Raw genomic sequence first — 55979 nt, 5'->3', positions numbered from 1 at the left:
GATGGAGATCATGACGAACTGATACGTGCCCTTGGCCATATCGCCAAGGCGCGCGGCATGAGTCAGATTGCAAGCGCAAGTGGGTTGGGGCGCGAGAGTCTGTACAAGGCATTAACCCCGGGTGCGAAGCCTCGTTTTGATACTGTACTGAAGGTCATTCGAGCGTTAGGGATTGATCTTCTGGCTCATCCTCACACTTCCTCGAGGCTCTGAGCCGCTCGTACTCCACTCGGGTTAGTGGGCAGATTCGCCAACCAGCTCCCCACGCTGCGCATCTCGCTGCATCGACTCCAGATTTCTTTCAATGGTTTCACAAATCGCATCCATCTGAATCTGGTGCTCGATCGGCTACAGCGCCTGCTTCATCTGCACCAGCGCCACCCGCGTATTGCCAGGGCCCTGGCGCTCCTCGATGGCAAAAGGCTCAAAGCCCAGCTGTGGATAAAGCAGCAGCCCGGCGGCATTGCTGTTGAAACACGACACCTGCACCTCGCGCGCTTCGAACTGGCTGCGAGCCAGCTCGATCATGCTCTGCACCAGAAAACGCGCCACGCCATGACCGCGCGCGGCGGGGGCCACCACCACATTGCCGAGGGCGCACACGCCGCCGTGCTCGGCCTTGTAGAAGTTGGCAAAGGCCAGCACCGTCCCGTCGCCCTCGACCACAGTGGAGCCGCTGCGCTGGGCGATGGCCTCGCTCAATTGCGCGGGTGTCAGCGGGTACGCAGCTTTGGGGAACATGTAGAACAGCTCGTCAGGGCCTTGGGGGAAGCAGCAGATGGCAGCGATGTCCTGAGGCTGGACGGGGCGGTGGGTCAATTGCATGGCGCGACTCGATCAGCAAATGAGGGGAACAGTGATCCTACACACTTCGACAAAGCTGGTAATGGAATCCCCACGCTGCGCCAGGGTCCACCTTGATAAGGTGCCCTTCGGCTGCATCGACCCACAAGGAGCAACATCATGAAAGCACTTCTGTTCACCGCCGCCCTGGCAACAGCGGGCCTGGCTCAGGCCCAGACCGTGGAAATGGCCCTGGTGGGCGCCGACGGCAGCGCCAAACCGGTCGGTACCATTACCCTTGAGCAGAATAAGTACGGCACTTTGCTCACGCCTGACCTGCGCGACTTGCCGCCGGGCGTACACGGCTTTCACCTGCACGAAAACCCCTCCTGCGCACCGGCCACCGCCGACGGCAAGACCACGCCGGCAGGTTCTGCGGGCGGGCATTGGGACCCGCAGCAGAGTAAAAAACACCTGGGCCCGTACGACGATGCCGGGCACAAGGGCGACTTGCCCGCCCTGTATGTCAGCGCCGACGGCACCGCCCGCTACCCGGTCCTGGCCCCACGCCTGAAGGCCGACGAGTTCAAGGGCCATGCGCTGATGGTGCATGGCGGCGGCGATAACCACAGCGATCACCCGCAGGCGTTGGGTGGTGGTGGGGCGCGGATTGCGTGTGGGGTGGTGCAATAAAGGGCTATCCACTGCGCAATGCGCTAGGCCTGCACGTGTTGCAATAACGGACTTTCACTGGGGTGCATCATGATCTGCAAAAACGCCATGCGTCCGGTACACCCAGGGGAAGTCCTGCGCGAAGATTTTCAGAGTGAGTTGGGTGTTAGTGTCGCCGCTTTGGCTCGCGCGTTGGGCGTGTCTGCCTCTGCGATAAATGCGGTTCTTTCTCGGCGTCGCGGCGTTTCGGCAGACATGGCCTTGCGCCTCGCCACTTGCCTGGACACTACGCCGGAGTTCTGGCTCAACCTGCAGACGGCGTTTGACCTGCGCACGGCCGAGTTGAATCACGGCGATGAGATCCACCGGCAAGTGCGGCGCCTGGTGGCTTGTGCTTGAATTGCCGGGCACAAAAAAACCGACCCTGGGGTCGGTTTCTTTTTGCGTTTGGTGCCCCGAGGGAGACTCGAACTCCCACTCCTTTCGAAAACGGATTTTGAATCCGCCGCGTCTACCAATTCCGCCATCAGGGCTTGTGGCGGCGAAGTATAGAGAGGCGCCTACCGTTGGTCAATCAGCTTTCATGGTCAATTTTCACGGTTTCGGCTAAACTTTCCGGCCCTGTCGAACCGAACACCATCATGCGCGTCGCCGATTTCTCCTTTGAGCTCCCTGATTCCCTGATCGCTCGCCATCCGCTGGCGCAGCGCCATAGCAGCCGGCTGTTGACCCTGGACGGGCCGAGCGGGGCACTGGCGCATCGCCAGTTCACCGACCTGCTCGAGCATCTGCGCCCGGGCGATCTGATGGTGTTCAACAATACCCGGGTGATTCCGGCGCGTCTGTTCGGCCAGAAGGCCAGCGGCGGCAAGCTGGAAATCCTCGTCGAGCGCGTGCTCGACAGCCACCGGGTACTGGCCCACGTGCGTTCGAGCAAGGCGCCCAAGCCTGGCACGCAGATTCTCATCGATGGCGGTGGCGAGGCCGAGATGTTCGCCCGTCACGATGCGCTGTTCGAGCTGCGTTTTGCCGAAGAGGTACTGCCGCTGCTTGATCGCGTTGGCCACATGCCGCTGCCGCCGTATATCGACCGTCCGGATGAAGGCGCCGACCGCGAGCGCTACCAGACGGTGTACGCCGAGCGCGCTGGCGCCGTGGCCGCGCCAACTGCCGGCCTGCACTTCGACGAAGAACTGCTGGCCAAAATCGCCGCCAAGGGTGTGGAAACCGCCTTTGTCACTTTGCATGTAGGTGCTGGTACCTTCCAGCCGGTGCGGGTCGAGCGCATCGAAGATCACCACATGCATAAAGAGTGGCTGGAGGTCGGCCAGGATGTGGTTGACGCCGTGGCTGCCTGCCGGGCCCGTGGCGGGCGCGTGGTTGCCGTGGGCACCACCAGCGTGCGTTCGCTGGAAAGCGCCGCCCGTGATGGCGAGCTCAAGGCCTTCAGTGGCGATACCGATATCTTCATCTTCCCCGGCCGGCCGTTCCATGTGGTCGATGCCCTGGTGACCAACTTCCATTTGCCTGAATCCACGCTGCTGATGCTGGTTTCGGCCTTCGCCGGTTACCCCGAGACCATGGCTGCCTATGCGGCGGCGGTCGAACACGGGTACCGCTTCTTCAGTTACGGTGATGCCATGTTCATCACCCGCAATCCGGCGCCACGCGGCCCCGAGGATCAAGCATGAGTCGCACCTGTCGTATGTCCTTCGAATTGCTCGCCACTGACGGCAAGGCCCGTCGCGGCCGCCTGACTTTCCCGCGTGGCGTGGTCGAGACCCCGGCGTTCATGCCGGTGGGCACCTATGGCACGGTCAAGGGCATGCTGCCGCGCGACATCGAGGCGATCGGCGCGCACATGATCCTCGGCAACACCTTCCACCTGTGGCTGCGCCCGGGCACCGAGGTGATCAAGGCCCACGGCGACCTGCACGACTTCATGAAGTGGCAGGGCCCGATCCTCACCGACTCTGGCGGTTTCCAGGTGTTCAGCCTGGGCGCCATGCGCAAGATCCGCGAAGAGGGCGTGACCTTCGCCTCGCCGGTCGACGGCTCCAAGGTGTTCATGGGCCCGGAAGAGTCGATGCAGGTCCAGCGTGACCTGGGCTCGGACGTGGTGATGATCTTCGACGAGTGCACCCCGTACCCGGCCGATGAAGACGTCGCCCGGGTGTCCATGGAGTTGTCCCTGCGCTGGGCACAGCGCTCGAAGAACGCCCATGGCGACAGCACTGCGGCGCTGTTCGGCATTGTTCAGGGTGGCATGCACGAGAACCTGCGCATGCGCTCGCTCGAAGGCCTGGAAAAGATCGGCTTCGACGGCCTGGCCATCGGCGGCCTGTCGGTGGGCGAGCCCAAGCACGAAATGATCAAGGTCCTGGACTACCTGCCAGGGCGGATGCCGGCTGACAAACCTCGTTACCTTATGGGGGTAGGCAAGCCGGAAGATCTCGTTGAGGGTGTGCGCCGCGGCGTCGACATGTTCGATTGCGTGATGCCCACGCGCAACGCGCGCAACGGCCATCTGTTTGTCGATACCGGCGTGCTGAAAATCCGTAACGCGTTCCATCGCCATGATGATTCGCCCCTGGACGCGACCTGCGATTGCTATACCTGCCAGAACTTCTCCCGCGCGTATCTGCATCATCTGGATAAATGCGGCGAAATGTTGGGCAGTATGTTGAATACGATCCATAACTTGCGTCATTACCAGCGCTTGATGGCTGGTTTACGCGAGGCTATTCAACAAGGTACATTGGCCGCCTTTGTCGATGCCTTTTACGCCAAGCGCGGGCTGCCTGTGCCGCCCTTGGACTGATGTTCTGTCGATCCCTAACAAGTACTGATTTGCAACTGGAGTGCTAAATGAGCTTTCTGATCCCTGCCGCATACGCGGACGCAGCTGCCCCAGCCGCCGGCCCAGCCGGTACTGGCTTCGAGTGGATTTTCCTGGTCGGTTTCCTGGTCATCTTCTACCTGATGATCTGGCGCCCGCAGGCCAAACGTGCCAAAGAGCAGAAAAACCTGCTGAGCAACCTGCAAAAAGGTGACGAAGTTGTCACCAACGGCGGTATCGCCGGCAAGATCGTCAAAGTTGCCGACGACTTCGTGGTTCTGGAAGTGTCCGACAACGTCGAGCTGAAGTTCCAGAAGGGCGCCGTAGCCGCGACCCTGCCTAAAGGCACGCTCAAAGCGATCTAAGTTTCAGTTTTTTACCAATCGACGGGGCGCGCAAGGCGCCCCGCGTCTTGAACGGGCGGCGTGATGCTGAACAAATACCCTCTGTGGAAATACGCACTGATCCTGGTGGTACTGGCGATCGGTTTTATTTATTCCGCTCCCAACCTCTACCCTGATGATCCGGCCGTTCAGGTCAGCGGTGCCAGTACTGCACTGCAGGTCACTCAGGCCGATCTGGACCGCGTGAGCAAGGCGCTCAACGAGTCCGGTATCCAGGTCAAGGCCGCGAGCCTGGGCGAGAAGGGCAAGGTTGGCCTGGTGCGCCTGAGCAAACAGGAAGACCAACTGCCAGCCAAGGATGTAGTGCGCAAGGCACTGGGCGACGACTATGTAGTAGCGCTCAACCTGGCCCCGACTACCCCGCAATGGCTGCGCAACCTGGGCGCAAGCCCGATGAAGCTGGGCCTGGACCTTTCCGGTGGTGTGCACTTCCTGCTTGAAGTAGACATGGACAAAGCCATGTCGGCGCGCCTGAAAGTCTACGAAGGCGAAGTCAAGAGCCTGCTGCGCAAAGAGCGCGTGCGCTATCGCAGCCTGCCGCAACAAGATGGCGGCATCCAGCTGGGCTTCTCCGATGACGAATCCCGCGAACAGGCCCGTAGCCTGATCCGCAAGAATTTCAACGATTTCGAGCTGACCACCACCGAGCGCAACGGCCTGTCGGTGCTGCGCCTGGCGATTACTCCGGCCAAGGTCGCGGAAATCCGTGAATACTCGATCAAGCAGAACCTGACCACGGTACGTAACCGTGTCAACGAGCTGGGTGTCGCCGAGCCACTGGTTCAGCGCCAAGGTGCCAACCGCATCGTGGTCGAGCTGCCAGGCGTGCAGGACACCGCCGAAGCCAAGCGTATTCTCGGCAAGACCGCCAACCTCGAATTCCGCCTGGGTGCTGAGCCTGGTGCCTCGAAAGCCACCACCGAAACCTTCGAGTTCCGTGAAGGCGGTCGTTCGGCTGCGGTTGAGCGTGGCCTGATCATCACCGGTGACCAGGTGACCGACGCCCAGGCCAGCTTCGACGAGCAGGGCCGTCCGCAGGTGAACATCCGTCTGGATGGTCATGGTGGCGAGCTGATGAGCCGCGCTACCCGTAGCAACGTCGGCCGCAGCATGGCGGTGATCTTCATCGAGCAGCGTCCAACAACGCGCTACGTCAAGCAGATGGTCGACGGCGTCGAGAAAGACGTTGCTGTACAGACTTTCACCGAAGAGAAGAAGATCATCAGCCTGGCGACCATCCAGTCGCCACTGGGCAGCCAGTTCCGCATCACTGGCCTGAACGGTCAGGGCGAGTCGTCGGAACTGGCCCTGCTGCTGCGCGCTGGTGGCCTGGCGGCGCCGATGTACTTTGCTGAAGAGCGCACCATTGGCCCGAGCCTGGGTGCCGACAACATCACCAAGGGTATCGACGCATCCTTGTGGGGCATGCTGTTCGTCTCGCTGTTCATCATGGCCATCTACCGCTTCTTCGGCCTGATCGCGACCATCGCCCTGGCCGGTAACATGGTCATGCTGCTGGCGCTGATGTCGCTGCTGGGGGCAACGCTGACCCTGCCGGGTATTGCCGGTATCGTCCTGACCATGGGTATGGCGGTTGACGCCAACGTGCTGATCTTCTCGCGGATCCGCGAAGAGCTGGCCAATGGCATGTCGGTGCAACGCGCCATCCACGAAGGTTTCAACCGTGCCTACACGGCGATTGTCGACGCCAACCTGACCACCTTGCTGGTCGGCGGCATCCTCTTCGCCATGGGTACCGGCCCGGTCAAGGGCTTCGCGGTTACCATGTCCCTCGGGATTTTCACCTCGATGTTCACGGCCGTCATGGTCACCCGCGCAATGGTCAACCTGACCTGCGGCGGGCGTGATATCAAGAAGCTGTGGGTATAAGGGGCTGCCATGTTACGTACAATCAACTTCATGGGTGTGCGCAACCTTGCGTTCGGCATCACCCTGCTTCTGACCGTGCTGGCGCTGTTCAGCTGGTTCTACAAAGGCCTCAACTTTGGTCTGGACTTCACCGGCGGTACGCTCATCGAGCTGACCTACGAGCGTCCGGCCAACCTTGGCGAGGTCCGTGAAGAACTGGTCAAGGCCGGCTTCCAGGACGCCGTGGTGCAGAGTTTCGGTGCTACCACCGACCTGCTGGTGCGTATGCCGGGCGATGATCCGCAACTGGGTAACCGAGTGTCCGAGGCGCTGCAAAAGGTCAGCACCGACAACCCGGCGGTGGTCAAGCGTGTCGAGTTCGTTGGCCCGCAGGTCGGTGAAGAGCTGCGCGACCAGGGTGGCCTGGGCATGCTGCTGGCCCTGGGCGGCATCATGATCTACCTGGCCTTCCGCTTTCAGTGGAAGTTCGCCCTGGGTGCGATCCTGTCGCTGATCCACGACGTGGTCGTGACCATGGGTATCCTCTCGTTCTTCCAGATCACCTTCGACCTGACGGTGCTGGCGGCGGTGCTGGCGATCATTGGCTACTCGCTCAACGACACCATCGTCGTATTCGACCGGGTACGTGAGAACTTCCGGGTTCTGCGCAAGGCTTCGCTGATCGAGAACATCAACATCTCGACCACCCAGACCCTGCTGCGGACCGTGGCGACCTCGGTGTCGACCTTGCTGGCGATTGCCGCGCTGCTGTTCTTCGGTGGCGACAACCTGTGGGGCTTCTCCCTGGCGCTGTTCATCGGTGTCATGGCCGGTACCTACTCGTCGATCTACATCGCCAACGTGGTGCTGATCTGGCTGAACCTGAACAGTGAAGACCTGATCCCGACGGTGAAAGCCGAAGGTGTGGACGACCGTCCATAAGGGAATTTCCCGCACTGTTGGTCGTACAAAAGGGCGCGAGTGTTGAACTCGCGCCTTTTTTTATGCTCCAAGGCAGGGAGAAGGCGGGCAATGTTCCGCAGGTATGATCAGGAGGTTCAGGTGAACAAATCGATGCTGGTGGGTGCGGTTCTGGGTGCTGTCGGTGTAACAGCCGGAGGTGCTGTTGCCACCTACAGCCTGGTCAAGGGCGGGCCGGAATACGCCGAAGTTTTGGCGGTGCAGCCGGTCAAGCAGACGGTCAAGACACCCCGTGAAGTGTGCAAGGACGTCACTGTGACGCGTCAGGCGCCGGTCAAGGATCAACACCAGATTGCCGGTACCGTGGTCGGTGCGCTGGCAGGTGGCCTGCTGGGTAACCAGATCGGTGGCGGTACCGGCAAGAAGATTGCGACCGTGGCCGGTGCGGTCGGTGGCGGCTATGCCGGCAACAAGGTCCAGGAAGGCATGCAGGAGCGTGATACCTACACCACCACGCAAACCCGCTGCAACACGGTCAACGACCTGAGCGAGAAGGTGGTCGGCTATGATGTGAAGTACTCGATCGGCGACAAGGTCGGTCAAGTGCGCATGGAGCGTGACCCGGGTTCGCAAATTCCGCTGGATAAAGAAGGCAAGCTGGTACTGAGCCAGGCCCAGGCTGGCCAGTAATCTACTGTAGGAGCGGGCTTGCCCCGCGATGCGGTGTAACGGTTAGATCGCTATCGCGGGGCAAGCCCGCTCCTACAGGCCAAAAAAAGCACCCCGAAGGGTGCTTTTTTTGTGCTCGATCGTACTTAGCGTTTGATCGAAGCAGGCAGGTGCGGCTGGATGGCAGTCAGAACGGCCTTGAAGCACTTGGTGTTGCCAGCAACGATGTGACCCTTCTCGAGGAAGTCGTGGCCACCGGTGAAGTCGCTCACCAGGCCGCCCGCTTCCTGGATCAGCAGGGCGCCTGCAGCCATGTCCCATTCCGACAGGCCCGATTCCCAGAAGGCATCGAAACGACCGGCGGCAACGTAGGCCAGGTCCAGGCTGGCAGCACCGGCGCGGCGGATGCCTGCGGTCTGGCCAACCAGGGCGCGGAACATGCCCAGGTAGTTGTCCAGGTCAGCCATCTGGTTGTCGCGGAACGGGAAGCCGGTACCCAGCAGGGCACCTTCCAGGCTGGTGCGAGGGCTGACGCGCAGGCGGCGGCCGTTCAGCTGGGCGCCACGGCCACGGCTGGCGGTGAATTCTTCCTGGCGGACAGGGTCCAGCACCACGGCGTGCTCAAGGCGGCCACGGTATTTGCAGGCAATGCTGACAGCAAAGTGCGGAACGCCACGCAGGAAGTTGGTGGTGCCATCCAGTGGGTCGATGATCCACAGGTAGTCCTTGCCTTCTTCGCCGCTACCGGCATGCAGGCCGGTCTCTTCGCCGTAGATGGAGTGGTTCGGGTAGGCCTTGCGCAGGGCATCGATGATTTTCTGCTCTGCGGCGCGATCGACTTCGGAGACGTAATCCTTGGCGTCTTTTTCATCAACCTTGATGCTATCCAGGCGCTCGATGGAGCGGAAAATCAATTCACTGGCGCTGCGGGCGGCGCGCAGCGCGATATTCAGCATGGGCTGCATGGACGTTTCACCTGGGTCGTTAAAGAAAGCCGAACATTCTAGCAGAAAACTTTGCGCGAAGAAGGGTGACATTTGCTTTCGTAGCGTAAAGTCGGTCGCTTCTGTAAGATTTGCTCCCCCTTCGCAACGTCTGTGAGCGCTCGCCTTGCTGCAAAATATTCGTGTTGTTCTGGTCAATACCAGCCACCCCGGCAATATCGGCGGCGCTGCGCGTGCCATGAAAAACATGGGCTTGTCGCGCTTGGTGCTGGTCGATCCGCAGCATTTTCCCTCGCCTGAGGCGGATGCCCGTGCGTCGGGTGCCGATGATGTGCTGGGCGGCGCACAAGTGGTCGCCACCCTTGAAGAGGCGCTGGTCGGCTGCAACCTGGTGTTCGGTACCAGTGCCCGCGAGCGCCGCATCCCCTGGCCGCTGGTCGACCCGCGCGAGTGCGCCAGCAAGGTCATCGAGCATGCCGTTCAGGGCGAAGAGATTGCCCTGGTGTTCGGCCGTGAGCACGCCGGCCTGACCAACGAAGAACTGCAGCGTTGCCATTTCCATGTGCACATCCCCTCGAACCCGGACTTCAGTTCGCTGAACCTCGGCGCCGCAGTGCAGGTGCTGGCCTATGAGGTGCGCATGGCCTGGCTGGCGCAGGAAGGGCAGGCGTCGCCGGTGGAAGTAGTCGACAGCAGCGAGCTGGCGACCATGGATGAAATGGAGCTGTTCTACCAGCACCTGGAAAAAACCCTGGTCGATATCGGCTTTCTCGACCCGCTCAAGCCCAGGCACCTGATGCCGCGCCTGCGTCGCCTGTACGGGCGCAGCTCGGTGGATCGTTCGGAAATGAGTATTTTGCGCGGCATTCTCACCGAAACCCAGAAAGCGGCCCGTGGCGAGCCGCATAAGCGCAAGGATCAATAGATGTTCGAGCGTCTGCGTGAAGATATCCAGAGCGTTTTCCACCGTGACCCGGCGGCGCGCAATGCCTTTGAGGTGCTGACCTGCTACCCCGGTATGCATGCGATCTGGCTGCATCGTGCGGCGCACGCCTTGTGGCGACGGGACTGCAAGTGGCTGGCGCGGCTGGTGTCGAACTTTGGCCGCTGGCTGACCGGGATCGAGATTCACCCTGGTGCCAAGGTGGGGCGGCGCTTCTTCATTGACCACGGCATGGGCATCGTCATCGGCGAAACCGCCGAGATCGGCGACGACGTCACTCTGTACCAGGGCGTGACCCTGGGCGGCACCACCTGGAACAAGGGCAAGCGCCACCCGACCCTGGAAGACGGCGTGGTCGTTGGTGCCGGGGCCAAGGTGCTGGGGCCGTTCACCGTCGGCGCCGGGGCCAAGATCGGTTCCAACGCGGTGGTCACCAAGGCGGTACCGGCCGGCGCGACTGCGGTGGGTATCCCCGGGCGGATCATCGTCAAGACCGATGCCGATGCCGAGGTCGAGGCCCGGCGCAAGGCCATGGCCGAGAAGATCGGCTTCGATGCCTATGGCGTCAGCGAAGACATGCCCGACCCGGTGGCCCGCGCCATTGGTCAGTTGCTTGACCACCTGCAGGCGGTCGACGGGCGTCTGGAAGGCATGTGCGGCGCGCTTAAGAATCTTGGCAGCGACTACTGCGCCAAGGAGCTGCCGGCACTGCGTGAAGAGGACTTCGCCGAGATCAAGGATGAGGCCCGCAGCGACGCGTCGACGCATTGACAGAAGGGGCGTGCGCAAGCGCCCCTTAGTTTGCTATCATTCCGCCGCCCTCTTGCGGTAAACCCGACTAAAGCACTAGGTCTTATAGTTGACTTAAATGCTCGGGAATAGCATACTCGCTCCCATCCCGTAACCCCGTGGTACCTACTAGCCATGCGACTGACTACAAAAGGCCGATACGCCGTGACCGCCATGCTCGACCTGGCGTTGCACGCGCAGAATGGGCCGGTGTCTCTGGCCGACATTTCCGAGCGCCAAGGCATTTCCCTCTCTTATCTGGAGCAGCTGTTTGCAAAGCTGCGCCGCAGCAGCCTGGTTTCCAGTGTGCGCGGCCCTGGCGGCGGCTACCAGCTGTCGCGAAGCATGGAGAGCATTCAGGTCGCCCAGGTCATCGACGCGGTCAACGAATCGGTCGATGCCACGCGCTGCCAGGGGCTGGGTGATTGCCACGCCGGCGACACCTGCCTGACCCACCACCTGTGGTGCGACCTCAGCCAGCAGATTCACGAATTCCTCAGCGGCATCAGCCTGGCTGACCTTGTCACTCGCCGTGAGGTACAAGAAGTCGCCCAGCGCCAGGACCTGCGTCGTATCGCAGGCCGGGCACCGCAGCTGGACAAGATTGAGACGTCCGCCGTCGAATGACCGTTTCGACGCGCGGCGCGACCGCCTGATAGGAGATATTCAATGAAGTTGCCGATCTACCTCGATTACTCCGCGACCACCCCGGTCGATCCACGCGTTGCCCAGAAGATGAGCGACTGCCTGCTGGTCGACGGGAACTTCGGTAACCCGGCGTCGCGCTCCCACGTCTTTGGCTGGAAAGCCGAAGAAGCGGTCGAGAACGCCCGTCGCCAGGTCGCCGACCTGGTCAATGCCGATCCGCGTGAAATTGTCTGGACCAGCGGTGCCACCGAGTCCGACAACCTGGCAATCAAGGGCGTCGCGCACTTCTACAGCACCAAGGGCAAGCACCTGATCACCTCCAAGATCGAGCACAAGGCTGTCCTGGACAGCACTCGTCAGCTGGAGCGTGAAGGCTTTGAAGTGACCTACATCGAGCCAGGCGCCGATGGCCTGATCACGCCGGCCATGGTTGAAGCTGCCCTGCGTGAAGACACCATTCTGGTGTCGATCATGCACGTGAACAACGAAATCGGCACCATCAACGACATCGCCGCCATTGGCGAGCTGACCCGCGCCCGCGGCGTCATGTTCCACGTCGATGCCGCGCAGTCCACCGGCAAGGTCGAGATCGACCTGCAAAAGCTCAAGGTCGACCTGATGTCGTTCTCGGCGCACAAGACCTATGGCCCTAAAGGCATTGGCGCGCTGTACGTCAGCCGCAAGCCTCGCGTGCGCCTGGAAGCCACCATGCACGGCGGCGGTCACGAGCGCGGCATGCGTTCGGGCACCCTGGCCACCCACCAGATCGTCGGCATGGGCGAAGCCTTCGCCATCGCCAAAGAGCTGATGGCCAGCGAGAACCTGCGCATCAAGGCCCTGAGCGACCGCTTCTACAAGCAGGTTGAAGGCCTCGAAGAGCTGTACATCAACGGCAGCATGACCGCGCGCATTCCGCACAACCTGAACCTGAGCTTCAACTACGTCGAAGGCGAGTCGCTGATCATGGCGCTCAAGGACCTGGCCGTTTCGTCCGGCTCGGCCTGTACTTCGGCTTCGCTCGAGCCGTCCTACGTGCTGCGTGCCCTGGGCCGCAACGACGAACTGGCACACAGCTCGATCCGCTTTACCTTCGGTCGCTTCACCACCGAAGAAGAAATCGACTACGCCGCGCAGAAGGTTTGCGAGGCCGTAACCAAGCTGCGCGAATTGTCGCCGCTGTGGGATATGTACAAAGACGGCGTCGACATCTCCAAGATCGAGTGGGCTGCGCACTAAGTAGTCGCCGGCAAGAGCGGCTCTCTGATGAGGAAGGAATTGCACCATGGCATACAGTGAAAAGGTCATCGACCACTACGAAAACCCGCGTAACGTCGGCAAGATGAATGCCGAGGACCCGGATGTCGGCACCGGCATGGTCGGCGCTCCGGCGTGCGGCGACGTCATGCGCCTGCAGATCAAGGTCAACGAGCAGGGCGTTATCGAAGACGCCAAGTTCAAGACCTACGGCTGCGGTTCGGCCATCGCTTCCAGCTCCCTCGCTACCGAGTGGATGAAGGGCAAGACCCTGGACGAAGCGGAAACCATCAAGAACACCCAGCTGGCCGAAGAACTGGCGCTGCCGCCGGTTAAAATCCACTGCTCGGTACTCGCCGAGGACGCCATCAAGGCGGCCGTGCGCGATTACAAGCAGAAGAAAGGTTTGCTCTAAGGTCGCCTGTTGCAGGTAAGGAGTCTCGATGGCTATCAGCATGACAGAAGCCGCCGCCAAACATGTGCGGCGCTCCCTCGACGGACGCGGCAAGGGTGAAGGTATTCGCCTTGGCGTGCGCACCACTGGCTGCTCGGGCCTGGCCTATGTGCTGGAGTTCGTCGATGAAGTAACCTCCGATGACCAGGTCTTCGAAAGCCATGGCGAAAAGGTCATCATCGATCCGAAAAGCCTGACGTACCTCGACGGTACCGAGCTGGATTTCGTCAAGGAAGGGTTGAACGAAGGCTTCAAGTTCAACAACCCCAACGTGCGCGGTGAGTGTGGCTGCGGCGAAAGCTTCAACGTCTGAGGCTGCGCGTGGGTACTCCTTGTCATTTCGCCCTGTTTGACCTGCAACCTGGCTTCCGTCTGGACCTCGACAAGCTGGCTGTTCGCTATCGCGAGCTGGCCCGCGAGGTCCATCCGGATCGCTTCGCCGATGCCTCCGAACGTGAACAGCGCATTGCGCTGGAGCGTTCGGCTGCGCTGAACGAGGCCTACCAGACTCTCAAGAGCGCGCCCCGGCGTGCCCGCTACCTGTTGGCGATCGGCGGCCATGAAGTGCCGCAGGAAGTCACCGTCCATGATCCCGAGTTCCTGCTGCAGCAGATGCAGCTGCGTGAAGAGCTCGAAGACCTCCAGGACAGTGCCGACCTCGATGGCGTGGCCGGCTTCAAGCGTCGCTTGAAAGCCGCCCAGGAAGCACTCAACGAGGACTTCGCCGCCTGCTGGGATGATCCTGCGCAGCGTGAACAGGCCGAGCGCCTGATGCGCCGCATGCAGTTTCTCGACAAGCTCGCCTACGAAGTGCGCCAGCTGGAAGAGCGCCTCGACGATTAACCCGGCGCTGCTTCTGGCGGCGCCCCTGGTATTCAGATAAGCATGGCCCTACTGCAGATCGCCGAACCCGGTCAGAGCCCCCAGCCGCACCAGCGTCGCCTGGCGGTGGGTATTGACCTTGGTACCACCAATTCCCTGGTTGCTGCCCTGCGCAGCGGCCGCAGCGAGCCCCTGCCCGATGCCCAAGGCCGGGTGATCCTGCCGTCCGCAGTGCGCTATCACGCTGACCACATCGATGTCGGCCAGAGCGCCCGCGACGCCGCCGCCAGCGACCCGCTCAACACCGTGCTGTCGGTCAAGCGCCTGATGGGCCGTGGCCTGGCAGACGTCAAGCAATTGGGTGAGCAACTGCCGTACCGCTTTGTCGGTGGCGAGTCGCACATGCCGTTCATCGACACCGTCCAGGGCCCGAAAAGCCCGGTGGAAGTCTCGGCCGACATCCTCAAGGTGCTGCGCCAGCGCGCCGAAGAGACCCTCGGCGGCGAACTGGTTGGCGCGGTGATCACCGTGCCGGCGTATTTCGACGACGCACAGCGCCAGGCCACCAAGGACGCCGCGCGTCTGGCCGGCCTGAACGTGTTGCGCCTGCTCAACGAGCCGACCGCGGCGGCCGTGGCCTATGGCCTGGACCAGAATGCCGAAGGCCTGGTGGCCATCTATGACCTGGGTGGCGGTACCTTCGATATCTCGATCCTGCGCCTGACCGGCGGTGTCTTTGAAGTGCTGGCCACCGGTGGCGACAGCGCCCTGGGCGGCGACGACTTCGACCATGCCATCGCCAGCTGGATTGTCGAGCAGGCCGGCCTGTCCTCGGATCTCGATCCGGGTGCCCAGCGCCAGCTGCTGCAGACCGCCTGCGCAGCCAAAGAGGCCCTGACCAATGCTGATGTGGTCACGGTCGCCTATGGCAACTGGCAGGCCGAGCTGACCCGCAGTGCCTTCGATGCCCTGATCGAGCCCATGGTCGCCCGCAGCCTCAAGGCCTGCCGCCGCGCCGTGCGTGACAGCGGCGTCGAGCTCGAAGAAGTTGCCGCAGTGGTCATGGTCGGTGGTTCGACCCGCGTGCCGCGTGTGCGCGAGGCCGTCGGCACGTTGTTTGGGCGTACCCCGCTGACCGAAATCGACCCGGACCAGGTAGTCGCCATCGGCGCCGCCATCCAGGCCGATACCCTGGCTGGCAACCGCCGCGATGGTGGCGAATTGCTGCTGCTGGACGTGATTCCGTTGTCCCTGGGTCTGGAAACCATGGGTGGGCTGATGGAGAAGGTGATTCCGCGCAACACCACCATCCCGGTTGCCCGCGCCCAGGAGTTCACCACCTACAAAGATGGCCAGTCGGCCATGATGATTCATGTGCTGCAGGGCGAGCGCGAACTGATCAGTGACTGCCGCTCCCTGGCGCGCTTCGAACTGCGTGGCATCCCGGCGATGGTTGCCGGTGCGGCGAAGATCCGCGTGACCTTCCAGGTCGATGCCGACGGCCTGCTCAGCGTTTCGGCGCGCGAGCTGGGCTCGGGCGTCGAATCGAGCATCCAGGTCAAGCCGTCCTACGGCCTGACCGACGGCGAAATCGCCCGTATGCTCAAGGACTCCTTCGAGCATGCCGGTTTCGACAAGGTGGCGCGCCAGCTGCGCGAGCACCAGGTCGACGCCGAGCGCCTGCTCGAAGCGGTACAGGGCGCCCTGGACGCCGATGGCGAACGCCTGCTGGACGCCGAAGAGCGCCTGGCAATCGAGCAACAGATGCAAGACTTGCGTGATTTGATCAACGGCACCGATGGCGCGGCCATCGAGCAACAGACCAAGCGTCTGTCGCAGGTGACCGATGCCTTTGCCGCCCGTCGCCTTGATTCGACGGTAAAAGCCGCTTTGGCCGGGCGCAACCTGAATGAGATCGAGGAATAACTGATGCCGCAGGTGATTTTTCTGCCCCACGAGAGATTCTGCCCGGATGGCATGGTCGTGGAGGCCGAGACCGGGAAATCCATTCTCGAGGTGGCCCATGACAACCACATTGAGATCGAAAGCGCTTGTGGTGGCGTCTGCGCCTGTACCACGTGCCACTGCGTCATTCGCGAAGGTTTCAATTCGCTCAATGAGGCTGACGAGCTGGAAGAGGACTTCCTGGATCGCGCATGGGGCCTTGAGCCTACGTCGCGCCTGACCTGTCAGGCCGTGGTCGGTACCGAGGATGTAACTGTCGAGATTCCGAAATACTCGCTCAACCACGCTGCCGAAGCGCCGCATTGATCCTGGAGCCGACATGAGCCTGAAATGGGTTGATGTACTTGAAATTGCAATCCAGCTTGCCGAAAGCAAGCCGGAAGTCGATCCTCGTTATGTGAACTTCGTCGATCTGCACCGTTGGGTGCTGGCATTGCCGGAATTCAGTGACGATCCGACCCGTGGCGGCGAGAAGGTTCTCGAAGCCATCCAGGCGGCCTGGATCGAAGAAGCCGACTGAGCGCGCTCGGCAGGTTAGGCAATCCCCCGGAACCCGCGTATAATTCGCGGGTTTAATTTTTCGCTTCACTCAACGTTTCTGGAGTTTCACCATGGCTGTTCAACGTACTTTCTCGATCATCAAGCCTGACGCCGTTGCTAAAAACGTGATCGGCGAGATCACCACCCGTTTCGAAAAAGCCGGCCTGCGCGTCGTTGCCTCGAAACTCAAGCAACTGTCCAAAGCCGAAGCCGAAGGCTTCTACGCTGAGCACAAAGAGCGCGGCTTCTTCGGCGACCTGGTTGCCTTCATGATCTCCGGTCCTGTTGTTGTCCAGGTTCTGGAAGGCGAAAACGCCATCGCTCTGAACCGTGAGCTGATGGGCGCTACCAACCCTAAAGAAGCTGCTGCCGGCACCATCCGTGCTGACTTCGCCGAGTCCATCGACGCCAACGCCGTTCACGGTTCGGACTCCGAAGCCGCCGCTGCTCGCGAAATCTCGTACTTCTTCGCAGCTACCGAGGTAACCACTCGCTAAGCGAAAGCTTACGGGTGAGGGTGAATCCATGACGACATCGACTGGCAAAACTAACCTGTTGGGGCTTACCCAGCCGGAAATGGAAAAATTCTTCGACTCTATCGGGGAGAAGCGTTTCCGTGCCGGTCAGGTAATGAAATGGATTCACCACTTTGGCGTCGATGATTTCGACGCCATGACGAATGTCGGCAAGGCCTTGCGCGAAAAGCTCAAGGCTGTTGCCGAGATTCGCGGTCCGGAAGTGGTCAGCGAGGACATCTCCAGCGACGGCACCCGTAAATGGGTGGTGCGCGTGGCGTCCGGCAGCTGCGTCGAGACCGTGTACATCCCCCAGGGCAAGCGTGGCACCCTGTGTGTCTCGTCCCAGGCCGGTTGCGCCCTGGACTGCAGTTTCTGCTCCACCGGCAAGCAAGGATTCAACAGCAACCTCACCGCCGCCGAAGTGATCGGCCAGGTGTGGATTGCCAACAAGTCGTTCGGCAGCGTGCCGGCCACCATCGACCGTGCCATCACCAACGTGGTGATGATGGGCATGGGTGAGCCACTGCTGAACTTCGACAACGTGGTCGCCGCCATGCACCTGATGATGGACGACCTCGGCTACGGCATTTCCAAGCGCCGGGTGACCCTGTCCACTTCCGGCGTGGTACCGATGATCGAAGAGCTGGCCAAGCACATCGACGTCTCCCTGGCCCTCTCGCTGCACGCGCCGAACGATGCCCTGCGCAACGAGCTGGTACCGCTCAACAAGAAGTACCCGCTCAAGGTCCTGCTCGAAGCCTGCATGAACTACATGTCGCAGCTGGGCGAAAAGCGCGTGCTGACCATTGAGTACACCCTGCTCAAGGACGTCAACGACAAACTCGAACACGCCGTGGAAATGGCCGAGTTGCTCAAGAACGTGCCGTGCAAGATCAACCTGATTCCGTTCAACCCGTTCCCGCATTCCGGTTACGAGCGGCCGAGCAACAACGCCATCCGTCGTTTCCAGGACCACCTGCATCACGCCGGCTACAACGTTACCGTGCGCACCACCCGTGGTGAAGACATCGACGCGGCGTGCGGCCAGCTGGTCGGCCAGGTGATGGACCGCACCCGCCGCAGCGAGCGCTATATCGCCGTACGTCAGTTGAATGCCGACGGTGACGTGCAAGAAAGCGCCGCGCGCAACTGAAGAGAGGACCTCCATGACCCTGCGCTTCGCGCTGTCGATCCTGGCGCTCGCCCTGCTTGCAGGTTGCGTGTCCGGCGGGAGTTCGGACGCGCTGGGCAGTCGTGAAGGTCGCGAGCAGGCACGCCAAGCCTATGTGCAGTTGGGCCTGGGTTATTTGCAACAAGGTTTGACCGAGCAGGCCAAGGCGACGCTGAAAAAAGCCCTCGACCTCGATAGCCAGGATGCCGCAGCCCATGCGGCCCTGGCTTTGGTGTTTCAGGCCGAAGACGAGCCGGAACTGGCCGAGGCGCACTTTCGCAAGGCCCTGGCCCGGCGCCCGGACGACACCCGAATTCGCAACAATTACGGCAGTTTCCTTTATGCTCGTGGGCAATACGCCCAGGCGCAGCAGATGTTTGCCCAAGCGGCGGCCGATACCCTGTATCCTGAACGCTCCCGGGTGTTCGAGAACCTTGGCCTGACCGCGCTCAGGCTGGGGCAGCGCGCCGAAGCGCAGGAATACCTGGTAAAAGCTTTGCGACTCAACCAGCAGCAGCCGCGCGCGTTGCTGGAAATGGCTGAGTTGTCTTACGAAGACAGGCATTATGTGCCGGCCCGTGACTACTACGATCGTTTCAGCCAGCTGAGCGACCACAGTGCCCGCAGCCTGCTGCTGGGCAGCCGCCTGGCCAGCGTCTTCGAAGAACGGAACAAGGCCAGCGAACTGGGCCTGCAATTACAACGACTTTATCCCGGTACGCCGGAATATCAGCAATACCTGTCGGAGCAATGATGAAAGCGGCGCATCCCGAAGCAGCAGCAGCGACTCGCGAAAATCCCGGTGAAATCCTGCGTCAGGCCCGCGAGAGCAGGGACTGGTCCCAGGCCGAAGTGGCCCGCAAGCTCAACCTCACCGTGAGTTCCCTGAACAATCTAGAAGCCGGCGCCTTCGACAAGCTGCCGGGGCATACCTTTGCCCGTGGCTACATACGCGCCTATGCCAAGCTGCTGGACATGGACCAGGCTGCCCTGGTGCAGGCTTTCGACCAGTGCACCGGCACCCACGCCCAAGGCAGCGACGTTCACGCCCTTGGCCGCATCGAAGAGCCGGTGCGCCTGTCCCACAACATCCTGCGTATCGTCAGCCTGGTGCTGCTGGTGGTGGTGATCGGTGGTGGCTTCTTCTGGTGGCAGGACCAGACCAGCCTGCGAGGCAAGGACCTGGCCAACATGGCCCTGGAGCACGTCGAAGTCGAGAGCGCCGACGGCACCACCCAGATTCACCCGCTGGACGAGCCTGAAGACCAGGCTGTGAGCGCTGGCCAGCAACCGCAAAGCACTGCCTTGAGCCTTGAGCAGGCCCCGACAGAACCGGCTGGCGCCGCACCTGCCGAACAAGCACCGGCCAGCCCTGCTGCCACGCCTGCTGCGCCTGCCGCCAGCACCGCGACCACGCCGGTGGCGCCGGTTGTACCGGCTCCAGCGCCAGCCCCGGTGGCGCCCGTGGTCAACAGTGCAGTGGTTGCCGCAACGCCAGCAGCACCTGCTGTCGCCGCTCCAGCCCCGGCCGGTAGTGGCCAGCTGCACATGCAATTCAACGCCGATTGCTGGACCTCGGTCACCGACGGCAACGGCAAGCTGCTGTTCAGCGCCATCAAGCGCAAGGGCGACAGCCTGGACCTGACCGGCAAGCCGCCGTTTTCGGTACGCCTGGGCTTTGCCCGCGGCGTGCAGGTCAGCTACAACGGCCAGCCTGTCGACGTTGCGCCGTTCACCAGTGGCGAGACCGCTCGCCTGAAGTTGGGACAATAAGTCATGCACGGCGAATCTCCGATCAAACGTCGCGAATCCCGGAAAATCTGGGTAGGTAATGTGCCTGTTGGCGGCGATGCTCCCATCGCGGTCCAGAGCATGACCAACACCGACACCAATGACGTGGCCGCGACCGTGGCGCAGATCAACCGCCTGATCGATGCCGGCGTCGACATCGTGCGCGTCTCGGTACCGGACATGGACGCTGCCGAGGCCTTCGGCAAGATCAAGCAGCAGGTCAGCGTACCGCTGGTTGCCGACATCCATTTCGACTATCGCATCGCCTTGCGCGTGGCCGAACTGGGCGTTGACTGCCTGCGCATCAACCCGGGCAACATCGGTCGTGAAGACCGCGTTCGGGCGGTGGTCGATGCCGCCCGCGATCGCGGTATTCCGATCCGTATCGGCGTCAACGCCGGTTCCCTGGAAAAAGACCTGCAGAAAAAGTACGGCGAGCCGACCCCGGCGGCGCTGGTCGAGTCCGCCATGCGTCATGTCGAGCACCTCGACCGCCTGGATTTCCAGGACTTCAAGGTCAGCGTTAAAGCCTCTGACGTGTTCATGGCCGTCGAAGCCTACCGCCTGCTGGCCAAGCAGATCATCCAGCCGCTGCACCTGGGCATCACCGAAGCCGGCGGCCTGCGCTCGGGCACGGTGAAATCCGCGGTGGGCCTCGGTATGCTGCTTGCCGACGGGATTGGCGATACTATTCGCATTTCGCTGGCCGCCGACCCGGTCGAAGAGGTCAAGGTCGGCTACGACATCCTCAAGTCCCTGCACCTGCGTTCGCGTGGCATCAACTTCATCGCCTGCCCGAGCTGCTCGCGGCAGAACTTCGATGTGGTCAAGACCATGAACGAGCTGGAAGGGCGCCTGGAAGACCTGCTGGTACCGCTGGACGTCGCCGTGATCGGTTGCGTGGTCAACGGCCCGGGCGAGGCCAAGGAAGCCCACGTGGGGCTCACCGGTGGCACGCCGAACCTGATCTACATCGACGGCAAGCCTGCGCAGAAGCTGACCAATGACAACCTGGTCGATGAGCTGGAAAAGCTCATCCGCCAGAAAGCGGCTGAAAAAGCCGAGGCCGACGCGGCGCTGATCGCCCGTGGCTGACTGACACAGAATTGTTAAGGGATTTTCCGTGAGCAAATCGCTGCAAGCCATTCGTGGCATGAACGACATCCTGCCCGAGCAGACGCCGCTGTGGCGTTATTTCGAGAACACCGTGGCCGGCCTGCTGGATACCTATGGCTATCGCCAGATCCGCACGCCGATCGTCGAGTTCACCGAGCTGTTCAAGCGCTCGATCGGCGAAGTCACCGACATCGTCGAAAAAGAGATGTACACCTTCGACGATCGTAACGGCGACTCCCTGACCTTGCGCCCGGAAGGCACCGCCGCCTGCGTGCGCGCCGTGCTCGAGCACGGCATCACCGGCAGCGGCCAGGTGCAGAAACTCTGGTACATCGGCCAGATGTTCCGTCACGAACGCCCGCAGAAAGGCCGTTATCGCCAGTTCAACCAGATTGGCGTTGAAGTCTTCAACCTCGACGGCCCGGATATCGACGCCGAGCTGATCATGCTCACCTGGCGCCTCTGGGGCCAGTTGGGCATTCGCGACGCGGTCAAGCTCGAACTCAACAGCCTGGGTACCAGCGAAGCCCGGGCCCGCTACCGTGACGCGCTGGTCGAGTTCCTCTCGGCGCGCCTGGAGCACCTGGACGAAGACAGTCAGCGCCGCCTGAAAAGCAACCCGCTGCGCATCCTCGACAGCAAGGACGCCAATACCCAGGCGGTGCTGGTCGATGCGCCGAAGCTCGAAGACTACCTGGACGAAGAGTCCCGCGTGCACTTCGAGGGCCTCAAGGCACGCCTGGATGCCGCCGGCATTCCGTTCGTGATCAACACCAAACTGGTGCGCGGCCTGGACTACTACAGCAAGACCGTTTTCGAATGGGTCACCGACAAGCTCGGCTCCCAGGGCACCGTATGTGCCGGTGGTCGCTACGACGGCCTGGTCGAGCAGATGGGCGGCAAGCCGACCCCGGGCGTTGGTTTCGCCATGGGTATCGAGCGCCTGATCCTGCTGCTGGAAACCCTCGAGCAGGTACCCGAGTCGATCAACCGTCAGGTCGACGTCTACCTGTGCGCCTTCGGCGAGCAGGCCGAGCTTGCCGGCCTGGCCCTTAGCGAGCGCCTGCGTGACCGTCTGCCGAACCTGCGCCTGCAGGTCAACGCCGGTGCTGGCAGCTTCAAGAGCCAGTTCAAGAAGGCCGACAAGAGCAACGCGCTGTTCGCCTTGATCCTGGGGGACGACGAGCTGGCGCAACAAGTGGTAGGTTTCAAACCCCTGCGCGGTCAGGGCGAACAACAAAACATTGCCTGGGATGCTCTGGCAGAGCACCTGGAAGCCTCGCTCGCGCAGGCGTGAGGCGAGTCAACAGCCGATTTGGTGAAAAGGAGTATTGGGGTGTCGAGTACCGATGATGAACAACTGGTCGCGATGAAGGACTGGTGGGACCGCAATGGCAAGCCGCTGGTAACCGGTGGCCTGCTGGCGCTGGTCGTGGTGTTCGGCTGGCAAGCCTGGCAGAAATACCAGACCAACCAGTCGCAAGGCGCCTCGAACCTTTACCAGGCCCTGCTGGAGACTACCCTGACGCCAAGCGGCGAGCCCGACGCGGCCAAGGTTGCCGAGCTGTCCGGCAAACTCAAGAACGAATTCGGCGGCTCGGCCTATGCCCAGTACGCCAGCCTGTTCGTCGCCAAGGTAGCCGTCGAGAGCGGCAAGCTCGATGACGCCGCGGCCGAGCTGAAGCTTGTGATGGACAAGCCGGCCGACGCGACCCTGGGTGAGATCGCCCGTCAGCGCTTGGCCCGTGTGCTGGCCGCGCAGAAAAAGGTCGACGAAGCGCTGAAGCTGCTTGAAGGCGATGCCGACAAGGCGTTCCTGGCCAGCCGCGAAGAGCTCAAGGGCGACCTGCTGGTGCAACTGGGCCGCGCTGGCGATGCCCATGCCGCTTACGAAAAAGCCAAGGCTGCGCTGTCTGACGACGCCGCGATCGGTGGCCTGCAACTCAAGCTCGACGACCTGGCCAAAGGGGATGCGTGACGTGATCGGTTGGAAACATGCAGCAGTGCTGACCCTGGCCCTTCTGGCCGTGGGTTGCAGCAGCAACAGCAAAAAGGAATTGCCACCGGCCGAACTCACCAAGTTCACCGAAGAAGTGGTGCTGAAGAAGCAGTGGAGCCGTTCGATCGGTGACGGTCAGGGCGAAACCTTCAACATGCTGGTGCCGGCGATCGAAAACGACCGCATCTACGCCGCCGATGTTACCGGCGTGGTGATGGCGCTGGATCGCAGCAACGGCGACGTGGCCTGGAAGAAGGACCTCGAACTGCCAGTGTCCGGTGCCGTTGGCGTCGGTTACGGCATGGTCATGCTCGGCACCCTCAAGGGCGAAGTGATTGCCCTGGATGCCAGCACCGGTGAGGAGCGCTGGCGCTCGCGCGTTACCAGTGAAGTGCTGGCGCCACCAGCGACCAACGGTGACGTGGTGGTAGTACAGACCCAGGACGACCGCGTCATTGGCCTGGACGCCAGCACCGGCGACCGTCGCTGGATCTACGAAAGCACTCCGGCGGTACTGACCCTGCGCGGTACTGGCGCTCCAATCGTGACCAACCGTCTGGCCGTTGCTGGCCTTTCGACCGGTAAAGTGGTTGCCCTCGACACCCAGAACGGTGCACCGGTCTGGGAGCAGCGTGTGGCCATCCCGCAAGGTCGCTCGGAGCTCGACCGGGTTGTGGATATCGACGGCGGTCTGCTGCTGTCCGGCGGTACCCTGTACGTTTCCAGCTACCAGGGCCGCGTTGCCGGCCTGGACCTGGAGAGCGGCCGGTTGCTGTGGCAGCGTGATGCTTCCAGCTACACCGGTGTGGCCCAGGGCTTCGGTAACGTCTACGTGAGCCTGGCTTCGGGCACTGTGGAAGGCATCGACGAGCGCTCGTCCAGCGCCCTGTGGAGCAACGATTCGCTGGCACGCCGCCAGCTGTCGGCGCCGGAAGTGTTCTCCAGCTACGTAGCGGTGGGTGACCTGGAAGGCTACCTGCACCTGCTCAGCCAGGTCGATGGTCGTTTCGTCGGTCGTGAGCGTATCGACAGCGATGGCCTGCGCGCCCGTCCGCTGGTGGTGGGTGACACCATCTATGTGTACGGCAACAGCGGCAAGCTCGAGGCGCTGACCATCCGCTGAGGCTATGCTTGAGGCCATGCCGGCCTCGGGCTGCGGCACTTCGGGTGCCGCTCGAACTCCGGCCGCTGCAGTGCAGCGGCCTTTGTATTTTTCGAATTTATGAAGTGGAGAGCCGAATGGTTCCCGTAATCGCCCTGGTGGGCCGACCGAACGTCGGTAAATCCACCATGTTCAACCGCCTGACCAGGACCCGCGACGCTATTGTCGGCGACCTGTCCGGGCTGACCCGAGACCGCCAGTACGGTGAAGCACGCTGGCAAGGCCGTTCGTACATCCTGGTCGACACCGGTGGTATTTCCGGTGACGAGGAAGGCATGGACGAGAAAATGGCCGAGCAGTCGCTGCTGGCCATTGAAGAAGCCGATGTGGTCTTGTTCCTGGTCGATGCCCGCGCCGGTCTGACCGCCGCCGACCAGATGATTTCCGAGCACCTGCGCAAGCGCAACAAACGCTCGTTCCTGGTTGCCAACAAGATCGACAACATCGATCCGCTGGCCGCCATCGCCGAATTTTCGCCACTGGGCATGGGGAACGCCATTGGTGTTGCCGGCGCCCAGGGCCGTGGCGTCAACAACCTGCTGGAAGCTGTACTCAGCGACTTCCCGCGGGACAAGGACGAGGAAGAGATCGACACCGACGTCGCTGAAGGCGAGGAAGCGGTGCGTATCCCTGGCCCGAGCGAAAAAGACGGGATCAAGATCGCCATCATCGGCCGGCCTAACGTCGGCAAGTCGACCCTGGTCAACCGCATGCTCGGTGAAGAACGGGTCATCGTCTATGACCAGCCCGGCACCACCCGCGACAGTATCTACATTCCCTTCGAGCGTAACGAAGAGAAATACACCCTGATCGACACCGCCGGGGTGCGCAAGCGCGGCAAGATCCACGAAGAAGTCGAGAAGTTCTCCGTGGTCAAGACCCTGCAGGCGATCAAGGACGCCAACGTGGTGATCTTCGTCATGGACGCCCGCGAAGGCGTGGTCGACCATGACCTGAACCTGCTGGGCTTTGCCCTGGAAGCCGGTCGCGCCATCGTTATCGCCCTGAACAAGTGGGACGGCATGCAGCCGAGCGAGCGCGACTACGTGAAGACCGAGCTGGAACGCCGGCTGTTCTTCGTCGACTTCGCCGACATCCACTTCATCTCGGCGCTGCACGGCACTGGCGTGGGTAACCTGTACCAGTCGGTGCAGAACTCGTTCAAGTCGGCGGTCACCCGCTGGCCGACCAGCCGCCTGACCCAGATCCTCGAAGATGCGGTCAGCGAGCACCAGCCGCCGATGGTCAACAGCCGCCGGATCAAGCTGCGCTATGCCCACCTCGGTGGCGCCAACCCGCCGATCATCGTGATCCACGGCAACCAGGTCGAGAAGGTACCCAAGTCCTACTCGCGCTACCTGGAAAACACCTACCGCCGCGTGCTCAAGCTGGTCGGTACGCCGATCCGCATCGAGTACAAGGGCAGTGACAACCCGTATGAAGGCAACAAGAACACGCTGACCGACCGCCAGGTCAACAAGAAGCGTCGCTTGATGTCGCACCACAAGAAAGCCGAGAAGAAGCGTAAAGACAAGCGCTAGAAGCATCGCGGGGCAAGCCCGCTCCTACGGGAGCGGGTTTGACCGGCGATTGGCCTGCGACCGTAACAACCTTTTTCCTGACTGATCAATCCGCTATGCTCGGTCCCAGACCGCGCCGCCTCGAGCCGGATAGTGCTGCAGGAAAGAGGGCTCCATGATCAGTAGCAAGTTGCCGAACGTCGGCACTACCATCTTTACCACCATGTCCCAGCTCGCCGCGCAAACCGGCGCCTTGAACCTGTCCCAGGGTTTCCCCGATTTCAACGGCCCGCAAGCATTGCTCGATGCGGTCGGCCGGCATGTCAGTGCCGGGCACAACCAGTACAGCCCCATGACCGGCTTGCCGGCCTTGCGCCAGCAGGTGGCGAACAAGATCGCCCGCAGCTATGGCGTCAGCGTCGATGCCGAGCATGAAGTGACCATCACCCCGGGTGCCACCGAAGCGATCTTCTGCGCCATCCATGCAGTGATCCGCGCAGGCGACGAGGTCATCGTCTTCGATCCCAGTTACGACAGCTATGAGCCCTCGGTAGAGCTGGCCGGCGGGCGTTGCGTGCATGTGCAACTGAGCGACGGCGAGTTTGCCATCGACTGGCAGAAGCTCACCGACGCCCTCAGCCCGCGTACGCGGATGATCATCCTCAACTCGCCGCACAACCCTAGCGGCGCCTTGATCAGCCGAGATGATCTGGACAAGCTGGCGCTGTTGATCGCCGACCGCGATATCTACCTGATCAGCGACGAAGTCTACGAGCACCTGGTGTTCGACGGTGTACAGCACGCCAGCGTATTGGCCCACGAGGCGCTGTATCAGCGTGCATTCGTGGTCAGCTCGTTCGGCAAGACCTACCACGTCACTGGCTGGAAAACCGGTTATGTGGTGGCGCCAGCGGCGCTCAGCGCCGAGCTGCGCAAGGTCCACCAGTACGTCAACTTCTGCGGCGTGACCCCGCTGCAATGGGCGCTGGCCGATTTCATGGCCGCGCACCCCGAGCACGTCGAAGAGCTGCCGGCCTTTTACCAGGCCAAGCGCGACCTGTTCTGCCAGTTGCTGGGCTCTTCGCGTTTTCAGTTCAAGCCCACCCCAGGCACGTACTTCCAGTTGGTGGATTATTCGCACATTCGCCCGGATTTGAACGACGTCGAGATGTCGCTGTGGCTGACCCGCGAGCATGGCGTGGCGACCATTCCGGTGTCGGTGTTCTACCAGCAACCCATCCCCGCGCAGCGCCTGGTGCGCCTGTGCTTTGCCAAACGCGAGGAGACGCTGCGTCAGGCAGCGGAAAAACTATGCGCGATCTGAGTAGCCTGCCCAACCTGAACATTGCGTTGGTGCAGACCAGCCTGGCCTGGCACGACCGCCTGGCCAACTACGAGCATTTCGAAGGCCTGCTGGAACAGGCTCGTGGCGCCGACCTGATCATCCTCCCGGAGATGTTCACCACTGGTTTTTCCATGGACTCCGAAAGCCTCGCCGAGCCCGAGAACGGCCCGACCTACAAGTGGCTCAAGAGCCAGGCCAAGAAGCTTGATGCAGTGGTTACCGGCAGCGTGATCATCCAGGCTGCCGACGGCAGCCACCGCAACCGCTTGCTGTGGGCGCGGCCCGATGGCGAGATCCTGTACTACGACAAGCGCCACCTGTTTCGCATGGCCGGCGAGCACAAGCACTACACCCCGGGCGAACGCCAGGTGCAGTTCGAGCTCAAGGGCTGGCGGGTACGGCCGCTGATCTGCTACGACCTGCGCTTCCCGGTGTGGAGCCGCGATGCCCAGGACACTGACCTGCTGTTGTACACCGCCAACTGGCCGGCCGCCCGCCGCCAGCACTGGAACCGCTTGTTGCCGGCGCGGGGCATCGAGAACCTGTGTTATGTCGCCGCGGTGAACCGCGTGGGCACCGACGGCAAGGGCTTTGCCTATACCGGCGACAGCCAGGTGCTGGATTTTCAGGGCGAGAGCCTGCTCAGTGCAGGCGAGGCGGACGGGGTGTTTACCGTGGTGCTCAGTGCGGCAGACCTGGCGGCCTATCGCACGCGGTTTCCGGCCAATCTGGATGCCGATACCTTCGAGCTGCATTGACCCTCATCGCAGGTCAAGCCGCTCCCACACCAAACCTGTAGGAGCGGGCTTGACCCGCGATGAGGCCCTCAAGGCTTAGTACACATCCCGCCGATACCGCCCCAGCTCGATCAACCGCTCAACCTCGACAGCCCCGAGCACCTCGTTAAGTACCTCATCAACGCCACTGGCCATGCCCTGCAAACTGCCGCAGATATAGATCGATGCACCCTGGTCGAGCCAGCGTCGCAGTTCTGTCGCCTGCTCGCGCAAACGGTCCTGCACGTAGACCTTGTGGCTCTGATCGCGGGAAAAGGCCAGCTCCAGCCGGGCCAGATCGCCGCTGCGCTGCCAGCCTTGCAGTTCATCCCCACAGAGGAAGTCATAGGCCTGGTTGCGTTCACCGAACAGCAGCCAGTTGCTGCGCTCGCCGGCCACAATGCGGCCCTTGAGCAGGCTGCGCAGCCCGGCTAGCCCGGTTCCGTTGCCGATCAGGATCATCGGCGTGGCCGGCGCCGGCAGGTGGAAACCACTGTTGCGGCGCAAGCGCAGGCTGACACTGTTATCCACAGACAGATGCTCGGTCAGCCAGCCTGAACCCAGGCCGAGGCTGCCGTCAGGGTGGCGTTCCTGGCGCACGATCAGCTCCAGCACGCCGTCACTGGCGATCGAGGCAATCGAGTATTCCCGTGCTGCCAGCGGGATCAATGCATCGACCAATGCTTGCGCATGCAGGCCGACCAGGTGCTCACGGCTCTTGGGTAACTGCCGACTGGCCAGGGCTTGCAACAGGCTCTCTTGCAGGCCATCGACCTGCACGGGTGTTTCGCCATCAAGGCCCAGGCCCTTGAGAAACTGCTCAAGACTGTGGGCACTGTTACGCGGCAGGATCTCCACCAGGTCTCCAGCTTCCCACTGCGCAGGTTGCTCAGGCCTGAGGCCGAGCAGATACACCGCCGAACCCTGACTGCCCGGGTTCATCAGTTCGCGACTGATCAAGGTCCAGTTGGCAAATTCGGGTGCCTGCCAGGCCGCTGGTGGCGCGCTGCCAGTCAGTTGTGCGAGCTGTTGTTGCCAGTGTTGCAGGGCCGCAGGGTCAGCGCTGTCGACTTCAACCGGGGCGAAGGCGCTGGTGGCGCCGCGTTCGCCGAGCCAGGCCTGCAAGCGCCGGGCAAAGCCGCAGAAGTGCGGGTACTGGCGGTCGCCCAGGGCCAGCAGGGCATAGTTGAGGTTGCCCAGCGCCCAAGGCTGTCCAAGCACCTTGCGCTCGAAAGCGCGAGCGCTGTCGGGGGCTTCGCCGTCGCCGAAGGTACTGACCACGAACAGCGCTTGCCGAGCCTGGTTGAGGTCCTGTTCGGTCAGCTCAGCCAGGGAGCGGACCTGTACCGCGACGCCGGCAGCCTGCAGTTGCCCGGCGCTTTGCCAAGCCAGTTGCTCGGCAAAGCCGCTCTGGCTGGCAAAGCCCACCAGCCAGCCGTGGTCCTGCCCGTTCAACGGCGCGAAGTTACCTCGCGCGGCACGCACCTGGCGCTTTTTACGGCGGCGATCGAGGTACAACAGCCAGCCGGTGACGAAGAACAGCGGCATGGTCAGACTGGCGATGGTCACCACAATGCGCCCGGTCAGGCCAAAGTAGCTGCCCACGTGCAGGGCGTAGACGCTGGCCAGCAGTTGCGCCTTGAACGACTTGTCGGCATAGCGCTCGTTGCTCTTCACCTGGCCTGTGGCCGGGTCCAGGTTGAGGGTGTTGAGGGCGCGCTCGTGTTCGGCGCCTTCAAGCAGATAAAAGATCATCGCCGGTTGCCCGCCAGCTGGCGGCAGGCGCAGGTTGTAGCTGCTCATACCGGGGCCGGCGGCAGCTTGCAGGCTGGCCCAGACGGCGTCGTAGTCGACCACCAGCGGCTTGGCGTCTTTACCTGCGCCACCTCCAGGACGTCCGCCGCGGCCTTCGCCGCGCTTGTGTTGCTGGCCAGCGGCCGGGCTGTCGGCGAGCAGTTTGTTCAGGCCTTCGCGGTACCACTCGTAGCTCCAGAACAGGCCGGTGAGGGCAAACAGCAGGTAGAACAGCAGGCACCAGGTACCGGCCACGGCGTGCAGGTCCCAGTTGAAGGCGCGGCCTTTCTTGGCCCAGTCCAGGGTCAGCCAGGTCCGCCAATTCAGCGCCTTGCGCGGCCAGCGCAGATACAGGCCGGACAGGCAGAAGAAAATCAGCATCAAGGTACAGGCGCCGGTGATCTGCCGGCCGGTGTCGCCCATGGCCAGAAAACGGTGCAGTTGCAGCATCAGGTCGAAAAAGCCCTGGCCGGCGACGTCGCCCTGCAGCTTGCCGGTGTAAGGGTCGGCATAGCGCATCAAGCCCCGGCGTTCGCCCGGGGGAGGGGTGAAGAAGACCCGCGCCGCCTTGTCGTTGTCGGCCTGGACCCAGAGCATGGCGACCTTGTCACCCTGTTCGGCCTCGATCCTGCGCACCAGCTCGGGCATTGGCAGCACGCCTTCCTGGCGTACTTCGACGGTGAGCACATCAGGGTTGAACAGCTCCAGCAGCTCATCCTGGAACGACCAGATGGCACCGGTAATGCCCATCAGTGCCAGCACCAGGCCTGCGGTAATACCGAAGAACCAGTGCAGTTGAAACAGGGATTTCTTCACCACATCAATCACCTTGTCGTGTCGCAAATGCGAATGCGACGCACATTATGCCTTGATACACAAAAGCCCCGTTCACCTAAATGAACGGGGCTTGCCAGTCAGCTCACTCAGAAGTGGAAGCTGGTGGTCAGCAGGGCAGTGCGCCCGGCGGCCTGGTTGGCGTAGTGGGCAGCGTAGGCTTTGTCGTAGTACACCTCGTTGGTGAGGTTTTGTACGTTCAACTGCAGGTCGACGTTCTTGGTCAGCTTGTAGCTGGCCATAGCGTCGTAACGCCAGTAGGAATCGACCATCACGGTGTTGTTGACGTTGCCGAACACGTCATCGACGTAGAAGGCACCGCCGCCGACGGTCAGTTTCGGCGTGACGTTGTAGGTAGTCCACAAGGTCAGGCTGTTGTTCGGCGTGTTGGGCATCTGGTTGTCGTTGTTCGGGCTGTCGACAAACACGCCGCCGACGTTCTGCTTGCCCCCATCGATCAGCTTGGCATCCATGTAGGTGTAGCCGGCGAAGACCTGCCAGTCGTTGGTCAGCTTGCCGGTGGCGGTCAGTTCCAGACCGTCAACCCGGCTCTTGCCGACGTTCTCGTAAGTGTTGGTGCTGACCAGAACACGAGCGTTCTCTTTTTCGGTACGGAAGATTGCTGCGGTGAGGGCCAGGCGTTCGTCCAGCAGGTTCCACTTGGTGCCGATTTCGTAGTTGGTGGTTTCTTCCGGCTTCAGGTCACTGGTGGTGGTGGCGGTCAGCAATGGATTGCCGTCGCTGCCTTCACCGAGCGATGCACCGGCGGGGGTCGCCGAAGTCGCGTAGGAAATGTACACGCTACCATTCTCGGCCGGCTTCCAGGTCAGGCCCAGCTGGCCGGTGACGAACTCGCTGGTGTCTTCGGTCTTGAAGCTGGTTGCGCCGCTGGCGATTTTGGTTTTGGCTTTGGTATCGAAGTGGTCGTAACGCAGGCCCATGGTCAGCAGCCAGGCCGGGTCCAGTTCCAGGGTGTCGGTCAGGTAGATGGCGCGGGTGTTGCTGGTGGTATCGGCGCCAGCCAGAGTGCGGCTAACGGTGCCATCCCAGGCTTCGTTCGGGTTCGGATCGGTGAACGAGGTGCAGACTCCGGAGATCTGTCCGGTGGCGCTGCTGCAGTTGCCCGAGGCAAAGCCGGTGACGTTGTAGCCGGTCTTGACCGAGGCTTCGCGGCTCAGTTCGATACCGGTCGAGAAGTTGTTCTTGAAGCCGCCGATGTAGACCTCGCCGAACAGGTCGGTCTGGTTGGTGGTGGTGCGGGTGTTGGCCACGCGGTTGTTCGGACGGCGCCAGACTTCACCGTTGAGGATGTTGCCCTTGCTGTCGTCCGGCTGGCTAAAGATGTAGTCCTGCAGGGTGTTGCCATGGCGCAGGGTGTTCTTGATCGTCAGCGCATCGCTCAGGTCGTGCTCGAGGGCGATGGTGGTGATGTCGGCGCGGCTCTTGTAGAAGTCGCGGCCGACCAGGCCATAGAAGTTGTCGCTGTCACCGCCATCGGTCGGTTTGTCCGGGTTGGCCGAAGTGCGGTTGGCGGAGCTGCCGGATTTCAGGCTGTAGGGGATGCCCGAGTCAGGCAGGTCATCGCTCTCCATGTGGTAGTAGTCCAGGCTCAGGCGGGTGTCGGTACCCAGGCCGAAGACCAGCGACGGTGCCACGCCCCAACGGTCGTAGTTGACCTCGTCGCGGCCGGCGACGTTGCTTTCGTGGCTCATCAGGTTAAGGCGGAACGCGGCGGTGTCGAGGAACTGATAGTTGCCATCGAAGGTGTAGCGTTTGGTCTGGTCCGATCCCCAGGTGAAGGCACCATCGGTGGAGTTGCCCAAGTGCGCGCGCTTGCTCACCAGGTTGATGGTGCCGCCTGCTGCGCCGCGGCCACCGATGGCCGAGTTGGGGCCCTTGGCCACTTCGACCGATTCGATGGCGAAGATTTCCCGGGTTTGCGAGCCGGTGTCGCGAACGCCATCCAGGTACATCGAGCTCTGCGAGTCGAAACCGCGAATGAACGGACGGTCGCCGGACGGGTTGCCACCTTCGCCGGCACCCATGGTGATGCCCGGCACGGTACGCAGGGCGTCCTGCAGGTTAAGGGCGTTGGTGTCCTTGATCACTTGCTGGGGGACCACCGTCACTGTGCGCGGAACATCTACCAGCGGCGCGGTGTACTTCTGCGAAGACGCGCGTTCAACCTTGTAGTCAGTGCTGGCGGTTTCGGCCTGGCCGGTGACGCTGGTGGCATCCAGGGCGATGGCACCGTCCTTGGCAGGCTCGGCATCGGCGGCAAATGCCAGGTGCCCGGCGGAGGTCGCGGTGAGCGCTACACCAATGGCGCAGGTGAGCAAGCGTGGTGAACTGACAGCGGTTGGCACGTAGTGACGCGGCATGGTGGTCCCCTTCCCCAGGTTTTTAGGCCGCGAAATATAATGTAAACAAATATGAGTAACAATTGAGAAGAATTGCTATTTGTGCGGAATTTACAATCTTTACAATTTGTGACTGGCGGTTTTTCCGTGCTGAAACGTCCCACCTGCCGAAAGGGCTTGTAGAGAGTCAATGGGAATCAATACCATTGACGTCTTTCACCTTCAGGTGCCCGCGCCATGCTGCTACATATTTCCGGCCTGTTTTCCACCGAGGAGGTCCAGCGTATTCGCCAGGCGCTGGAGCAGACTGAATGGGCCGATGGCAAGATTACCGCGGGCTACCAGTCGGCCAAGGCCAAGCACAACCTGCAGCTGCCCGAAGGCCATCCACTGGCCAAGGAAATCGGTACGGCGCTGATCGAACGCCTGTGGCAGCACCCGCAATTCATGTCGGCGGCTTTGCCGCACAAGGTGTTCCCGCCGCTGATCAACTGCTATCGCGAAGGCGGCAATTTTGGCTTTCATATCGACAACGCCCTGCGCCAGCCCCGTGGAAGCCACGAGCGGGTGCGCACCGATCTGTCCTCGACACTGTTTTTGAGCAATCCCGAGGACTACGACGGTGGTGAGCTGGTGATTCAGGATACTTTTGGCGTACAGCAGGTGAAGCTGGCGGCAGGGGACCTGGTGCTGTATCCAGGCACCAGCCTGCACAAGGTCAACCCGGTGACCCGCGGCGCGCGTTACGCGGCGTTCTTCTGGACCCAGAGCCTGGTGCGCGAAGACAGCCAGCGCGCGCTGCTGTACGAGATGGATAACGCCATCCAGCAACTGGGCGCCGATGTGCCGGATCACCCGGCGCTGATCCAGTTGACCGGCACCTACCACAACCTGTTGCGCCGCTGGGTCGAGGTCTGAGCCATGACCTTCGCCTTGCGCAATCGCCAGGAGCTGGACAGCGAACAGTTCGCCCAGATGCTCGAACACAGCCCGGCCAAGGCGGCCCAGGCACTGCTGGCTGCAGCCGGGCAGGACATTGTCGAGGCGCAGGTGCTGCTTGGGCAGATCCTTCTTGACGGTCGCGGCATCGAGAAAGACCCGGTTCTGGCCCGGCGCTGGTTCGCGATTGCCGCCAGCCGTGGCAGCGCTATGGCGCACAACATGCTCGGGCGCTGCCAGGAGCATGGCTGGGGAGGAGGGGCTGATGTGTCGGCTGCGGCCAGGGCCTATTGCCAGGCTGCTGAAATGGGGCTGGACTGGGGCCTGTACAACTACGCCAACTTGCTGGCTACTGGCCGTGGGGTGGCTCAGAACCATCCCTTGGCATTGCTCTGCTATCGACAGGCCGCACACCTGGGCCATGCCAAGTCGATGAACCTTTATGGGCGTTATCTGGAGCAGGGACTGGCCTGTGAGCGGGACGTTGGCCAGGCGCAAGAATGGTATCGCCGCTCTGCCGAGGCGGGTGATTTTCGCGGGCAATTCAGCTATGCCACGGTGTTGGTCGAGAGCAATCAGCTTGATGCAGCATTAGTCTGGTTCGACACCGCGCTGCGAGGCGGCAATCTGAATTTCCTGCGCAGTAGCGTCTGCACCCTGCGGCAGGTTCAGGATGAGCGCTTGCTGCCTGTCCTGCGAGCCTATGAGCAACGGCTGACGTTCATGCAACTTCACCCTTAGCAAAGCCTTCGACGACTTTCCAGGGAATCAATGCAGCCTGCCCTGCTCACGACGGAACGCCCAAGCTCAATGTGCCTGCCCGATATTTTAAAGGACTTGAGAATGGTGGATCTTGTTGATAAATCGTTTATCGCTACCCTGTATTCAACCAAATCCGGCCGTTCAGGACAGGTTGGCATCAGTGCACAACGTACCGAATTTGATTTTGCAGAAAGTGGCTGGCTACAGATAGGGGGGCATGGGCTGCGGGTACGGCCGATCGATTTTCATTTTCAGTTCGTTGAAGATCAAGGTGACCGGATTCATTACGACATTACCTGCGCATCCAGGGTCGATGGTTACCTGGGGAAGAAGCTGGGCAGAAGTAGTGGGGGCTATCTCGGCTTGTACGGTAAAAATGAAATTACCTTCTTCTGGAAAGTTCAGCCGCACGCAGAGTGGTACGGTCAGCAAGAACGCCACTTCATCCTGCGTGACTATGAGGGGCACGAGATAAAGAGCTACTACAACAATCGGGATGGCGACAGGTATTTGAATGCATATGAAGGTGCGCCATTGAGCTTCGCGGTCAGGATTAAGGACGTCCTGTAGACCGTGCTCACGCATTGATAACCCCGATCACGCAGATGATGACCAGGGGAGCCCGGGGGCAATGATGCCCCCGGTTTTTTGTGTTACAGGTAGTAGGCCTTCAGCGGCGGGAAGCCATTGAACTCCACCGCGCTGTAGCTGGTGGTGTAGGCGCCGGTCGACAGCCAGTACAGGCGGTCGCCGATGGCCAGGTTCAGCGGCAGGCCGTATTTGTAGTGCTCGTACATGATGTCGGCGCTGTCGCAGGTGGGGCCGGCGATCACTACTTCTTCCATCTCGCCTTTCTTCTCGGTCCAGATCGGGAACTTGATCGACTCGTCCATGGTTTCGATCAGGCCGGAGAACTTGCCGACATCGGTGTACACCCAGCGCTCGACGGCGGTACGCGATTTACGCGCCACCAGCACCACTTCACTGACCAGGATGCCGGCGTTGGCGATCAGCGAACGGCCTGGCTCGAGGATGATTTCTGGCAGGTCGTCACCGAAGTCTTCCTTGAGGAAGCGGATGATTTCCTCGGCGTAGGTTTCCAGGCTGTTGGTGCGGGTGATGTAGTTGGCCGGGAAGCCGCCACCCATGTTGATCAGCTTGAGCTCGATGCCGTCTTCTTCTTTCAGGCGCTCGAAGATCACCTTCACTTTGGCGATGGCTGCATCCCAGACGCTGATGTCGCGCTGTTGCGAGCCCACATGGAACGACACGCCGTAAGGCACCAGGCCCAGGTCGCGGGCGAGGATCAACAGGTCCATGGCCATGTCGGTCTGGCAGCCGAACTTGCGCGACAGTGGCCAGTCGGCGGTGGTCGAGCCTTCGGTGAGGATGCGTACGTAGACTTTCGAGCCCGGGGCGGCCTTGGCGATGTTGCGCAGGTCGGCTTCGGAGTCGGTGGCGTACAGGCGCACGCCCTTCTCGTAGAAGTAGCGGATGTCCTTGGACTTCTTGATGGTGTTGCCGTAGCTGATGCGATCGGCGCTGACACCGCGGCCCATCACTTTGTCCAGCTCGTAGATCGAGGCGATGTCGAAGCTCGAGCCTTTTTCCTTGAGCAGGTCGATGATCTCAACGGCCGGGTTGGCCTTGACCGCGTAGTAGACCTTGGCGAATTCGAAACCGGCGCGCAGGTCGTCGTAGGCCTGGCTGATCATCTGCGTGTCGATGAGCACGAACGGGGTTTCTTGCTTGTCGGCGAAGGCCTTCATTTTCTGGAAGGTATCGCGCGCGAAGTAGTCTTCGACCTGAATCGACATGCTTAGGGACTCCATGGGCAAACTGAAAAAATAAGTGGCTGCAACTGAACGTCCTCCGTATCCCCACTTTGGTTCGCCTACTTCCCAAGGCATGTCGCCGAAAGCAAAAAGGTCAACCGTGCGTGATGAAGCGAGCTACGGGTGACCTTGCTGTCTCGTCGTCAGTACTTGAGCCGGATGGATCGTTTCCAGCATGGACGTTCGGCGCGAACTTTAGGACCTGAGGGGCTCGAGATCAACAAAAAATGTCGCGTTTTTGCACACGTCCGTCGCCCCGGGTTGGCCAGCCACTTTCTAACCGACCCAGGTAAACAGCAGATGTTCAATTTGATGACAAAAGCGTTAAAAATACCGGTATACGCCGGGATCTATCGTAGAACACGCAAATGGATGCAATAGTCAAAGTTGGTGGCGAAAGTACGGGAAAAGGCGGTAACTTTGGCGCGCTATGAAGTGACGGTGTAACCATGAATCGAAGGCTGGCCGTTCATATTTTTTTCCGCTCTGGCAGCCGATTATCTACACACATTTTCGTGATTTTTTTTCCGCTCGCACGCTTCGTCGGCAGTGGTGATCTTCGATTGCCGGCCTTAATAAGAAACATTACTATTCGCGCCATTCCTCATCGCCTGCGAAGAGCTGTGCATCGTGTCGCGACACAAAGGCTTTCTCGACCACTACCATGAGCTGATCGGCACCTGGACGCGCAAATTGCGCAGTCGTCAGCAGGCCGAGGACCTGGCGCATGATGCGTTTGTGCGGGTACTGGAAAATGACCAGGCGGGGGTCGAACAACCGCGCGCCTATTTGCACCAGACCGCACGCAACATTGCCGTGGACGGTTACCGCCGTGAAGACCGCCGCCAGGCCCTGGAGCAGGACGCGTTCGAGCCGGGCATCGACGCCAGCGGCGATCCCGAGGCCTACATGAATGCCGTGGAGCTGGCCGACAGCGTCGAACGGGCCTTGGCCGAACTGCCGCTCAACTGCCGGCGGGTGTTCATCTGGCAGAAGCTCGAAGGCCTGACCCAGGCCGAGATCGCCGAGCGCATGGGCTTGACCAAGAACATGGTCGAAAAGTATATGATCCGCACGCTCCGGCATCTGCGTGAGCACCTGGATGTGTCGACGAGATGAGTCAGGCGAATGTTTTCATGAATCAGCAGGCGTGCCCGTGCGGCAACGAGACCGTGCGCGAGCAGGCAGCCCAGTGGTTTGCCCGCAGCCGCGATGGCGCGCTGGCGCCGGCGCAACAGGGCGAGTTGCAGCGCTGGCTGGCCGAGCACTCGCAGCATCAAGCTGAATTCGATCTGCTGGGCACGCTCTGGGGCGCAGCCGGGCAGGTGCCGCGTGCGCGTCTCGAAGCGCTGTGCCAGGCCGATCCGCTCAGCCAGTTGCCGCGTCGACGCTTTGTTCGCCAGGCGCTGGCGGCCGGCGTCGCGACCCTGGCGCTGGGGTTGGGCTGGTTTGGCTGGCAGCAGCATCAACTTGATTACCAGGGCCAGCTGCAAACCGCCCTGGGCGAGCGGCGCCAACTCGACCTGCCGGATGGCTCACAGCTGGAGGTCAACGGTCGTACGCAACTGGTCGTGCAATTCAGCGCCGGTCAGCGGCATATCCAGTTGCGCCAGGGCGAGGTGATGTTCAGCGTCGCCCACGACAGCGCGCGGCCCTTTGTGGTCAGCACCGACAACGGCACGGTAACCGTGACCGGCACTCGTTTCGATGTGCGCCAGGACCCGGAGCAAACCCGTGTGGCGGTCGAAAACGGCTCGGTGCGGGTTGAAGGTCGCGATGCTTCCAAGGCTTTGCTGAGCGCAGGCCTGGGGGCGCATATCGATGCTCGCGGCCAGGTGACGGCTCCCTATGCGGTAGATACCGCAGCTGTGACCGCCTGGCGCAAGGGCAAGCTGGTGTTCAACGACGCGCCGCTCAGCGAGGTGGTCAAGGAAGTCTCGCGCTACCGCCAGCAGCCCCTGCGTGTCGCCCCCGGCAAAATTGCCGCGCTGCGCCTGAGCAGTACCTTCAACGCCGACGACACCGACGCCTTGCTGCGGGCGCTGCCGAGCATCCTGCCGGTGGCGATCAAGGCCCATGCCGACGGCTCCCGCGAAATAATCGCAAAATAAATTCAGGTTTTTTTCCAGTTGTTCGTCTTCCTGGCCAACTGCAACTGCCAAGCATTTCCATTTGCATGGCATTGACATTTATATGGACCCTCAGGACCTCTCGACGACGTGAACAACAACAACGTTTCCCCGCGTTCTTCCCGCTGGTTGCCCCTGGCCCTGGCACTGGCTGTCAGTGGCGGTATCGCCAGCACTTATGCCGCCCCGGCACCAGCCAGCATCCAGATCCAGGCCCAACCGCTGGCTTCGGCCTTGAGCCAACTGGGCCAGCAGACGTCGCTGCAACTGTTCTTCAGCCCCGAGCTGGTGGCCGGCAAGCAGGCACCAGCGGTCTCCGGCAACCTGCAACCGGAAGAGGCGCTGCGGGCGTTGCTTGAGGGCAGCGGCCTGACTTATGAAATTTCTCAGGGCACCGTGGTCCTGCACCCGGCGCAAAGCGCCGGCACCCTGACCACCGGCAGCCTCGAGCTGGCACCCACCGACGTCAAAGTCGTCGGTGACTGGCTGGGCAGCGCCGAAGAAACCGTGGTCCACAACCATCCCGGTGCGCGTACCGTGGTGCGCCGCGAGGCGATGATCGAGCAGGGCGCCTTGAACGTACGCGATGTGCTGCGCGGCGTGCCGGGTGTGCAGGTGCAGGACTCCAACGGTACCGGCGGCAGCGACATCGCCCTGAACGTTGGTGTGCGCGGCCTGACCTCACGGCTGTCGCCACGCTCCACGGTATTGATCGATGGCATTCCGGCAGCCTTTGCGCCTTACGGCCAGCCACAACTGTCAATGGCGCCGATCTCGTCCGGCAACCTCGACAGCATCGACGTGGTGCGCGGTGCTGGGTCGGTGCGCTACGGCCCGCAGAACGTCGGCGGGGTGATCAACTTCGTCACCCGGGCCATTCCCGAGAAAGCCACCGGCGAGTTGTCGACGACGATGGAAACCTCCCGCCATGGCGGCTGGAAGCACATCGAATCGGCCTTCCTCGGCGGCACTGCCGACAATGGCCTGGGTGCGGCGCTGCTGTACTCCGGGGTCAACGGCAACGGTTATCGCAGCAGCAACAACGACAACGATATCGATGACGTGTTGCTCAAGACCCATTGGGCGGTGACCGACAGTGACGAATTCTGGCTCAACTTTCATTACTACGACGCCAAGGCCGACATGCCCGGTGGCCTGACCCAGGCCCAGTTCGACGATGATCCGTACCAGTCCGACCGCGACTACGACACCTTCAGCGGCCGGCGCAAGGACGTGTCGTTCAAGTACCTGCGCCAGATCGACGACGTCACCCAGTTCGAAGTGCAGACCTACTACACCGACAGCTTCCGCGGCAGCAGCATCGCTGCCCGTGACCAGAAGACCCTGTCGTCGTACCCGCGCAGCTACCACACCTTCGCCATCGAGCCGCGGCTGTCGCGGATCTTCTTCGCAGGCCCGACCACTCAGGAAGTCAGCGTTGGTTACCGCTACCTGAAAGAAGCGATGCACGAACAGTCGACCCGCCTGGCGCTGATCAACAATGTGCCGACCGTGACCCCGGGCTCCGACGGCCATGTCTTCCAGGACCGCACCGGTGGCACCGAAGCCAGCGCCTACTACATCGATGACAAGATCGATGTCGGCAACTGGACCATCACCCCGGGGATCCGTTTCGAGCACATCAACACCGACTGGCATGAGCGCCCGGTGCGTGGTACCAACGGCGTGCCGGTGCAGGAAAAGAACCGCAGCGTGACCAGCAACGAGCCGCTGCCGGCGCTGAGCGTGATGTATCACCTGTCGGATGAGTGGAAGCTGTTCGCCAACTACGAGACCTCGTTCGGCAGCCTGCAGTACTTCCAGCTCGGCCAGGGCGGCAGCGGCGACCAGACCGCCAACGGCCTGCAGGCCGAGAAAGCCAAGACTTATGAAGTCGGTACCCGCTACAACAATGGCACCTGGGGCGGTGAGCTGACCGCGTTCTACATCGACTTCGATGACGAGCTGCAGTACATCAGCAACGACATTGGCTGGACCAACCTCGGCGCCACCAAGCACCAGGGCATCGAGGCGTCGATGCACTACGACCTGTCGGGGCTCGACCCGCGTCTACAGGGCCTGAGTGCCAATGCCGGGTTCACCTACACCCGGGCCACCTATGAAGGCGAGATCCCCGGCTTCAAGGGCCGTGACCTGCCGTTTTATTCGCGGCAAATCGTCAATGCCGGGCTGCGCTATGAGATCAATCGCTGGACCTGGAACCTCGATGCCTACGCTCAATCGAAACAACGCGCACCGGGCACCGGCATGAATGCCGACGGCAGCTTCAACGGCAACTACATCACCGAACCGAGTGCCGATGGCCAGTACGGCGACATTCCTGGTTACGTGACCTGGGCGGCGCGTGGTGGTTATGACTTCGGCAAGGAGCTGTCGAACCTCAAGCTCGCGGCCGGGGTGAAGAACATCTTCGACAAGCAGTACTACACCCGCTCCAGTGACAACAACTCGGGGATCTACCTGGGCGAGCCGCGCACCTTCTATGTGCAGGCCAGTGTAGGTTTCTGAGGCCTGATCGCGGGGCAAGTCGGGTCGCCCCGCGATGCTCCCACATGTAGGAGCGGCGGTGCGGCGACCCGACTTGCCCCGCAATGCTTTTCAGCGTTACGCGACCGCTTCGGCCGGCGACACAATGCTGGTCTTGCCCCCCCGCGACCGCCCCGAGCTCAGGTAAGCGGCGATCGATTCCTGGGTCACCTCGCCGAGGAACACCTGCTCGGCATCCAGCACCGGCAGCCACGAGCGATTGAACTCATACATCCGCGACAACAGGATGCGCAGGTGCTCATCGTGCGAGGCGGTGGCGTTGAAGGTGCGCAGAAAATCAGCGCAGCTGCCTTGCTGGCGATGCAGGTCGCGACGGCGCACGTAACCCATGGCCTTGTTCTGCCCGTCGGTAACCACCACGTAGCGGCGGTCATGTTCGTCCATCAGCTCCAGGGCGTCGGCCACTGGCGTTTGCGGGCTGACCGACGGCGCGTTGTCGGCGGCGTCTTCTGCACGCACCAGCAACAGGCGCTTGAGGGTACTGTCCTGGCCAACGAAGTTGCTGACGAAGTCGTCGGCAGGGTGCGCCAGCAGGGTGTCCGGGTGGTCGATCTGGATCAGCTTGCCGGCACGGAAAATCGCAATCTTGTCACCCAGCTTGATCGCCTCGTCGATGTCGTGGCTGACCATGATCACGGTCTTGTTCAGCGCCCGCTGCATCTCGAAGAACTCGTTCTGGATCATCTCGCGGTTGATCGGGTCGACCGCACCGAACGGCTCGTCCATCAGCAGCAAGGGCGCTTCGGCGGCCAGGGCGCGGATCACGCCGATACGCTGTTGCTGGCCACCGGACAACTCACGCGGGTAGCGTTGCAGGTATTGCTTGGGCTCGAGCTTGATCATGCTCATCAGCTCGCGGGCGCGCTCATGGCATTTCTGCTTGTCCCAGCCGAGCAGGCGCGGGACCACGGTGATGTTCTCCTCGATGGTCATGTTGGGGAACAGACCGATCTGCTGGATAACGTAGCCGATGCGCCGGCGCAGGGTCACTTCATCAAGGCCGGTGGTGTCTTCGCCGTTGATCAGCACCTTGCCCGAGGTCGGCGCAATCAAGCGGTTGATCATTTTCAGCGTGGTGCTCTTGCCGCAACCGGAGGGGCCGAGGAACACGCAGATCTCGCCTTCGTTGACGGTCAGGCTGACCGAGTCGACGGCTTTGACGTCTTTGCCGTTGGCGTGGAAGGTCTTGCTGAGGTTCTGAAGTTCGATCATGGGCGCAGTCCTTTTGGAGTCAGGGAGCGTTGCAGGGCTTGCAGCAGCAGGTCGGCGAAGATGGCCAGGAGGCTCACCAGCACGGCGCCGACCAGCAGCATCGACATGTCGCTGCGACTGATTGAGGTGAGGATGAGCACGCCCAGGCCACCGGCGCCGATGGTTGCGGCGATGGTCATGACGCCGATGTTCATGACCACGGCGGTGCGCACGCCGGCAAGGATTACCGGTACGGCGATGGGCAGCTCGACCATGCGCAGGCGCTGGCCGAAGGTCATGCCGATGCCGCGGGCGGCTTCACGAATGCCCGGCTCGACGTTGGTCAGGGCCAGGTAGGTGTTGCGCAGGATCGGCAACAGCGAATAGAGGAATACCGCGGTGATCGCCGGCAACGGCCCCAGGCCCTGGCCGAATTTGGAATAGAACGGCAGCAGCAGGCCGAACAGGGCGATCGAGGGGATGGTCAGCAGCACCGTGGCGCTGGCCTGCAGGGGGCCGGCGAGGGCCGGGAAGCGGGTCATGAGGATGCCCAGCGGCACGCCGAAGACAATCGCCAGGCTGACGGCGATGCCGACCAGGGTGATGTGCTGCCAGGTCAGGTGCAGTACCTGGGCCCAGTCGAGGTGGGTAAAGGTATCGAGCATGTTATGGCTGCTCCTGTGCAGGTGGATGCTGGCGCAGGTACTCGGCGGCGACTTTGCCCGGGCTCTGGTGTTCGACATCGACCTTGGCGTTGAGCTGGCGCATGGTCTCGTCGTCGAGCTGCTCGGCCAGCGGTTTGAGCAGGCTGGCCAGTTGCGGGTTGGCGTCGAGCACGGCCTTGCGCACTACCGGGGCTGCGGTGTAGTCGGGGAAGTAGTGCTTGTCGTCTTCCAGCAGCTTGAGGTCGAAGGCGCTCAGGCGCCCGTCGGTGGTGTACACCAGGCCACTGAACACCTGGCCGTTGCGCAGCGCGGTGTAGACCAGGCCGGCGTCCATCTGGCGGATGTCGCGGCGGGTCAGTTGCAGGTCGTAGGTTTCGATCAGGCCCACCAGGCCGTCGGGGCGGTTGGCAAACTCGGTGTCCAGGGCCACCACGTGGGTGCGGTCCTTCTCATCGCGTAGCACTTGGTTCAGCTCGCTGATGCTGTTGACCTGCGGGTACTGGTCGGCAACCTTGCGCGGCAGGGCCAGGGCGTAGGTGTTGCTGAACTTCGACGGCGTCAGCCAGATCAGGTCTTTTTGTGCATCCAGTTCCTTGACCCTGGCGTAGGTGGCCGCTGCGCTGGGCATGCGTTCGTCGATATGGTTGTAGGACACCAGCGAGACACCGGTGTATTCCCAGACCATATCCAGCTGCCCGGTTTCGTGGGCGCTGCGGGCCAGGTTGCTGCCTAGGCCGCCGGTGATGCGCACGTCAAAACCATGCTGGTTGAGGTACTGGGCGGTGATTTCAGCCAGTACCGTTTGCTCGGTGAAGACCCGCGCACCGAGGCGGATCACAGGTTTGTTCGCGGCCTGGGCAAATCCTGCGAACAGCAGGGCCGCGCCCAACAACAAGGCGATTCTTTTCATGACAGTTCCTTCGCTTAGTGGGCCAGGCCGCGTTCAAGCCAACGGCGGCTGGACTGCGCCACCAGGGCGTCGAGCAGCAGGGCGAGCAGGGCGGTGCAGGCAGCGCCAAGCAGCAGTTGCGGCTGATTGTTCAGGGCAATGCCGGGAAAAATCAGGCTGCCCAGGCTGTTGGCGCCGATCAGGAACGACAGCGGTGCGGTACCGACGTTGATCGCCAGGGCCACCCGCACACCGCCGACGATGATCGGCACGGCGTTGGGCAACTCGACACGCCAGAGGGTCTGGCCCGGGGTCATGCCGATGCCGGTGGCGGCTTCCTTGAGCGAGGCGGGTACGTTTTTCAGGCCTTCGTAAGTGTTGCGCACGATTGGCAGGAGGGAAGCGAGGAACAGCGCGAAGATCGCAGGACCGGCGCCAATGCCCAGGAAACTCAGGGCAATGGCCAGAACGGCCAGAGGGGGAATGGTGTTGCCAATGTTGAAAAACTGCATGAAGCGTTCGGCGCGGTCGACCCGGTGCGGTCGACTCAAGGCAATCCCGGCGGGTATGCCCACGGCTAACGCCGCCACCATCGACAGCAACACCAGCATCAGGTGCGCTTGCAGGTAGAACCACAGATCGGCGCGGTAGTGCGCGATCGTATCGATGCCGATCCAGTGGATCAGCAGGGCCAGGATGACGAGCACGAAGGCACATCCCATCAGCCCCTTGCCATAGCTTTTAGCCACAGGCGGACTCCTTTTGTTGTCGGCGAACACACTCCCGTGGCGGCCACCATTCCAGGCGGCAGGCAGTGTGATCGCGATAAGCAGCGCGTTGTCCGGAAACGGAGCGGAACACGCCATAAGCGAAGCCTCGTCAGGCTCGTAGTGCCGGTGAAACCAACCCTGACGAACGGTCATGACCGATTGCGTATCAGGGCAGTGGACGCCTCCACAGCCGTAAAGGTTCCCATCTGAAGCGGCATTTGGCCAGCGTTAATCCCTGAAACACGAGGAACTTCGCACGAAAAAACCGGGCATTTCCTTCCTGGTGTTATTGAAGCGCCTGCTATCAGGCCGTCCGTCATGAAGCTCAGCATTGCAGCGGAAAATTCATGATAGTCGCTTGAGGGAATATTCCTCTGGAGGTATTTTGTTGTCATGGTCAATCAGCTTTTGTGCCGAGTTTCGGCGGGTGGCTTTTGCGTTCGATCCCAAGCGTCGCGCCGTTATCCTGGTTGCGGGTGACAAGGCCGGAGTCAGCCAGCAACGGTTTTATCGAAATTTGATTCGGCGCGCCGATGAGCGCTTCGACAGGTATCTGTCAGGAGGTGAAGAACATGTCTAGAACACTTGATGAAGTCATCTACAGTCTTTCCCCCGAACGAAGGGCGCGTGTCGAACAACGCGGACGTGAGTTGATTCGCGAGGAAATGACCCTGCAGGCGTTGCGCAAACAGTTGGAGTTGACCCAGGAAGGTATGGCCGGACGTCTGGAGATTCGTCAGGCGAATATTTCCAAGATTGAAAAGCGCAGCGATATGCTGATTTCGACCCTGCGCAACTATGTCGAGGCAATGGGCGGAAAACTCGAGCTGGTTGCACATATGCCTGATCGCGGGCCTGTGACCCTTGAAGGCTTCACTGACAGTATGGCTAGACATAAATAGCGTACTCGTCGCTTCGCGCGACGGGCGGAGGCCTCAGGCTTTGGTCCCCGTTCGACTTCGGGTATGATACTGGCCCTTTTTGAATCACCTGCCAGGCGATTTCCCATGACCAACCAGGCCGCCGAAGTCGCGAAACGCCGCACCTTCGCCATTATTTCCCACCCCGATGCGGGTAAGACCACCATCACCGAGAAGCTGTTGCTGATGGGCAAGGCGATTGCCGTTGCCGGTACGGTGAAATCGCGAAAGTCCGACCGCCATGCCACCTCCGACTGGATGGAAATGGAGAAGCAGCGTGGTATCTCCATCACCACCTCGGTGATGCAGTTCCCCTATCGCGAGCACATGATCAACCTGCTCGACACCCCGGGCCACGAAGACTTCTCGGAAGATACCTACCGCACCCTGACCGCCGTCGACTCGGCGCTGATGGTGCTCGACGGCGGTAAGGGCGTCGAGCCGCGGACCATCGCCCTGATGGACGTCTGCCGCCTGCGCGACACGCCGATCGTCAGCTTCATCAACAAACTCGACCGTGACATCCGCGACCCGATCGAACTGCTCGACGAAATCGAAGCGGTATTGAAGATCAAGGCAGCGCCGATCACCTGGCCGATCGGTTGCTACCGCGACTTCAAGGGCGTGTATCACCTGGCCGGCGACTACATCATTGTCTACACCCCGGGCCATGGCCACGAGCGCACCGAGGTGAAGATCATCGAGAAGCTCGACTCCGATGAAGCCCGTGCCCACCTGGGCGACGAATACGAGCGCTTCCTCGAGCAGCTGGAGCTGGTACAGGGCGCTTGCCACGAATTCGACCAGGGCGAGTTCATGCGCGGCGAGCTGACCCCGGTGTTCTTCGGTACCGCGCTGGGCAACTTCGGTGTCGACCATGTGCTCGATGCCGTCGTCGACTGGGCGCCACGCCCGCTGCCGCGCGAGGCCAACGAGCGCGCCGTCGAGCCGACCGAAGAGAAGTTCAGCGGTTTCGTGTTCAAGATCCAGGCGAACATGGACCCCAAGCACCGCGACCGTATCGCCTTCATGCGTATCTGCTCCGGCCGTTACGAAAAAGGCATGAAGATGCGCCATGTGCGCACCGGCAAGGACCTGCGTATCGGCGATGCGCTGACCTTCTTCTCCTCCGAGCGTGAGCAACTGGAAGAGGCCTGGGCCGGCGACATCATTGGCTTGCACAACCACGGCACGATCCAGATCGGTGACACCTTCACCGAAGGCGAGGCCCTGGGTTTCACCGGTATTCCGCACTTCGCCCCGGAGCTGTTCCGCCGCGTGCGCCTGAAAGACCCGCTCAAGTCCAAGCAACTGCGCCAGGGCCTGCAGCAGCTGGCCGAAGAAGGCGCGACCCAGGTGTTCTTCCCCGAGCGCAGCAACGACATCATCCTCGGCGCCGTCGGTGTGCTGCAGTTCGATGTGGTCGCCAGCCGCCTGAAGGAAGAGTACAAGGTCGAGTGTGCCTACGAGCCGATCACCGTCTGGTCGGCGCGCTGGATCAGCTGCGACGACAAGAAGAAGCTTGAGGAATTCAAGAACAAGGCCGTGGAGAACCTGGCCATCGACGGCGGTGGTCACCTGACCTACCTGGCCCCGACCCGGGTCAACCTGGCGCTGATGGAAGAGCGCTGGCCGGATGTGAAGTTCCGCGCAACCCGCGAGCATCATTGATTGCCCGACCCCGCCGCTTCTGGGTGGCGGGGTCGCCTCCTTTCAAGGGTGCATTTCTGCGCCCAACCGGTAGATCAGCAATGCCAGGCTGTCGGCATTGAACAGCATGATCTGCGCGCGTTTTTCGCTGTCACTCAGGAACACCTGACGAGCTTGCTGCAGATCCTGCGCGCCGGTGATCTTCAGGATCAGTTTCTTGCCTTTGCGATCGCTGCGACGCAAGTCGCGCAGCCTGCCAGTGTCTTCATCGTACAACGTGAACAACTTGTTCATCGGCGTCATGGCGCTGAAGCCGCTTTCGTGGGCGCGTTCCAGCCAGGCGCGCTCGGGGCCGGGGATCAGCCAGTCGGCGTACGGGGCAACACCCAGGGTGTAGGTGATGTCGCGGGTCTGGCAGGCCAGGTGAGACAGTTCATGCAGCAAGGTAAAGGCGCGGGTGAGGTTGGCGGCTGCCGGCTGGGCGTATCGGCGTTGTAGCGGCAACTGGTTGATGGTCGGGTTGTCGAAGAAGGCGTCGAGCAGAAAGATCTGCCGGCTGCGGTCGGCCGGGTTGACGAAGGCGCTGGCATCGATGGGCGCACCGACTCTGCTGCCCATGACATAACGGGTCGAATGAGCGGGTGAGTAATTGCGCGACAACAGCAGCGTCAGCAGTTTTTCTATCGGCCTGCTGACTTGCAGCAGAAGTGTGTCGGATACATCCGCGACGTTGAAGAAGTCCCTGAGGACCCTGGCCGTTTGCAGGGGTAGCTGGCGGGCTGTGGTGCGGCTGATGTTGAAGTGGCAGTTCACCAGGTAGGTTACTGCAGTATCGTGCGCTTCGCGGATCAGGTTGCCGCGATAAGGGTTTACGCGCTGGATCTGTGGCATGCCAACTGCGAGTATCGCGATCTGTTCCCGGGAGACGACCCGACGGGTATGGCGGCCGCTGAGCTCGCTCAGCACACCGCCGGCTTCGACCGGTTGCGGGCGTTCGGGTGCCGGGCTGCTCTCCTGATTTTTCCAGAACTTCTCAAGCGATTCGACCCCGACGGCGTCTTTGCCAACCAGCAGGCCCTGCACCAGCGCCGCGCAGAGTTCGGCCAGTGACTGGCTCCAGTTGCTGCGGTCGGCTTTTTCCAGGGTTTGCAGCACACTGGTTTCGGTCTGGAAAATACCCAGCAGCGTGCCCAGCCTGCCCGGCAGAAACAGGCTGGCTTGCAACCACAGCTGACCGAGCAGGTTCTTCAAGGTTTGCCAGCGCGCCTCTTCGAGGGTCACCAACTGGGCGTGGGCCATGTCCTGGAGCATCTGGGCGTTATCCACGAACAGTTGCTTGAACAGGTTGCCCGCGATCGGACGCCAGGCCAGGGTGATGGGGCCGGGGCGGGAAAACGGCAGGTCGAAATCCGATTCCACACTAAATGGCAGGTGTGGCTCTTCAAAGCCGCCGCGCCCATAGCGTCTGCGCATCTGCGCTGGCATACGCCCGAGCAGCAAAGACTGCAACGCTGGCGTGGTCCTGATCTTTTTCAGCAGGTCACGGCTATCGGCAAATTGCCGATAGGCCTGGCGGCTGTCGTAAGGGCTGTACAGCACCAGCGGGCCCGCCTGCTGATTGCCGATCAGGTACAGGCCAGGCACCGGGTCCGGTTCAAGCCCGCTATCGGCCACCAACAGCAGTGGTGTCATGTGCTGTGTGCGGTCTTCTGGCAGTTCCAGTACCTGGGTAACCGTCTGTAGCGCTGCGCCATCGAGCTCGCCTTTGAGGCGGGCACGCCAGGCCGCTTCGAGCATTTGCCCGGGCAGTTGCCGGCAGAAGGTTGCCAGGCGCCGGGCATAGTCGGGGTCGTGTTCGGCGAATTTCTGCTGCAGCAGGCGCTGGTAGTGGCCGCCAATATCCAGCGCCTTGGCCACCTTGCGAACGTACTGGCTGCGCAAGGTGGGTGGCAGCAGCTCACCCTTCTGGTCGGTCACCAGGGTGATTGCGTTGTCCCAGTCGCGGTAATGATCGAGCGCATAGTCAACCAGGGACTGGCGATGGCGCACGTAGCTGGCCGGCAGTGACAAGGGGATTTCCCCGGGCAGTGGCGGCGCAGTGATCCAGCGGTTGGTGGTGACCTGGATATCTTCAGGCCGGTAGTGGCCGGGGCCGAAATCCTGGTCCAGGCGCTGCTGCAGTTGTTCGCGGGCATAGGTGTCGATTTCGGGGATATCGAACAGGTAATCATCGTTTGCGCCCAGCAGGTTGCTGGCCAACACGCGCAAGTAGGCATGTTGATCTTCTACCGAGGCCTGGCGCAGCCACTCGGGTGCATGGGCTGCAACAGCCTTTGCCCTGGCGCGATCCTGCAGGTCGCGCAGGACTGCGCCAATGGCATCGGTTTCGCTGATATAGCGGTTGAAGGCCTTGACCACGTTGCCCGGCAGGCGCGCAGCGATGGCCCGGTCGTATAGGGCCAGAATCCGCGACCGCCGAGAGGGCAGCGCAGCAGGCGCAAAGGCAACGCCCAGGCGTTCGGCCAGCGTGCTGAGCAGGGCCAGCAGTTGCTCCTGGTAGTCTTGGCTCAGTTGCCCTTCGCGCACCAATACTGCTTGCAGTTGCCCGCGAAGGTGCTGGCGCAAGCGTCTGGCGCTATGGCCGAGCAAGGCCGGCGGGAGCAACGGCAAGGGGGTCGGCAGTTCAGCCGCGGTGGTGGCGCTGGCACGCCATTGGCTGTTATCGGCGGGGTGCCAGATCAGTTCGAGCAGCGACAGGACCGGGGTACTGCGGCCCTCCGGTTGCACGCTGATGGCGTGCAGCGGAGGGGCTTTGTGCAGAAAGCTGGACAGTTCGTGCTTGAGCAGTGCCCGGGTGACTGAGCTGAGGCTCGGGCGCTGGGCGAGCATGGCCTGGTATTCCTGGGCCAATTGTCCGACCTGGGTTTGCATCGATTGCGCATCCAGGCTGGCGTTGCCGAGGGTGCGGGCAAGTTGCTGCAATGTGGCGGTCGAGGGCGCTGCTTGCTGGGTGTGCAGGGGGGCGGCCTGGTCGGCAAGGCGATCATTGATCGTCAACATCAGGCTGTCGAACAGCGGCGCAGCCAGCAGATTGACCTGAAAGTCCACAGCAGGTTGGCGCTGCAGTAACTGCTGTTGCGCCTGTGGTGCGTAACGCAGCACTGTTGCCATCAGCGCAGGTTGATCCTGCAAGCCCAGCAGCGTCTGCTTGGCCTGGCGCCGATCGGCAAAGCGTTGCAGGCCGATGTCGGGGTTGTAGATGAACACTTCGGGCCAGTCGGGGCGGCTCAGCAGAAAGGTGGTGTCCAGGGCTATGGCCTGGCCATCGCCAGTCACCGCATCCAGGCGGTCGGCGCGCAGCGTCGGGTCGTCGCCCAGTCGTTGCAGGGATTGTCGTTGCGCGGCGCTCAGCGGTTGCCTGGCGTCGAGGTGCTCGAGGTGACGTAAAAAACCTGCGCGCAGGGCATCAGGATGAAAGTAGGGCAGGTTGGCCAACGGCATGAAAGTGTCCCGGCGGTACAAGGCAGCCGGGGGCCGATCCCCGCGGCAATCACTGGAGATTGCCGCGGGTAAGCAGGGCCGGGGCGTTACTTATATCAATTGCCGGCCTTGATGCTGGTCCAGATGCGCGTGCGGATGCGGTCGATCTTGGCTGGCATCGCTTCCAGGGCGTAGAGCTTGCCAAGCATCTCGTCGCTCGGGTAAATCATGGTATTGGCCTTGAGCGCCGGGTCGACCAGGGTGTCGGCCTTGAGGTTGCCGTTGGCGTACTGCACATGGTTGCTGATGTTGGCCATCACCTCGGGCTGCAACAGGTAGTTCATGTAGGCGTAACCGGCTTTTTCGTCCGGGGCATCAGCCGGCATGGCGACCATGTCGAACCACATCGGCGCGCCTTCCTTGGGAATCGAGTAGCCGACCTTCACGCCGTTGTTGGCTTCTTCGGCGCGGTTCCTGGCTTGCAGCACGTCGCCGGAGAAGCCCACCACCACGCAGATATCGCCGTTGGCCAGGTCGCCGGTGTACTTGGAGGAGTGGAAGTAGCTGATGTACGGGCGCACCTTCATCAACAGTTGCTTGGCCTTGTCGTAATCCTCGGGCTTCTGGCTGTGGTGTGGCAGGCCCAGGTAGTTGAGGGCGATCGGCAACAGCTCCGGGCCGTTGTCGAGCACCGCCACGCCGCAGCCTTTCAGCTTGCTGATGTACTCGGGCTTGAAGATCAGGTCCCAGGAGTCCAGCGGGGCATTGTCGCCGAGCACCGCCTTGACCTTGTCGATGTTGTAGCCGATCCCGGTGCTGCCCCACAAATACGGGAAGCCGTACTGGTTGCCCGGATCGTTGACTTCCAGGGCCTTGAGCAGCACCGGGTTGAGGTTCTTCCAGTTGGGCAGCTGGGTCTTGTCCAGTTGCTTGAGCGCCTTGCCCTGGATCTGCCGGGCCATGAAGTGGTTGGAGGGGAACACCACGTCGTAGCCGGAATTGCCGGTCATCAGCTTGCCGTCGAGGGTTTCGTTGCTGTCGAACACGTCGTAGGTCGGCACGATGCCGCTGGCCTGCTGGAAGTTCTTCAGGGTGTCGGGGGCGATGTAGCTGGACCAGTTGTAGATCTTTACCGAGTCGGCCGCCTGGGCGACGGAGGCGGCCAGCAACACAGGTGCGAAGAGCAATGGGCGCATGTCTGGATTCCTTGCTTGGTCTGTTTTTTATCGAAGGAGGCAGGCGATCAAATGATCAGAAAATCAGCACATAGGTTTTGCGCACGGTCTCCTGGATGTCCCAGGTGCCGGTGCTGTTGGCCGGCAGCATGATCGCGTCGCCGGCTTCGATGGTCAGCGGCTCGCCGCCATCCGGGGTGAAAGTGCAGCGGCCCTTGATGAAGTGGCAGAACTCCTGCTGGACGATCTGCCGGCGCCAGCGCCCCGGGGTGCATTCCCAGATGCCGGTTTCGACGCCGTCGCTGCGCTCGACGCTGGTGACCGAGGCGATCGAGACCGGCTCGCCGAGTGGCACCGCCACCGGGTTGGATTCGGCCAGGGTGACACTGTCGGTGTTCTTGAACTGGGTAATGCTCATAGCGGTGGATCCTGTGCAGGGGGTTCAAAAAGTCAGCGCATGAAACCTTCCATGAAGTCCGCTACGCCGCTGGCCAGGCGTCGGCGCCAGGGGGCGCTGGCCGGGTTGGCGAGGGTCTGGTCTTCATGGACGAAACTTTTGATGATCGCGTTGTAGCCCAGCCAGCGGCAGGGTTCCGGCTCCCAGCCGGGCAGGCTGTGCAGGGCGCGGTCGTGGCTGGCCCAGGGCTGCTCGGTGAGGGGGCTGCGCCGCTCGAGGATCAGCTCGGCCAGGGTCCGCCCGCCGAGGTTGCTGGCGCCAACGCCTTCGCCGCCATAGCCGCCGGCCAGGGCGATGCCCTGTTTGCGGTCGCAGAACATGTGCGGCTGAAAGCGCCGGGCCATACCCAGGTTGCCGCCCCAGGCGTGGGTGATCCTGACCTTCTGCAACTGTGGGAACAGCTCGCCGAACAGGTAGCGGCGCAGTTCGATTTCGCTGTCGGTGAGGTCGAAGTTTTCGCGCAGGCGGCCGGCAAAGCGATAGCCGCCGCGGGCGCCGAACACCAGGCGGTTGTCCAGGCTGCGCTGGCCATAGGTGACCTGGCGGCTGTTCTCGCTGAAGGCCTGGCCATGGTTGAGGCCGATCTGCTCCCAGACCTGTTCGGGCAGTGGCTCGGTGGCCACCAGCAGGCTTTGCACCGGCATCTGGTAGCGCCCCAGCGGCGGCAGGTTGACCGAGTAGCCTTCGACTGCTGGCACCAGCCACTGGCATTTGATCCGTGCCTGCAAGGTGCGTGCTTCACCGGCGCGCCACTGGGTTACGGGGCTGTTCTCATAGAGCTTCACACCCATGGCCTCTACCGTGCGGGCCAGGCCGCGCACCAGTTTGGCCGGCTGGATTGTGGCGACATTGGGGTTGAAGATCGCGCCATAGGGGCGGCTGATACGCAACTGCGATGCCAGCTCATCGGGGCTTAGCCAGCGGTAGTCGGCTTCGTTCAGGCCCTGCTTGTAGAGCTTGTTCAGATACGCGCGCAGGCTGGTTTCCTGCTCGGGGTAGCGCGCGGCGCAGTACAGCACGCCGCCCTTGCGGTAGTCGCAGTCGATGCCTTCGCGTTCGAGCACCTGGGCCACTTCATCGGGAATGCCGTGCAACAGGTCATAGGCGGCGCGCCGCTGCTCGGGCGTGCTGCCGGCGAGCAGGCGGTCTTCACCGAGCAGGTTGCCCATCAGCCAGCCGCCATTGCGTCCGGAGGCGCCGAAGCCTGCAATCTGCGCTTCGACGATGGCGATGTTCAGCTGTGGTGCCAGGCGCTTGAGGTAGTAGGCGGTCCACAGCCCGGTGTAGCCGGCGCCGATGATGCAGACGTCGACGTCCAGGTCCTGTTGCAGCGCCGGGCGTGCGCTCAACGGCTCATCGAGTTGGTCCATCCACAGGCTGATACTGCGCCATGCCAGCATTGTTCGGCTCCACATCGGTAACGGTCTGTGGCGATCCTAGAAGCTTGCGGGGCGCTGTGTCTTACGTGCGTGCACGCAGAGAATTCTGCTTCACGTAGGCCTTGGGCGACAGGCCGGTGTGCTGGCGGAAACTTTTGTAGAACGCCGACAGCGAATTGAAACCGGCAGCAAAGGCCAGCTCGTCGATGCGTGCAACCGTGGCGGTGGCGCCGAGGCTGGTGAGCAGGTGCTGCAGGCGTGCCTGGTTGACGTAACGGTAGAAGCTCTGGCCGAGCACCTGGTTGAGCAGGTAGGAGATCTGGTTGCGGCTGTAGCCGCTTTCGCGGGCCACCCGTTGCAGGTCGAGCTCCGGGTCGAGGTAGGGCTGCTGGCGCTGGAAGTACTGCTCCAGGTCCTGGGCCATGAAGCTCAGCTGGCGTGGTGACAGGCCCAGGCGACTGGCGGCCGGGCGCAGGTCAATGTGGCCAGCGTCCTGGCTGGGCGCGCGGACCAGCGAGGCGTACTCGTTGACCCGCCAGATCAGGCCGTCGCGCACGGTGATCGCTTCGCTGGCCTGGAACGCCACCAGGCCTTCGCCACCGCGCAGGGTAACCTGGTACTGGATGAAGGCGGTGCAGCCATCGACGCGGATGCGGTCGCTGTGGACGATGTCTTCACCGGCTTCACGGGGCATGCTCACACGCACGTATTCGCGCAGCTCATCGAGGTGCAGGACGCGGTTCTGGAAATAGTCGTTGTACTGGATATCGGGGTGATACAAGGCCATGACCCCGTCGAGGTCGCGATGCTTCCAGCACAGGTGGTAGCGCAGGACGGTGGCGGCGGTTTCCGGGGTTTGCTCCGGGCCGTCGGGGATAGGGGCTGGGGTCATTGCTGGATAGTGATGGAGGGGCCAATCGCGGGTCAAGTCGAGGGGGGGGGGGGGGGCGCCCCCCCCCCCCCCCCGGGGGGGGGGGGGGGGGGGGGGGGGGTGGGGGGGGGGGGGGGGGGGCCGGCCCGGGCGCCGACACCCCGCCCGGCGCGCCCCCCGGGGGGCCGCCCGCCGCCCCCCCCCCCCCCGGGGGGGGGGGGCCCCCGCCCCCCCCCCCCCCCCCCCCCCCCCCCCCCCCCCCCCCCCGGGGGGGGGGGGGGGGGGCCCCCCCCCCCCCCCCTCGACTTGACCCGCGTGCGCTGTGGGAGCGGGCTCGACCCGCGATGCGGTTACAGGAACTGCTCGGCGTAATGGCACGCCACCTGCCGCGTCCCCACCTGCCTGAACGCCGGTTCCTCGGCAGCACAGCGCTCGGTGGCATACGGGCAGCGTTTGTGGAAGGCACAGCCAGGCGGCGGGTTCAGCGGGTTGGGCAGCTCGCCGGAAATCTTGATCTTCGGCTTCAGCGGGTCCGGATGAATGGTCGGCGTGGCCGACAGCAAAGCCTGGGTGTAAGGGTGCAGCGGCTTGCTGTAAATGTCCTCCTTGGGGCCCATTTCCGCCGGCCGGCCCAGGTACATCACCAGCACCTGGTCTGCCACGTGGCGCACTACCGCGAGGTTGTGGGAGATGAACACGTAGGCAGTGTTGAACTCCTTCTGCAGGTCCATGAACAGGTTCAGCACCTGGGCCTGGATCGATACGTCGAGGGCCGACGTCGGCTCATCGGCCACCAGTACTTTCGGTTGCAGCATCATCGCCCGGGCCAGGGCGATTCGCTGGCGCTGGCCACCGGAAAACATGTGCGGGTAGCGCTGGTAATGCTCGGGGCGCAGGCCGACCTGTTGCATCATCGCCTGGACCTTCTCGCGCCGCTCGGCGCGGGTCAGGTTGGTGTTGATCAGCAGCGGCTCACCCAGCTGGTCGCCGATCTTCTGTCGCGGGTTGAGCGAGGCGTACGGGCTCTGGAAGACCATCTGCACGTCCTTGCGCAATTGCTTGCGCTCGGCCTTGTTGGCGCCGGCGACTTCCTGGCCGGCGATCTTCAGCGAGCCGGACGAGGGCTCTTCGATCAGGGTCAGGGCCCGGGCCAGGGTCGACTTGCCACAGCCGGACTCGCCGACCACGGCCAGGGTCTTGCCGGCTTCCAGTTCGAACGACACGCCGTTGAGTGCGCGCACCAGGGCATGGCCCTTGAACAGGCCACGGGAAACTTCATAGTGACGGGTCAGTTCACGGGCGGTAAGGACGACGGTCATTACGCCACCTCCTGGTTCAGCGGGTAGAAACAACGCACCTGGCTATGGGCCTGGGGATCGAGGGTAGGTCGTTGCCGG

The 55979-nt window shown here is 62.3% G+C and carries 55 protein-coding genes and 1 tRNA gene (2 of these 56 cut by a window edge); 39 read left to right on the top strand and 17 right to left on the bottom strand.

What is annotated here, in order from left to right; all coding sequences use genetic code 11:
* Positions 1-213: the 3' portion of an addiction module antidote protein gene (locus ACIOVF_RS12340; RefSeq protein WP_045196178.1), read on the top strand. The gene continues 87 nt to the left of window position 1, outside the view; the window shows 213 of its 300 coding nt (coding positions 88-300); its start codon lies off the left edge, out of view; it ends in the stop codon at positions 211-213.
* Between the two features lie 135 nt (positions 214-348).
* Here ACIOVF_RS12340 and ACIOVF_RS12335 read toward each other — a convergent pair whose 3' ends face one another.
* The gene (locus ACIOVF_RS12335) at positions 349-825 is read right to left on the bottom strand and encodes a GNAT family N-acetyltransferase (protein WP_045196180.1); all 477 of its coding nucleotides are present in this window, start codon (positions 823-825) and stop codon (positions 349-351) included.
* 138 nt (positions 826-963) lie between these two features.
* On the opposite strand from ACIOVF_RS12335, the gene sodC reads away from it, so the two are divergent.
* Both sodC and ACIOVF_RS12325 read left to right on the top strand, forming a co-directional pair.
* Positions 964-1476, top strand: coding sequence for a superoxide dismutase family protein (sodC, locus tag ACIOVF_RS12330; protein WP_093388085.1), 513 nt, complete (start codon positions 964-966; stop codon positions 1474-1476).
* Positions 1477-1548: 72 nt separating this feature from the next.
* Positions 1549-1854 carry a HigA family addiction module antitoxin gene (locus ACIOVF_RS12325; protein ID WP_045196588.1) on the top strand — a complete coding sequence of 102 codons (306 nt, stop codon included), beginning with the start codon at positions 1549-1551 and terminating at the stop codon, positions 1852-1854.
* 49 nt (positions 1855-1903) lie between these two features.
* Here the strand turns inward: ACIOVF_RS12325 and ACIOVF_RS12320 are convergent.
* Positions 1904-1988: transfer RNA gene (locus ACIOVF_RS12320), tRNA-Leu, on the bottom strand.
* Positions 1989-2096: 108 nt separating this feature from the next.
* Here ACIOVF_RS12320 and queA point away from each other — a divergent pair.
* The 6 genes from queA (at position 2097) to ACIOVF_RS12290 (ending at position 8178) form a co-directional block, all read left to right on the top strand.
* The gene (queA, locus tag ACIOVF_RS12315; RefSeq protein ID WP_123564392.1) at positions 2097-3146 is read left to right on the top strand and encodes a tRNA preQ1(34) S-adenosylmethionine ribosyltransferase-isomerase QueA; all 1050 of its coding nucleotides are present in this window, start codon (positions 2097-2099) and stop codon (positions 3144-3146) included.
* A 14-nt stretch (positions 3147-3160) separates the two neighbouring features.
* A complete protein-coding gene (gene tgt, locus ACIOVF_RS12310; RefSeq protein ID WP_162195925.1) occupies positions 3161-4276 on the top strand; it encodes a tRNA guanosine(34) transglycosylase Tgt in 1116 nt (371 codons plus the stop codon).
* Positions 4277-4323: 47 nt separating this feature from the next.
* Complete coding sequence (yajC, locus tag ACIOVF_RS12305; protein ID WP_010223473.1) at positions 4324-4659, top strand: preprotein translocase subunit YajC; 336 nt, start codon at positions 4324-4326, stop codon at positions 4657-4659.
* 63 nt (positions 4660-4722) lie between these two features.
* Complete coding sequence (gene secD, locus ACIOVF_RS12300) at positions 4723-6588, top strand: protein translocase subunit SecD (RefSeq protein WP_045196186.1); 1866 nt, start codon at positions 4723-4725, stop codon at positions 6586-6588.
* Positions 6589-6597: 9 nt separating this feature from the next.
* Positions 6598-7509 carry a protein translocase subunit SecF gene (gene secF / locus ACIOVF_RS12295; protein ID WP_045196188.1) on the top strand — a complete coding sequence of 304 codons (912 nt, stop codon included), beginning with the start codon at positions 6598-6600 and terminating at the stop codon, positions 7507-7509.
* A gap of 120 nt (positions 7510-7629) precedes the next feature.
* Positions 7630-8178: a glycine zipper 2TM domain-containing protein gene (locus ACIOVF_RS12290; protein WP_401289700.1), complete on the top strand. Its 549-nt coding sequence runs from the start codon at positions 7630-7632 to the stop codon at positions 8176-8178.
* A gap of 125 nt (positions 8179-8303) precedes the next feature.
* On the opposite strand, the gene suhB is transcribed toward ACIOVF_RS12290, so the two are convergent.
* Complete coding sequence (gene suhB / locus ACIOVF_RS12285) at positions 8304-9122, bottom strand: inositol-phosphate phosphatase (RefSeq protein WP_010223469.1); 819 nt, start codon at positions 9120-9122, stop codon at positions 8304-8306.
* A gap of 145 nt (positions 9123-9267) precedes the next feature.
* On the opposite strand from suhB, the gene trmJ reads away from it, so the two are divergent.
* From trmJ to ACIOVF_RS12180, 21 genes are all read left to right on the top strand, one after another.
* Positions 9268-10026: a tRNA (cytosine(32)/uridine(32)-2'-O)-methyltransferase TrmJ gene (gene trmJ / locus ACIOVF_RS12280; protein WP_093388088.1), complete on the top strand. Its 759-nt coding sequence runs from the start codon at positions 9268-9270 to the stop codon at positions 10024-10026.
* Positions 10027-10815 (top strand): serine O-acetyltransferase, encoded by a 789-nt coding sequence (gene cysE / locus ACIOVF_RS12275; protein ID WP_401289695.1) that lies wholly within the window; start codon positions 10027-10029, stop codon positions 10813-10815.
* 153 nt (positions 10816-10968) lie between these two features.
* Positions 10969-11460, top strand: a complete 492-nt coding sequence (iscR, locus tag ACIOVF_RS12270; RefSeq protein WP_036993915.1) for a Fe-S cluster assembly transcriptional regulator IscR — start codon at positions 10969-10971, stop codon at positions 11458-11460.
* 42 nt (positions 11461-11502) lie between these two features.
* Positions 11503-12717, top strand: a complete 1215-nt coding sequence (locus ACIOVF_RS12265) for an IscS subfamily cysteine desulfurase (RefSeq protein WP_045196198.1) — start codon at positions 11503-11505, stop codon at positions 12715-12717.
* 46 nt (positions 12718-12763) lie between these two features.
* Positions 12764-13150: a Fe-S cluster assembly scaffold IscU gene (gene iscU, locus ACIOVF_RS12260; protein WP_002552476.1), complete on the top strand. Its 387-nt coding sequence runs from the start codon at positions 12764-12766 to the stop codon at positions 13148-13150.
* Positions 13151-13178: 28 nt separating this feature from the next.
* Complete coding sequence (iscA, locus tag ACIOVF_RS12255) at positions 13179-13502, top strand: iron-sulfur cluster assembly protein IscA (protein WP_045196204.1); 324 nt, start codon at positions 13179-13181, stop codon at positions 13500-13502.
* Positions 13503-13510: 8 nt separating this feature from the next.
* Positions 13511-14032: a co-chaperone HscB gene (hscB, locus tag ACIOVF_RS12250; protein WP_401289689.1), complete on the top strand. Its 522-nt coding sequence runs from the start codon at positions 13511-13513 to the stop codon at positions 14030-14032.
* A gap of 42 nt (positions 14033-14074) precedes the next feature.
* Positions 14075-15937 (top strand): Fe-S protein assembly chaperone HscA, encoded by a 1863-nt coding sequence (gene hscA, locus ACIOVF_RS12245; protein ID WP_045196208.1) that lies wholly within the window; start codon positions 14075-14077, stop codon positions 15935-15937.
* A gap of 3 nt (positions 15938-15940) precedes the next feature.
* Positions 15941-16282 carry an ISC system 2Fe-2S type ferredoxin gene (gene fdx, locus ACIOVF_RS12240; RefSeq protein ID WP_045196210.1) on the top strand — a complete coding sequence of 114 codons (342 nt, stop codon included), beginning with the start codon at positions 15941-15943 and terminating at the stop codon, positions 16280-16282.
* A 13-nt stretch (positions 16283-16295) separates the two neighbouring features.
* Positions 16296-16496, top strand: a complete 201-nt coding sequence (gene iscX, locus ACIOVF_RS12235) for a Fe-S cluster assembly protein IscX (protein WP_045196212.1) — start codon at positions 16296-16298, stop codon at positions 16494-16496.
* Between the two features lie 91 nt (positions 16497-16587).
* Positions 16588-17013, top strand: coding sequence for a nucleoside-diphosphate kinase (gene ndk, locus ACIOVF_RS12230; protein ID WP_007964426.1), 426 nt, complete (start codon positions 16588-16590; stop codon positions 17011-17013).
* A gap of 28 nt (positions 17014-17041) precedes the next feature.
* Positions 17042-18187 (top strand): 23S rRNA (adenine(2503)-C(2))-methyltransferase RlmN, encoded by a 1146-nt coding sequence (gene rlmN / locus ACIOVF_RS12225; protein WP_045196215.1) that lies wholly within the window; start codon positions 17042-17044, stop codon positions 18185-18187.
* Positions 18188-18200: 13 nt separating this feature from the next.
* Entirely contained in the window at positions 18201-18959 is a 759-nt protein-coding gene (gene pilW, locus ACIOVF_RS12220; protein WP_401289683.1) for a type IV pilus biogenesis/stability protein PilW, read from the top strand.
* Complete coding sequence (locus ACIOVF_RS12215) at positions 18959-19978, top strand: RodZ domain-containing protein (protein WP_401289681.1); 1020 nt, start codon at positions 18959-18961, stop codon at positions 19976-19978. The genes pilW and ACIOVF_RS12215 overlap by 1 nt, the downstream gene beginning before the upstream one ends.
* A gap of 3 nt (positions 19979-19981) precedes the next feature.
* The gene (gene ispG / locus ACIOVF_RS12210) at positions 19982-21091 is read left to right on the top strand and encodes a flavodoxin-dependent (E)-4-hydroxy-3-methylbut-2-enyl-diphosphate synthase (protein ID WP_038997015.1); all 1110 of its coding nucleotides are present in this window, start codon (positions 19982-19984) and stop codon (positions 21089-21091) included.
* A gap of 28 nt (positions 21092-21119) precedes the next feature.
* Positions 21120-22409: a histidine--tRNA ligase gene (hisS, locus tag ACIOVF_RS12205; RefSeq protein ID WP_045196222.1), complete on the top strand. Its 1290-nt coding sequence runs from the start codon at positions 21120-21122 to the stop codon at positions 22407-22409.
* Between the two features lie 72 nt (positions 22410-22481).
* Entirely contained in the window at positions 22482-23090 is a 609-nt protein-coding gene (locus ACIOVF_RS12200) for a tetratricopeptide repeat protein (protein ID WP_176470444.1), read from the top strand.
* Positions 23083-24234: an outer membrane protein assembly factor BamB gene (bamB, locus tag ACIOVF_RS12195; protein ID WP_045196225.1), complete on the top strand. Its 1152-nt coding sequence runs from the start codon at positions 23083-23085 to the stop codon at positions 24232-24234. The genes ACIOVF_RS12200 and bamB overlap by 8 nt, the downstream gene beginning before the upstream one ends.
* Positions 24235-24350: 116 nt before the next feature.
* Positions 24351-25814, top strand: coding sequence for a ribosome biogenesis GTPase Der (gene der, locus ACIOVF_RS12190; RefSeq protein ID WP_045196227.1), 1464 nt, complete (start codon positions 24351-24353; stop codon positions 25812-25814).
* Positions 25815-25968: 154 nt separating this feature from the next.
* Complete coding sequence (locus ACIOVF_RS12185; protein ID WP_045196229.1) at positions 25969-27117, top strand: pyridoxal phosphate-dependent aminotransferase; 1149 nt, start codon at positions 25969-25971, stop codon at positions 27115-27117.
* Positions 27105-27896: an amidohydrolase gene (locus tag ACIOVF_RS12180; RefSeq protein ID WP_213602364.1), complete on the top strand. Its 792-nt coding sequence runs from the start codon at positions 27105-27107 to the stop codon at positions 27894-27896. Before ACIOVF_RS12185 ends, ACIOVF_RS12180 begins: the two co-directional genes overlap by 13 nt.
* 75 nt (positions 27897-27971) lie before the next feature.
* Here the strand turns inward: ACIOVF_RS12180 and ACIOVF_RS12175 are convergent, their stop codons facing one another.
* Together ACIOVF_RS12175 and ACIOVF_RS12170 are read right to left on the bottom strand one after the other, a co-directional pair.
* Positions 27972-30527, bottom strand: a complete 2556-nt coding sequence (locus ACIOVF_RS12175; RefSeq protein ID WP_045196590.1) for a sulfite reductase flavoprotein subunit alpha — start codon at positions 30525-30527, stop codon at positions 27972-27974.
* 104 nt (positions 30528-30631) lie between these two features.
* Positions 30632-32923, bottom strand: coding sequence for a TonB-dependent receptor (locus tag ACIOVF_RS12170; RefSeq protein ID WP_401289672.1), 2292 nt, complete (start codon positions 32921-32923; stop codon positions 30632-30634).
* 216 nt (positions 32924-33139) lie between these two features.
* Here ACIOVF_RS12170 and ACIOVF_RS12165 point away from each other — a divergent pair, with 216 nt between their 5' ends.
* The 3 genes from ACIOVF_RS12165 to ACIOVF_RS12155 are packed head-to-tail and all read left to right on the top strand — an operon-like array spanning position 33140 to position 35173.
* Positions 33140-33820 carry a Fe2+-dependent dioxygenase gene (locus tag ACIOVF_RS12165; protein WP_195885710.1) on the top strand — a complete coding sequence of 227 codons (681 nt, stop codon included), beginning with the start codon at positions 33140-33142 and terminating at the stop codon, positions 33818-33820.
* Between the two features lie 3 nt (positions 33821-33823).
* The gene (locus ACIOVF_RS12160) at positions 33824-34582 is read left to right on the top strand and encodes a tetratricopeptide repeat protein (RefSeq protein WP_045196238.1); all 759 of its coding nucleotides are present in this window, start codon (positions 33824-33826) and stop codon (positions 34580-34582) included.
* Between the two features lie 30 nt (positions 34583-34612).
* Entirely contained in the window at positions 34613-35173 is a 561-nt protein-coding gene (locus tag ACIOVF_RS12155) for a hypothetical protein (RefSeq protein ID WP_401289668.1), read from the top strand.
* An 83-nt stretch (positions 35174-35256) separates the two neighbouring features.
* On the opposite strand, the gene ACIOVF_RS12150 is transcribed toward ACIOVF_RS12155, so the two are convergent.
* A complete protein-coding gene (locus tag ACIOVF_RS12150; protein WP_036993923.1) occupies positions 35257-36420 on the bottom strand; it encodes a type III PLP-dependent enzyme in 1164 nt (387 codons plus the stop codon).
* Between the two features lie 648 nt (positions 36421-37068).
* Between ACIOVF_RS12150 and ACIOVF_RS12145 the strand changes: the two genes are divergently transcribed.
* The 3 genes from ACIOVF_RS12145 (at position 37069) to ACIOVF_RS12135 (ending at position 41096) form a co-directional block, all read left to right on the top strand.
* Positions 37069-37557, top strand: a complete 489-nt coding sequence (locus ACIOVF_RS12145) for an RNA polymerase sigma factor (protein WP_045196243.1) — start codon at positions 37069-37071, stop codon at positions 37555-37557.
* Between the two features lie 17 nt (positions 37558-37574).
* Positions 37575-38549, top strand: coding sequence for a FecR family protein (locus tag ACIOVF_RS12140; RefSeq protein WP_401289663.1), 975 nt, complete (start codon positions 37575-37577; stop codon positions 38547-38549).
* 108 nt (positions 38550-38657) lie between these two features.
* Entirely contained in the window at positions 38658-41096 is a 2439-nt protein-coding gene (locus ACIOVF_RS12135) for a TonB-dependent receptor (protein WP_045196248.1), read from the top strand.
* A gap of 96 nt (positions 41097-41192) precedes the next feature.
* Here ACIOVF_RS12135 and ACIOVF_RS12130 read toward each other — a convergent pair whose 3' ends face one another.
* Genes ACIOVF_RS12130 through ACIOVF_RS12115 form a run of 4 tightly spaced genes read right to left on the bottom strand, consistent with a single transcriptional unit; the run spans position 41193 to position 44629 of the window.
* Positions 41193-42347 (bottom strand): betaine/proline/choline family ABC transporter ATP-binding protein, encoded by a 1155-nt coding sequence (locus ACIOVF_RS12130; protein WP_401289660.1) that lies wholly within the window; start codon positions 42345-42347, stop codon positions 41193-41195.
* Positions 42344-42991, bottom strand: coding sequence for an ABC transporter permease (locus ACIOVF_RS12125; RefSeq protein WP_045196252.1), 648 nt, complete (start codon positions 42989-42991; stop codon positions 42344-42346). The genes ACIOVF_RS12130 and ACIOVF_RS12125 overlap by 4 nt, the downstream gene beginning before the upstream one ends.
* A gap of 1 nt (position 42992) precedes the next feature.
* Positions 42993-43901, bottom strand: a complete 909-nt coding sequence (locus ACIOVF_RS12120) for a glycine betaine ABC transporter substrate-binding protein (protein WP_401289657.1) — start codon at positions 43899-43901, stop codon at positions 42993-42995.
* Between the two features lie 14 nt (positions 43902-43915).
* Entirely contained in the window at positions 43916-44629 is a 714-nt protein-coding gene (locus tag ACIOVF_RS12115; protein WP_045196256.1) for an ABC transporter permease, read from the bottom strand.
* A gap of 409 nt (positions 44630-45038) precedes the next feature.
* Here ACIOVF_RS12115 and ACIOVF_RS12110 point away from each other — a divergent pair, with 409 nt between their 5' ends.
* The 3 genes from ACIOVF_RS12110 (at position 45039) to ACIOVF_RS12100 (ending at position 47241) form a co-directional block, all read left to right on the top strand.
* Complete coding sequence (locus tag ACIOVF_RS12110) at positions 45039-45230, top strand: type II toxin-antitoxin system RelE/ParE family toxin (protein ID WP_230090924.1); 192 nt, start codon at positions 45039-45041, stop codon at positions 45228-45230.
* Positions 45223-45552, top strand: a complete 330-nt coding sequence (locus ACIOVF_RS12105) for an XRE family transcriptional regulator (protein ID WP_401289652.1) — start codon at positions 45223-45225, stop codon at positions 45550-45552. Before ACIOVF_RS12110 ends, ACIOVF_RS12105 begins: the two co-directional genes overlap by 8 nt.
* A 105-nt stretch (positions 45553-45657) precedes the next feature.
* Positions 45658-47241, top strand: a complete 1584-nt coding sequence (locus ACIOVF_RS12100; RefSeq protein WP_010223431.1) for a peptide chain release factor 3 — start codon at positions 45658-45660, stop codon at positions 47239-47241.
* Positions 47242-47283: 42 nt separating this feature from the next.
* Here ACIOVF_RS12100 and ACIOVF_RS12095 read toward each other — a convergent pair whose 3' ends face one another.
* The 7 genes from ACIOVF_RS12095 to ACIOVF_RS12065 form a co-directional block, all read right to left on the bottom strand.
* The gene (locus ACIOVF_RS12095) at positions 47284-50721 is read right to left on the bottom strand and encodes a dermonecrotic toxin domain-containing protein (protein WP_401289649.1); all 3438 of its coding nucleotides are present in this window, start codon (positions 50719-50721) and stop codon (positions 47284-47286) included.
* Between the two features lie 95 nt (positions 50722-50816).
* Positions 50817-51896 carry a polyamine ABC transporter substrate-binding protein gene (locus ACIOVF_RS12090; RefSeq protein ID WP_401289646.1) on the bottom strand — a complete coding sequence of 360 codons (1080 nt, stop codon included), beginning with the start codon at positions 51894-51896 and terminating at the stop codon, positions 50817-50819.
* Between the two features lie 55 nt (positions 51897-51951).
* Positions 51952-52293, bottom strand: a complete 342-nt coding sequence (locus tag ACIOVF_RS12085; protein WP_045196265.1) for a cupin domain-containing protein — start codon at positions 52291-52293, stop codon at positions 51952-51954.
* A 32-nt stretch (positions 52294-52325) separates the two neighbouring features.
* Positions 52326-53732, bottom strand: a complete 1407-nt coding sequence (locus ACIOVF_RS12080) for an NAD(P)/FAD-dependent oxidoreductase (protein WP_401289643.1) — start codon at positions 53730-53732, stop codon at positions 52326-52328.
* 61 nt (positions 53733-53793) lie between these two features.
* Positions 53794-54603, bottom strand: coding sequence for a helix-turn-helix domain-containing protein (locus ACIOVF_RS12075; protein ID WP_401289640.1), 810 nt, complete (start codon positions 54601-54603; stop codon positions 53794-53796).
* 329 nt (positions 54604-54932) lie between these two features.
* On the bottom strand, positions 54933-55901 hold the full coding sequence (locus tag ACIOVF_RS12070; RefSeq protein ID WP_045196272.1) for a peptide ABC transporter ATP-binding protein: 969 nt from the start codon (positions 55899-55901) through the stop codon (positions 54933-54935).
* A protein-coding gene (locus tag ACIOVF_RS12065) for an ABC transporter ATP-binding protein (protein ID WP_045196592.1) crosses the window boundary here: on the bottom strand, positions 55901-55979 show its final stretch. It continues 890 nt past the right edge of the window; 79 of the gene's 969 nt are visible here — the last part of the coding sequence; its start codon lies beyond the right edge, outside the window; its stop codon occupies positions 55901-55903. The genes ACIOVF_RS12070 and ACIOVF_RS12065 overlap by 1 nt, the downstream gene beginning before the upstream one ends.

The sequence above is a fragment of the Pseudomonas sp. NPDC087612 genome (genome assembly GCF_044743505.1).
Classification (GTDB): domain Bacteria; phylum Pseudomonadota; class Gammaproteobacteria; order Pseudomonadales; family Pseudomonadaceae; genus Aquipseudomonas.
The sequence above is the reverse complement of the archived record's forward strand: the minus strand, read 5'-3'. Positions and strand labels throughout refer to the sequence as shown.

Coding starts and splice junctions, on each gene's coding strand:
- iscA (WP_045196204.1), top strand. CDS start 13,179: ATGGCTATCAGCATGACAGAAGCCGCCGCCAAACATGTGCGGCGCTCC.
- ndk (WP_007964426.1), top strand. CDS start 16,588: ATGGCTGTTCAACGTACTTTCTCGATCATCAAGCCTGACGCCGTTGCT.
- hscA (WP_045196208.1), top strand. CDS start 14,075: ATGGCCCTACTGCAGATCGCCGAACCCGGTCAGAGCCCCCAGCCGCAC.
- der (WP_045196227.1), top strand. CDS start 24,351: ATGGTTCCCGTAATCGCCCTGGTGGGCCGACCGAACGTCGGTAAATCC.
- ACIOVF_RS12335 (WP_045196180.1), bottom strand. CDS start 825: ATGCAATTGACCCACCGCCCCGTCCAGCCTCAGGACATCGCTGCCATC.
- iscX (WP_045196212.1), top strand. CDS start 16,296: ATGAGCCTGAAATGGGTTGATGTACTTGAAATTGCAATCCAGCTTGCC.
- iscU (WP_002552476.1), top strand. CDS start 12,764: ATGGCATACAGTGAAAAGGTCATCGACCACTACGAAAACCCGCGTAAC.
- tgt (WP_162195925.1), top strand. CDS start 3,161: ATGTCCTTCGAATTGCTCGCCACTGACGGCAAGGCCCGTCGCGGCCGC.
- iscR (WP_036993915.1), top strand. CDS start 10,969: ATGCGACTGACTACAAAAGGCCGATACGCCGTGACCGCCATGCTCGAC.
- ispG (WP_038997015.1), top strand. CDS start 19,982: ATGCACGGCGAATCTCCGATCAAACGTCGCGAATCCCGGAAAATCTGG.
- sodC (WP_093388085.1), top strand. CDS start 964: ATGAAAGCACTTCTGTTCACCGCCGCCCTGGCAACAGCGGGCCTGGCT.
- ACIOVF_RS12265 (WP_045196198.1), top strand. CDS start 11,503: ATGAAGTTGCCGATCTACCTCGATTACTCCGCGACCACCCCGGTCGAT.
- ACIOVF_RS12125 (WP_045196252.1), bottom strand. CDS start 42,991: ATGCTCGATACCTTTACCCACCTCGACTGGGCCCAGGTACTGCACCTG.
- ACIOVF_RS12085 (WP_045196265.1), bottom strand. CDS start 52,293: ATGAGCATTACCCAGTTCAAGAACACCGACAGTGTCACCCTGGCCGAA.
- pilW (WP_401289683.1), top strand. CDS start 18,201: ATGACCCTGCGCTTCGCGCTGTCGATCCTGGCGCTCGCCCTGCTTGCA.
- ACIOVF_RS12155 (WP_401289668.1), top strand. CDS start 34,613: ATGCAGCCTGCCCTGCTCACGACGGAACGCCCAAGCTCAATGTGCCTG.
- ACIOVF_RS12160 (WP_045196238.1), top strand. CDS start 33,824: ATGACCTTCGCCTTGCGCAATCGCCAGGAGCTGGACAGCGAACAGTTC.
- queA (WP_123564392.1), top strand. CDS start 2,097: ATGCGCGTCGCCGATTTCTCCTTTGAGCTCCCTGATTCCCTGATCGCT.
- cysE (WP_401289695.1), top strand. CDS start 10,027: ATGTTCGAGCGTCTGCGTGAAGATATCCAGAGCGTTTTCCACCGTGAC.
- ACIOVF_RS12080 (WP_401289643.1), bottom strand. CDS start 53,732: ATGCTGGCATGGCGCAGTATCAGCCTGTGGATGGACCAACTCGATGAG.
- bamB (WP_045196225.1), top strand. CDS start 23,083: ATGCGTGACGTGATCGGTTGGAAACATGCAGCAGTGCTGACCCTGGCC.
- yajC (WP_010223473.1), top strand. CDS start 4,324: ATGAGCTTTCTGATCCCTGCCGCATACGCGGACGCAGCTGCCCCAGCC.
- ACIOVF_RS12120 (WP_401289657.1), bottom strand. CDS start 43,901: ATGAAAAGAATCGCCTTGTTGTTGGGCGCGGCCCTGCTGTTCGCAGGA.
- fdx (WP_045196210.1), top strand. CDS start 15,941: ATGCCGCAGGTGATTTTTCTGCCCCACGAGAGATTCTGCCCGGATGGC.
- ACIOVF_RS12170 (WP_401289672.1), bottom strand. CDS start 32,923: ATGCCGCGTCACTACGTGCCAACCGCTGTCAGTTCACCACGCTTGCTC.
- ACIOVF_RS12180 (WP_213602364.1), top strand. CDS start 27,105: ATGCGCGATCTGAGTAGCCTGCCCAACCTGAACATTGCGTTGGTGCAG.
- ACIOVF_RS12140 (WP_401289663.1), top strand. CDS start 37,575: ATGAATCAGCAGGCGTGCCCGTGCGGCAACGAGACCGTGCGCGAGCAG.
- ACIOVF_RS12150 (WP_036993923.1), bottom strand. CDS start 36,420: ATGTCGATTCAGGTCGAAGACTACTTCGCGCGCGATACCTTCCAGAAA.
- suhB (WP_010223469.1), bottom strand. CDS start 9,122: ATGCAGCCCATGCTGAATATCGCGCTGCGCGCCGCCCGCAGCGCCAGT.
- ACIOVF_RS12090 (WP_401289646.1), bottom strand. CDS start 51,896: ATGCGCCCATTGCTCTTCGCACCTGTGTTGCTGGCCGCCTCCGTCGCC.
- ACIOVF_RS12105 (WP_401289652.1), top strand. CDS start 45,223: ATGTCTAGAACACTTGATGAAGTCATCTACAGTCTTTCCCCCGAACGA.
- ACIOVF_RS12185 (WP_045196229.1), top strand. CDS start 25,969: ATGATCAGTAGCAAGTTGCCGAACGTCGGCACTACCATCTTTACCACC.
- ACIOVF_RS12100 (WP_010223431.1), top strand. CDS start 45,658: ATGACCAACCAGGCCGCCGAAGTCGCGAAACGCCGCACCTTCGCCATT.
- ACIOVF_RS12165 (WP_195885710.1), top strand. CDS start 33,140: ATGCTGCTACATATTTCCGGCCTGTTTTCCACCGAGGAGGTCCAGCGT.
- secD (WP_045196186.1), top strand. CDS start 4,723: ATGCTGAACAAATACCCTCTGTGGAAATACGCACTGATCCTGGTGGTA.
- ACIOVF_RS12130 (WP_401289660.1), bottom strand. CDS start 42,347: ATGATCGAACTTCAGAACCTCAGCAAGACCTTCCACGCCAACGGCAAA.
- secF (WP_045196188.1), top strand. CDS start 6,598: ATGTTACGTACAATCAACTTCATGGGTGTGCGCAACCTTGCGTTCGGC.
- ACIOVF_RS12215 (WP_401289681.1), top strand. CDS start 18,959: ATGAAAGCGGCGCATCCCGAAGCAGCAGCAGCGACTCGCGAAAATCCC.
- ACIOVF_RS12075 (WP_401289640.1), bottom strand. CDS start 54,603: ATGACCCCAGCCCCTATCCCCGACGGCCCGGAGCAAACCCCGGAAACC.
- ACIOVF_RS12070 (WP_045196272.1), bottom strand. CDS start 55,901: ATGACCGTCGTCCTTACCGCCCGTGAACTGACCCGTCACTATGAAGTT.
- ACIOVF_RS12095 (WP_401289649.1), bottom strand. CDS start 50,721: ATGCCGTTGGCCAACCTGCCCTACTTTCATCCTGATGCCCTGCGCGCA.
- ACIOVF_RS12200 (WP_176470444.1), top strand. CDS start 22,482: ATGAAGGACTGGTGGGACCGCAATGGCAAGCCGCTGGTAACCGGTGGC.
- rlmN (WP_045196215.1), top strand. CDS start 17,042: ATGACGACATCGACTGGCAAAACTAACCTGTTGGGGCTTACCCAGCCG.